Here is a 56,447-nt window from a genome sequence, read left to right as displayed (position 1 = left end):
TGGCGTGGGACCTGTTGCGCCAGGTCTTCGAGCCCGCGGGCATTACCTTGCAAACCCGCAGCGTGCCTTATACCCGCTCAGTCGGCCTGGCCCAGCGTGGCGAGGTGGATGGTTGCGTCGGATCCTATCGCAATGAGGTCAGCGGCGTGTTGTACCCCCAGTGGAACTTCGACGCCGACCACATCTACGCCCTCGGGCTGGCAACGGCGCCCACGCCGACGTTGGCGACGCTGGGTGACTACCGCCTGGCCTGGGTGCGCGGCTACAAGTACGAGCAATACCTGCCGAACGTGCGCCGCTTCAACCAGATCGAGCGGCGCAGCGGTATCCTGCCGATGCTGCTACATGGCCGCGCCGATTTCTATATCGATGCCCTCACCGAAGCCAAGTTTATGCTCAGCCAGTCCCAGGATCCGGCGCTGTTCAAGCTTACGCATATCGCCGAATTGCCGCTCTATATCGGCTTCGCCGACACCGAGCGCGGGCGGGCATTGATGGCGGTGTATGACCAGCGCCTGGCCAGTCTGGTCAAGACGGGCGAGTTGAAAGCGATTTTTGCACGCTGGAACCAGCCCTATCCATTCTGATTTCACTGTAGGAGCGAGCTTGCTCGCGAAAAAACCATAGGCGCCGCGTTGACTCAGAATGCCCGCGTTAACGTTGACGACTTTATCGAGCAAGCTTGCGCCTACATAGAATCAATCCGAAGGCCAATCGAACCTATTGATCTTTATCAGCGATAATTCAGCTTAAGCGTCTGTAGGAACAGGCTGTTACAATGGCCGCTTCTGTGAAATCTGAAATCAGGAGCACACGGTGCCCGTCGTTTTCGTCGCCGCTTCCAAGCTGCCTACCCCTTTTGCCACGTTCACCATGAACGGCTTTCTCGAAGAAGCCACCGGTCGCGAGCACGTTGTTCTCAGCCTGGGCGACTTCACGGATGGTGCGCCGGTGCTGGGACGTGTGCATTCCGAATGCCTTACCGGCGATGCGCTGTTCAGCCAGCGCTGTGACTGCGGTTCGCAACTGGAAGCGGCAATGCAAGCCATCGCCCGTGAAGGCCGTGGCGTGCTGCTGTACCTGCGTCAGGAGGGCCGCGGCATTGGCCTGCTGAACAAGATCCGCGCCTATGAACTGCAAGATGGCGGCGCCGACACTGTAGAAGCCAACGAACGCCTGGGCTTCGCCGCTGACCAGCGTGACTACGCGATCTGCCTGCCGATGCTCGAGCACCTGGGGGTCAAATCCCTGCGTTTGATGACCAACAACCCGCGCAAGGTCAAGGCCTTGACCGAGATGGGCATCACCGTGGCCGAGCGCGTGCCGCTGCATACCGGGCACAACCCGCACAACAAGCTCTACCTGGCCACCAAGGCCAGCAAGCTCGACCACATGATGGGCAACGAGCACCAGGGCGAGGTTGACCGCGCGTGACCCGAGGCCAGGTCAAACGCCGACTGTCTTTCAACTGGTGGCAGTACCTGGCCCTGGCATTGCTCCCATTGTTTGTGATCAACCTGGTATTTGGCCGCGCCGAATCCCTGCTTCCCGTGCTGGCCATGCCGTTTTTCATTGCTGGCGTGGGGTCGATGTTTCTCAGCCTGCGTTATTTCCACGGTTATAAACACGCGCTGATCGCTACCTCCAAAGCCCTCGATACCCCTGGAGAACCCGCTGCCTGGATCACCCTGGCGGCGCGTCGGCGCACGGCCTTGCTGGTGGCCGCGCTACCGGCCTGGATTGGTGCGTTGGCGGTATTCGTCGGGCTGGAAGCGGTGCCGCTGTTCCTGTTGGCAATGTCGACCATGGTGCTGTTTTACCTCTACCGCATCCCGCGTCAACTGGGATGAGCCGCTACTGGCTGGCACTGCTGCTGGTATTCAGTGCTCAGGCGATGGCGGTCGAGAGAGTGGTCAGCCTGGCGCCGTCACTGTCTGAAATCGTGGTTGAGTTGGGCGCCGCCGACCTGCTGGTGGGCGTACTCGATGGTGGCGAACGCCCGACGGCGTTGGCGACAGTGCCGTCGGTCGGTCATTACGGCCAGTTGGACATGGAGCGCCTGCTCAGTCTCAAGCCTGACTTGATCCTGCTGTGGCCCGGCAGCGTTGGTCCGGCCCAGCGCGAGCAACTGCAGCGCCTGAATATCCCGGTGCACGTCGCCGAACCCCATAGCCTTGAACAGCTGACCACCCAGGTTCAGGCCATTGCCGAGCAATTGGGCCGTGCTGAGGCAGGGCACCAGCTCGCGGCACAATTGCGCCAGCGCTTGGCCGATTTGCGCCAACGTTACCAGCGAGCCGAGCCGCTGCAGGTGTTCTACCAAGTGTGGAACCAGCCGCTGTACACCGTGGGCGGTGGGCAGATCATCAGCGATGCGCTCAGGGTGTGTGGGGCGCGTAATGTGTTTGATGACCTGAAGTTGCCGGCGCCGCAGGTGAATATCGAATCGGTGCTGGCGCGAGACCCCGAGGTGATCCTGGTGGGGGATCAGGCTCAGAAGGAGGCTTGGAAGGCATGGCCGGCGATGGCTGCTCGGGTACGGTTAGTGCCGGACAAGGGCCTGGAGCGGCCCAGCGGGCAGATGTTGGAGGCGGTGGGGCGGTTGTGCCAGGTGATTGCGCCGAACCTGTGACACCGCTATCGCGGGCAAGCCAGCTCCCACAGGGGAATGCATTTCAGGTGTGGGAGCTGGCTTGCCTGCGATGACGCCGGTTCAGGTTACTTAGATCTCAGGGGTCCACGTCACCCCAACCATCCACACCCGACCTTCTTCACGATAATTCTGGCTTTCCCCGAGGTAGCTGTACTTCGCCCGTGCATAAGACTTGTCCAGCACGTTATCCACCTTCAGCGACAACGACACCTCCCGGTTCAACGCCCAACTGCTGCGTAGCCCCAACAAGGCATACCCGCCCAGACGGTTTCGGTTGGCTTCATCGTCGTAGCTGCTGCTGATCGCTTGCCAGCTGGCGCCGAGACCGAGTTGATCAAATTGCCGATCCAGATCCAAATTCACAGTGCGCCGTGCGCGACGTGCCAGGGTGTGGCCGCTGTCACGGTCACGCGGGTCGATAAGCGACAGGCCCAGGTTACCCTGCCAGCCAAACACCTCCTGCTTGAGCGCCGCTTCAATACCATTGATCCGCGCCGACGCCACGTTTTGCGGCTTGCCGGCGTCAAGGATGATCGCGTCACTCAGGTCGGTGCGATACAGCGAGGCTTCCAGGCGTGTGCTGTCGGTCAGTTGGCTGCGCCACTGCAGCTCGTAGCTCTTTGATGTCTCGGGCTGTAGGTTTGGGTTGCTGTACTGCGTGTCAGGGTAATACAGGTCGTTGAATGTCGGCGCCCGGAAGCCTTCGCTGTAGCTCAAAAGCAGGTCATTGTCAGGGTTGACCGGCACGGTCAGGGTGCCGCTCCAACTGTTCTGGCCGCCGAACTGCTGGTTCTGGTCGCGGCGCAGGCCCAGCTCGGTGGAAAACCACTGGCTGTGGAAGCGATGCTGCACGAAAGCCGCCCGGTTCCAGCGGCTGTTCTCGGTAAAGGTGGTGGAGCCGTGGAAACGGTCTTCGTACCAGTCGCCGCCGACGATCAGGCTGTTTTGCTCATCCAGGTTCAGGTCGTTCTGCCAATTGACCGAGTCGCGGTAGGTGTTGAATGCACTGTAATCATCGCTGAGGGTGTCGCGCTTGGTGTCGCGGTTTTCACTGTGGCCCAGCTCCAGGCGCGACTGCCAGTTGTCATTGAGCTTGGCATCGACATAGCCGCTAGCGCTGCTCACGGTGTAGTCAGTGTAGGGTTTCTGGCCGAGGCTCTGCCCGGTGACGCCGTCGTAGCGGCCATAACTGTTGTCGTACTCCGACTTGCCACGGTTATCCAACAGGTTGAAACCCACCTCCAGCTCATCGCTGAACGAATGACTGAGATTCAGGCTGATGGACTGGTTGCGGTAGGCATCATGGTCGCCGTCGCTGGGGAACGACGCGTGGCTCGAGTTGATGCCAGCGGTTTCATCCAGGCTCACCCCCAGGTTGAAGCGCGTGTGTTCATCGCCACCTGATAGCCCCAGGCTGCGCTCCCATGTCTGGTTACTGCCAAATCCAAGCTTCATCCTTGGTTGCAGGCCTTGCTCGGCGTTGCGCCGGGTAAAAATCTGGATCACTCCGCCAATCGCGTCACTGCCGTAAATGACCGAACGTGAACCGCGCAGCACTTCTACGCGCTCAACCTGATCGACGTTCAGGTATTGCAGGCCGCTGTCGCCGGTGGTGGTGTTGGCAATGCGCTGGCCGTCCACCAGTACCAGGCTTTGTGCGGCCTTTGTACCGCGAATGAAAATCCCCGGCAAACTGCCACGTCCACCGGTCGGCGCAACCTGCACACCCGGCACGCGGCTGAGAAGGTCGGTGACGCTGGTGGGCTGCAGGCGGTCGATGTCAGCGCGGGTGAAAACGGTGTTGGCGGCGCTGCTGTCATTGCGCGCCTGCACTTGGCGGTTGGCGCTGATGACCACGTCGGAAAGCTTCAAGGCCTGGTCGCGGGTGTCGGCGAGCAGGTTGGCGGCGGGTAGCAGTAGGGCAAGGCACAGGCGTTTCATGGGCTGTCCATAGCGTTCAAAGGTGGCATAAATCAAATGTGGGAGGGGGCTTGCCCCCGATGGCGGCGCGTCAGTTGCAGATGTGCTTGCTGACACTCCCTCATCGGGGGCAAGCCCCCTCCCACATTTTAGTCCCGGTTTCTACAGGCCCAGCAGCGCCATGCGCTCGCGCACTGAGGCTTCGATGCCGGCCTCATCCAGCCCGCACTCAGCCAGCATCTGCGCCGGCTTGGCATGCTCGACGTACAAATCCGGCAGGCCCAGGTGCAGCACCGACTTGAGGGTGTTCTCCCGCGCCAGGAATTCGCTGACCGCCGCACCGGCGCCGCCCATGATCGCGTTCTCTTCCACCGTCACCAGCAGCTCATGGCTGGCGGCGATCTCGCGCACCAGGGCTTCATCCAGCGGTTTGACGAAACGCATGTCGACCACAGTGGCGTCGATCTTCTCGGCGACTTTCAGCGCTTCGGCCAGTTGCACGCCAAATACCAGGAATGCGGTTTTGCTGCCTTGGCGCCGCACGATGCCTTTACCGATCTCAATCGGCTCCAGGTCTTTGTCGATCACCGCATTCGGGCCATTGCCCCGCGGATAACGCACGGCGGCTGGGCCGTTGTACAGGTGGCCGGTGCTGAGCATCTTGCGCAGTTCGTTCTCGTCGCTCGGCGTCATCACCAGCATGCCAGGGATGCAGCGCAGGTAGGACAGGTCGAAACTACCGGCGTGGGTCGGGCCGTCTTCGCCCACCAGGCCGGCGCGGTCGATGGCGAACAGCACATCGAGATTCTGTACCGCCACATCGTGAACAAGCTGGTCATAACCGCGCTGCAGGAAGGTGGAGTAGATCGCCACCACCGGCTTGGCGCCTTCGCAGGCCATGCCGGCAGCGAAGGTGACGGCGTGCTGCTCGGCAATCGCCACGTCGAAGTAACGCAGCGGGAAACGCTCGCTGAACGCAACCAGGTCGGAGCCTTCCTTCATTGCCGGGGTAATGCCCACCAGGCGCGGGTCGGCGGCGGCCATGTCGCACAGCCATTCGCCGAACACACCGGAGTACTTCGGCCCGCTGGCTTTTTTAGGCGCAGCGGCGGGGGCGTCCAGGGGCTCAAGCTTGGTGATCGCGTGATAGCCAATCGGGTCGACTTCCGCCGGGGCGAAGCCTTTGCCTTTCTTGGTGACGATATGCAGGAACTGCGGGCCCTTGAGGTCACGCATGTTACGCAAGGTGGCGATCAGTGTCGGCAGGTCGTGGCCGTCGATAGGGCCGATGTAGTTCCAGCCCAGCTCTTCGAACAGGGTGCCGGGCACCAGCATGCCCTTGGCGTATTCTTCGGTGCGACGGGCGATTTCCCACGCGCCAGGCAGGCGCGAGAGCACTTTTTTGCTGCCTTCGCGCATGCTGGCGTAGGTGCGGCTGGAAAGAATCTTCGCCAGGTAATTGGACAGGCCCCCGACATTACGCGAGATCGACATGTCGTTGTCGTTGAGGATCACCAACATGTTGGCGTCCACTTCCGGCGCGTGGTTGAGCGCTTCAAAGGCCATGCCGGCGGTCAGCGCGCCATCGCCGATCACGGCAATGGCCTTGCGCTCGCTGCCTTGCAGACGGGCGGCAATCGCCATGCCCAGCGCTGCACTGATGGAGGTGCTGGAGTGGCCGACGCCAAAGGTGTCGTATTCGCTCTCCGAACGGCGCGGGAAGGCGGCCAGGCCATCCTTCTGGCGCAGGCTGCCCATGCGCTCGCGACGGCCGGTGAGGATCTTGTGTGGATACGCCTGATGGCCCACGTCCCACACCAGCCGGTCATCCGGGGTGTCGAACACGTAATGCAGGGCGATGGTCAGCTCGATCACGCCCAGCCCGGCGCCGAAATGCCCACCGGTCTGGCCGACCGTGTAGAGCAATTCCAGGCGCAACTCATCGGCCAGGGTTTCCAGCTCGGCTTCACCCAGTCGACGCAGGCCGTCCGGCGTGGCAGCGCGGTCGAGCAAGGGCGTGGACGGGCGTTTGCGGGGAATCTCTTGAAACGTCGTGGGCATCAGGCGAATCGTTATAGGTATAGAAGAGGCGGCAGTTTACCTCAAGCCGTGCAAACTGCCCACGCAGAGCGCCGAACTTGGCCGATATGCGGCGCAAATGGCCGGGGTTGTCAGTGGCGGCGCTCGACGATATACCGCGCCAGGTCCCGCAGGGGCTCGGCCGCCGCGTCGAAAGGTCGCAGGGCATCCAGGGCCTGGTCACGCAGTTCAATGGCATATGCCTTGGCGGCTTGCAGCCCAAGCAATGCAGGGTATGTCGGCTTGTCCCGTGCGATATCCGCGCCTTGGCGTTTGCCCAGGGTAGCCGTGTCACTTTCTACATCGAGAATGTCGTCCTGTACCTGGAACGCCAGGCCGATAGCCCGGGAATAGGTTTGCAGGGCCGCCAACTGCGCGGCTTGGGCACGTCCACTGGCCAAGGCGCCCAGATGCACAGCGGCTTCGATCAGCGCGCCGGTCTTGTGGCGATGCATGTGTTCGAGGGCTTCTTGATCCAGCTTGAGACTGACCGAACCCATATCGATGGCTTGCCCTCCGACCATACCGGCCGGGCCTGCAGCGTGGGCCAAGGCGGTTACCATGCGCAGGCGGATCTCGGCGTTGACGCTGCTCAGGCGCGGGTCCAGCAATGCGCTGAACGCCAGGCTCTGTAAACCATCACCGGCCAGGATCGCATAGGCTTCATCAAAAGCTTTATGGGTGGTGGGCTGGCCGCGACGCAAATCGTCGTCGTCCATAGCCGGTAAATCGTCATGCACCAGGGAATAGGCGTGGATCAACTCCACCGCGCAGGCGGCCCCATTGGCTTCTTCGGCAGGCGCACCCAGGGCTTCACACGCTGCATAGGCCAGCAACGGGCGTACACGCTTGCCGCCATTCATGACGCTGTAGCGCATGGCTTCATAGAGGCGCGCCATTTCTGGGCTTGGCGCAACAAACAAGGGCTCCAGCGCGGCATTCACCCGGGCTTGGCTACTGGCCTGGTACGCGTCGATCATTCCGGCTGTTCCGCATCGAAAGGTTCTTCGGCCAACTCCCCATCACGCTCCAGCAACACCTGGACCTTCTGCTCCGCCTGCGCCAACGCGCTCTGGCAGTCGCGGGTCAGGCCGATGCCCTGCTCAAACGCCGTCAACGAGTCCTCCAGCGACAACTCGCCGTTCTCCAGCCGCTCGACCAGGGTTTGCAGGTCGGCGAGGGATTGTTCGAAATCCAGTGCAACTTTTTTGCGGGCCATGGCGGCAATTCCGGTAGACGGTAAACCGGCGCGACACTAGCAGACATGGGGGATGGGGGCAAATGAGTAGGGGGCTACTCGTGGGTGGGATTGATCCGATAACGCGTGCTGCGGCCGCCTCCGGGGAGGCGTGTCAGGCAGTTTTTTTCCAGTAGGTCGGCCAGGTGGCGTGTTGCCAGGTTCAGCGTGGGTGATCCATGGAGGAATGCCTGGGTGGGGTGAGCCGAATAGAGGGGGTTATTCGGCTCATTTGGTGAGCCGATTGCGCGAGCTATTTCGCATTTCAGTGAAAACAGGCGTCGATTCTTTCGACTTTTAGTTTGATAAAGTGGTCGTTGCATTCGGGGTGGTCATATTGTATGCCCTCGACATTAAGAGATGTGAAGGTCATTAAGATTTCATTGCGCAGGTCTCCGTAGAGTACATAGGAATAACCGCGATTTGTATGTTTTATCAACGTTTTAGTTTTGCCAGTCCGTTCAATTTCGTAGTTTTCGGAAAGATTTAATGTAAGTTCTATATCATATGTTTTACCCACTTCAAGATCGTAGGGGCAATAGCTGGCGAAGCAGTTTATAGTCGTTCCGTCGATGTTCAGGGTCACGTCTTCTTCTATATGTTCGTTGAGCGCTACGACCTTTGCTTTTTTATAATTATTGGTTGTAAGGTCTGATGGTTTTGTCAGTGGCGTCGCCATTTATCATCCTCCAGAAGTCTTTCCCGCTTTTGGTATGTAAGGTGGTTATGTTGCCATCTGCATTCGTACCCGCGAATGCAAATTTCGCTTGGCCCGTTCTATTCGTTCCCATGAGTAAAACATATCCTGTTGTCGATTTGCTTTTGTAGAGGTAATTGACAGGAATGCCTTCGTTCACGACATGTCGTGCCGTGACTAAATATTCATTGGGGGTCTCTACTCCGAATTCTGGCCCATGCTTTTCGTAATGCTCGTTTAGTTTTTGCTTGTTGGCAAACTCTGTTGGACGGGTTGTTACAATTGGCTGGTTTGGTTCGCCTGTATTTACCTTAGCTGCATCTGCTGGATCTTCAACTTCTGCTTGCGGTTTGCATCCGTCCTCCCCAGGACATTTACTCAAACCTAGCGGATCCACCCATCCCGTAGGATTGGGCACGTACTGGTAACCATTGATCCCACCCGCCAACTTCACCGGATCTGGCGTCAGGTAACGACCGATATCTGGATTGTAGTAGCGATGGCGGTTGTAGTGCAGCCCGCTTTCCTGATCGAAATACTGTCCCTGAAAACGCAGTGGATTGTCGATCTTGCCTACGTCGAGCCGGGCGATCTGGCCGTAGGCGCGGTAGTGGGCGGACCAGACGATTTCGCCTGCGGTGTCGGTGAGTTCTTGCGGTGTGCCGAGGTGGTCGAGTTGGTAGTGGTAGGGCGTTGTGGCTTTTGGGCCGAAGCCTTCCAGCAGTGCCAGTGGACGAAAGCTGTTCGGTTCGTAGATGTAGCTGCGATGACAATCCGCATGGTGTTCGGCAATCAGCTTGTCGCCTTGCCAGAAAAACTCGGTGATCTTGCCGTCCACGGTCTTGCTGATGCGCCGCCCAAACGGGTCATAGCGGTAACTGGCGGTTTCGCCGTTGGGCTTTGTCACGCTGATCAGCCGGTGCTGGCAGTCGTAGCGGTATTCAGTGACGAGTTGCTGGCCTTTGCCGCGTCGTTCGCGGATCAGGTTGCCGAAGGCGTCGTAGTCGTAGTGGCGGTCGCCCTGGATCACCAGGCGGTTCGCCGCGACGATGTCCGGGCCGGGGCGGTCTTGCATGAGCAGGTTGCCGGCCGGGTTGTGGGCGAAGCGTTCCTGCACGTCCTGCGAATGGTCGGCGCGGGTCAGGCGGGCGAGGGGGTCGTAGTGGTAGCGATGTTCGCCTTTGCGGGTGTCGAGCAGGCGGGTGAGGTTGCCGCTTTTGTCGTAGTCGTATTGGCGCTGGTAGCGGTGGTTTTGTTGTTGGGTGATGGCGTGGGCGTGCAGGCGGTGCTGGTCGTCGTAGTGGTAGTGGCTGAGCAGCTGGCCTTGTTGGCGTTGGTGTTCACGACCGGCACGGAACAGGTGCGAGGTGAGCACTTCGCCGTTGAGCTCGACGGTGGCGAGGTGGCCGCCTTTGTCGTGGTTGAAGGTGAGGCGGTTGTTGTCGGGCAGACGCAGGTTTTTCAGCTGGCCGCAGACGTCGTAGCCGTAGCGCAAGGTGCCCCAGCCTTGGTGCTCGGCGGTGAGGCGGTTTTGGCGGTCGTACTCGTAGGCCAGCGCCCAGTGGCCGTCTTCGACGCTGAGGAGGTTGCCTTGGCGGTCGTAGGCATAATCAACCACGCTGCCATCGGGCAGGGTTTTTCGGACGAGGCGGCCGGCGTGGTCGCGCTCGTAGCGGGTAATGAGCTGACTGCCGTCGTCACCGTGTTCGGTCTTTTCCTGCAGGTTGCCGTTGAGGTCGTAGACGTAGGCGGTGCGCTGGCCGTCGAAGCCGGTTTCCTGTTGGAGCAGGCCGTTGGGGTGATAGGTGAGCTGGTAGGTTTCGCCGACTTCGTTTTCGATCTCGGTGAGCAGTAAGCGAACGTTGTCGTAGCGGTATTTGACCTGGGTGCCGTCGGCGTGGAGGCGGCGGCTGATCAGGTGCAGGCCGTCGGCGTATTCGTAGCGGGTGACGTGGCCGAGTTCATCGCGCTCGGCGATGATTTTTCCGTAGGGGTTGTAGCTCAATTCCCGGCAAGCGCCGCCGGGCTGGGTCAGTTTCAGCAGACGTCCTACGGCGTCCCATTCGTAACGGGTCAGCGCCCCGTATTCATCCTCACGGGCAACCTGCCGCCCTAAATCGTCATAGCGATAACGCTTGATCCCGCCATTGGGCAGTTGTTCTTCGAGCAACTGCCCACGCTCATTCCACACCAGCCGATGACAACTGTGATCGGGGTACCAAACTCCGGTTAACTGCCCGCGTTTGTTGTAGCTGTAGTCCGTGACCTGCCCATCGGGATCGGTCCTACGCGTAACATCGCCCTGGCTATTACGCTCATATTTCCAGACCGCCTCGCCGCGCCTGACAACCCGTACGAAACCGTTGTCATGCTCGTAGGAAGTCGGCTCGTCATCCCCCGGAAACAGCGCCACCAAGCGTCCGGCTTCGTCGTACTGATAGGCCGTCACCGCGCCCAGCGGATCTTGCTCGACGGTCAGCCGGCCTTTTTTATCGTAGGATTTGAAGTGCTGGGCGCCATCCGGATCAATGCGCTGTACCAACCGCGCCCGGTCGTCGTGGACATACACTTCCTGGCTACCATCAGCGTTATGCACGGTGACACGACCGTCATCCGCCCAGGCATAACGCGTGTCCATCTGCGAAAAACTCGCCCAATGCCGGACACAGCGTGCGGCTTTGCCGGAGCCTTCCCACGCCCAAAAGAAACTCGCCCCACCGGCCAACTGCCGCTCGACAATGACGTGCTGCTCGTCGTAGCGATAACGCTCGCTTTCCCCGACAGCATTGGTCGCGCAAACCAGTCGTCCATCTTCGTCATAAGCGTAGGAAACGACGTTCTGCTCGGTCTCCCAGACGTAGGGATCACGGCCTTTGGCGCGATGAACCTGGTAGTCCACCGCCACGATGCGATCCATTTCATAACGCAGCAGCAGCGAACGGCCGGCACCGTTATCCAACCGCTCAATCCGCCCGGAGCGATCACGCACAATGCGCAGGCGGTTGTCATACGCATCACTGATCGAGACCAGCACCCCGTCGCGAAAGTGATAAAATCGCGACGCCTGGGCCAGCACCAGTTCATCAGGCGTCGAGCCCAGGTAGATCGCCGCTTCGGCCAGGCTATTGGTGATCGCCGGTCGAGCCGCTGTGGGCAAGGGTAGGGTGGTCGAGCGATTCTCATGGTCCGTCCACACCACCGAGTCGCCAGAAATAACCAGTCGATGCGCCAGCGCGTGACTCCAGCCAAACCCCAACCCACAATCCACTTCCACCGCACTGGTGCGATACAACCGTGTCCACTCAAACGGCAAGATCCCGTCCAGCGCACCATCGGTGAAGGTCAGCAATTCCTCCCCGGTGACCATAGACACAGGGCAGCCGTTGGTTACGGTCTTGTCCGCAGGCGCCGTCGCATCCCCCTTGGGATTCGAAGCCACGACAGGCACATCATCCACACGCTCTTTCTGCTTCAGCACTGCGTTCTGCCGGGCCTTCCAGCGCATCTGCATCGTGCCTTGTTTCACCCAGCCGACCACACCGCGAACCGCCACCGCTTTGTAGCGGTCCACCGCCTGCATGAACTTCGTGAGGATCGCCAGCACGCCCTTCACGAAGCCCACGGCCGCCTCAAGAATCCACTTGCCGTACTTGACCAGGCGCATGCTCAAATACGCCACGCCCGCCGCCGGCAAAGCGATGGTCAGCACTGCGCCAATCACCAGGTCAATCAGCAGCGACACCATAAAACTGGCGGCTGCCTGCGCAACTTCACTGGGCGATAACGCGTCCAGCCAGATCATGGCGGTGCGCAGTAACAGGTACAGCGCCGCTTCATCACTGGCCAGCAGCATCGCCTGCTCCATGACCTTGGGCGCATCGGTGGCGATCTGCGCTAACTTGGCCGCTTCGCTACCCAGTTGCTCGACGTACTTCAACGGGTCTTCAAGCATCGCCTGCACCAGCTTGATGCTGTCCCACACGTCATGGATCGCCGCCCAACTGCCCGCCAGCACGCCGCTGCCAATCGCGCTGGCAGTAGAACGTTCCCAGTGGGGTTTGAAGCCTTTCCACTGCCACCGAAGCCACTGCTCCAAGTCCGCCGTCAGCCCGGCATAGGAGGTAAACAAGTCGTCCACTTGCTGCGCTGAAACGCCACCTTGAACCCGCACCTGATAGCGCCCGCCGGCAGCGCAGTAGTGCGAACCCTTGCCGTGCTCATCGAGTATCACCCCCGCGGAACTGCCGTCGTCCAGGCCGATCACCTCGACCGGAATATCGCCAATCGGCACGTCATACGCTGATTCGAATTTGCTCTCGATCTTCAGCACGCCACCCACCGGGCAGCGGGCGACGGTGGAAAAATCCGCGTCGCTGAGGCTTACCGAACGCTGCGAATCCCCAGTCCGTAACACTCGGTCCATGCCCAGCAACGACGGCATATCCGCTGCATGGCTGACCGAATCCAGCGCACGCGAATACCAGGCACCTATCTGCTGGCGGTACTCCACCAGGCTCTGATGGAAACCATCCAGTTCATGTTCGATAGCGGCAATGTGGGCAGCGTGGGTCATCCATGACGTCTCGACAGAAGGCAAGGCGTCGGAGTCTGCCGTAGCGAAAAGCGGCTGGATGAACGGTTTGGAAAATCAGATAGCCCTTACAAGTGGCTCGCAAAAGTCTGCGTCAACTCATGCGCAAAAGCTGCGTCAAGTGGCGACGCTGCTGATTGACGAGCAGTGCCCTTGGGCGTCTTTCAGTTGGGTTTCAAACTCAATCAGCCCCGCGTGCATCCGTTGCAATGCGGCGATTTGCGCGGCCAGCGCGTGCTTCTTGTTGGCGATGGCTTGGTCCGCCCGGTGCCAGGGAAGGGCGTCACCGTCGTACCCCAGCAAAATCTCCTGCAACTCCTTGAGTTTGAAACCCAGTTGCTGGGCGCATTTGATAAAGGTCAATCGCTCCACGCTCTGCGCCGTGTAAATACGGTAGCCGCCTTGGCGTTGAGGCTCGGGGATTAATCCAATCGCCTCATAGTGACGAATCGCCTTGATGGTCGTGCCGGACAACTGCGCGGCTTTGCCGATGTACATGAAAACTCCTTTTCTCAAATAATGCGCCGGCCTGTTTCAGCCACCTGGCCCGCAGCGTCAGCGTAGAGCCCAGTACCGGCCCAAACAGCAGCGTCTTGCTCGGCGTGATGCCGCACAGCGCCAGCGTGGTGCGACGCATCTGGTGGATGGCCGGCATGCGGTAGACCCAGCGGTAATACCACGCCGGCGTGTCCAGGGTCACTAGCAAGTGCGCGGTTCGGCCCTTTAGCAGCTTGTCAGGGAATGCCTTGCCTGCGCGGTATTTGAAGGCGAAGCCGGGTAGGAAAACTCGGTCGATGAAGCCTTTCATCAGTGCCGGGATACCACCCCACCAAACAGGGAAAACCCATGTGAGGTGCTCGGCCCAAAGAACGTCGGCTTGGGCGCTGAGCAGGTCGGGCTCCAGCGCTTGGACCTGGGTATAACCGTGGTGAAGGATGGGGTCGAACCTTAGGTCACCCAGGCGTAGGACGCGTACGTCGTGACCTGCCGTTTTCGCGGAGTGGATATAAGTCTGGGCGAGCGCTGAACAAAAACTATCGGTGGACGGGTGGCCGAGAATGACCAGGATGCGCTGACTCATGCTGAAGGCTCCTGAAATGAGCATTCAGGGTAGGGGGTGCCGTATAGGGGAGAGTCAAGGACCACGGCGAACGCCGCTCTCGTTTTTCGACTCAATGGCCATTGGTCGCGGTCAACCGTGAACCGGTGCTGCTCTACTTGCAGATCGGCCGCGATATTTTGACCCGTCAGGCCGATCAAGGCTGGGGTAGCAAAGTGAGCGACCGTCTTGCGCAAGATCTGCGGGCGGCCTTTCCTGACATCAAGGTTTTTCGCCGCATAATCTCAAGTACATGCGCGCTTTTGCCGAGGCGTGGCCGGATTCTGAATTTGTGCAACAGGTGCTTGCACAATTGCGTTGGTGTCATCAAATCACGCTGTTGGGCAAACTTCTTGGGCCCGAAACTCGACGTTGGTATGCCGTTCAAACAATCAAACATAATTGTTCGCGCGACATCCTGGTGCTGCACACTGAAAGCCGCCTGCCCAAGGCGCAATTGGATCTGGCCCGCGATTCTGCTCAACGCCGAAAGCCTGCTTTTCAGGGCAGGCTTATCGTCACACTCGGCTGGCTTACTTCTGCTGTGCAGTCAGCGCCGCATAGCCATTCATCAAGTTGCGATAGTTAGGAATGCGCTGGGACAACAGGTTCCCCAGGCCTTCGATGTCGTTGCGCCAGTCGCGATGCAGCTCACAGGCCACCGAGAACCAGTTCATCAACTGTGCACCGGCTTGGGTCATCCGGCTCCACGCCGCCTGTTGCACCGTGGTATTGAACGTGCCCGATGCATCCGTCACCACAAACACTTCAAAGCCTTCCGCCAGCGCCGACAAGGTCGGGAACGCCACGCACACATCGGTTACCACACCGGCAATGATGATCTGCTTGCGACCGGTGGCCTTGATCGCCTTGACGAAGTCTTCATTGTCCCAGGCGTTGATCTGGCCAGGGCGGGCGATGTACGGCGCGTCCGGGAACATCTCCTTCAACTCCGGCACCAGCGGGCCATTGGGGCCTTGCTCGAAGCTGGTGGTGAGGATGGTCGGCAGGTTGAAGAACTTGGCCAGGTCCGCAAGGGCCAGCACGTTGTTCTTGAACTCGTTGGGGGAGAAGTCCTGCACCAGGGAGATCAGGCCGGTCTGGTGGTCGACCAGCAGTACGATGGCGTCGTCTTTGTTCAAGCGGTTGTAGGTTGCAGTGCTCATGGTTGAATCCTTTTTTGTTTAGGTTGGTTGGGCGTTGCGTTCAACATGGGCACAGATTAATGGGTGGGCGACGGGGGATAAATCGGCTGGAATAGGTAATACCGTCAACTCATAAGAGACAATGCCTGGTCACTCACAAGATATGGTCTTGCCTATGGGCGGAAAATCTTCGGAAAAATCTCACGCGTGAGCTATTGAGTGCGACGAACATTGTCTGTAGATTTTCTCACGCGTGAGTTTTTCACAGCGAGGTCAGTAAGATGAAAAGCAGCTCTCCATCGAGCCCTGCTGCAGGGCCCGATACCGATTCAACCAGCCTTCAGGGAGAGCGCTTGAAACAGTCTGCGAAAAAGCCATCGAGCTTTTACATGAAGCAGATGCGCGCGGGCCTGGCGGCCGCCGGTTATGTGAAACACGAGGCTTGGGTGCTTCCCGAAAACCGAAGCTTGCTCAAGCAGATGGAGAAACAGCTTCGCCAACCGATTCTGGCTGGCTCATTCATGTCGGAGAATTTCATGAGCGCAGGTACCAACTGGAACATCGATCGCCTCTTCAGTGCGCTGCAGGCCCTGGATGAAGTGACGTCCAAAGACATTACGCTTTCCCTCGTCCAAGGCTCCGAGTCCAGCATCAAGCTGGAAATGAACGACTTCGGCGGCCTGCCGATTTACATCGCAGTGGTGGGCGAGCAGATCATCGTGGACACCGTGCTGGTCGACGTCGAGTCCATCAATGATGTCGCCAAGTTCAATGATGCGGTGCTGCGCAGCCGGGAGATGTTCCCGTTGTCTTCCATCGGCATCGAGTCCATGCCCAACGGGCAGGTGGTCTACAACATGTTCGGTGCACTCAGCTCCGACTCCAGCCTGACCAACATCGTGACCGAGGTGAAAACCCTGGTCGACAACGTGCAGCGCGCCAGCGAAGCCTTCGAACGTTTCTTCAACTAATTATTCGGGAAAACCTAATGACTCAGTCCATCTGGAGCAAATTGTTCACCGCGCTGCGTGGCGGTGCCAATGAAGTTGGCGAATCGATCGTCGACCAACAGGCCCTGCGCATCCTTGACCAGGAAATCCGCGATGCTGACAGCGCCCTGGCCAATGCCAAGCGTGAGCTGGTCAGCATCATGGCCAAGCACAAACTGGCCGCTGATCGTGTCGGCGAGTACGACGCCAAGATCAAAGACCTGGAGACCAAGGCGATGGCCGCGATCCAGGCCAATCGTGAAGACCTGGCCCTGGAAGTCGCCGAAGCCATTTCGACCCTGACCAACGAGCGGGACGTCGAGCAAAAGCAGACCGCCGAGTTCGGTGGCTACGCCGAGAGCATGCGCAAGGACATCACCAAGGCCGAGAGCCGAATCAAAAGCCTGCGCCAGCAAGTGGACATGGCCAAGGCTCGCGACAGCGTGCAGAAGGCCCAGGTCAGCGCATCCATTGCCAGCGGCGGCGCCAACGGCAAGCTGGAAACCGCCGTTGGTACGCTGAATCGCTTGCAGGCCAAACAGCAGCAGCGCGCCGCGGAACTGCAAGCCCAGGATGAACTGGCTGAGGCATCGACGGGCACTGACCTGGAACGCAAACTGCGCGACGCCGGCATCACGCCGAACGAAGGCAGCGCCAATGCGATTCTTGAGCGTCTGAAGCAAAAGTCGGCTGAATAAGCGACACCGCTGAAAGGAGGGCATTTGCGCCCTTCTTTTTTATGCCGAGGTGAGGATGGATACCTTCAAGGGTTTCAAGACAATCGCAGGCCTGGCCCTCTTGATGGTCGCGCTGCAACTGCTCAATGTAGCGACTGGTTACAGTCTCATGGCCTTCGGGATGGTCCCGCGAACGCTGCACGGCCTGCTCGGCATCCTCACCTCACCGTTTCTGCACGCGTCCTTTGCCCACCTGAGCGCAAACCTGATTGCCTTTCTGGTCCTGGGCACCCTGGTCATTCTCGACGGGCTCCACCGCTTCATTGCTGTCAGCGCAATCGTGATTGTGCTGGGTGGCGCGTTGGTCTGGCTGTTCGGTTTTGCAGGCATTCACGTCGGCGCCAGCGGTTGGGTATTCGGGCTATGGGCCTACCTGCTGTCGCGTGCCTGGTTCCACAGAAGCTGGAGCAACCTGATAACCGCCGGTGTGGTGGCGGTATTGTATGGCGGCCTGATCCTTGGCTTCCTGCCCCGGCAGGGTGTCTCCTTCGAAGGCCATCTCTTCGGCGCGTTCGCCGGGTTTATTGCCGCCAAGGTACTTCTCTCTGCACCGCGCAGCAGGTTTAATGCCGGGTGAGCGCACTTAAGCATCCAAATGCCGAGGCGAGCGCCTCGTCAGGAACCCAGTACCCACGGAACCAGGGATGAAATGTCGATCTTTCTTTTATTGCGCCGGTACGCTTCGTCCCTCTTTCACCGCTTCGGCTGGGCAGGCCTGGTCGTTGCCTTGGGCGTACACCTGGGCGTGGCTTATCTGGGCCTGGTGTTCCTGGGCGAGCAACACCTCACAGCCCCCGCGACATTTGTTTACTTCTATCTGACCACCACACTGACCGTCGGCTATGGCGATCTCGCACCGCAGACCGCGGTGGGGCGGATATTCGTGGCAACCTGGGTCATGCTCGGCGGTATTGCGCTGCTCACGGCCGCCATCGGCAAAACCACCAGCAGTGTCATCGATGCATGGAGAAAAGGCATGAAGGGCAAAGGCGATTTCACCGGCAAGGTCGGCCATACCGTGCTCATCGGCTGGGAGGGTGCGTCCAGCGAACGGGTCATCGAGTTGTTGCTGCAAGATGAAACCTCCAACGACAACCTGATCGTAATTTGCGACTGCTCCCTCGAAGAAAACCCGATGCCGGGCAAAGCGGCGTTCATCCGCGGTGAAAGCCTGTCTTCCACCGCATTGCTGCTGCGTGCCGGCGTTCCCGGTGCCGAGCGTGTGCTGGTGCGAACCCCGTCTGACGACCTCACCCTGGCCACCGTGCTGGCGGTCAATCAATTAAGCCCCGTCGGGCATGTAGTCGCCCACTTCAACGAAAGTGAAATCGCCGCACTCGCCAGTTCCTACGCACCCCGTCTGGAATGCACCTCAAGCATGGCGATTGAAATGCTGGTGCGTGCCTCTCAGGATCCCGGCTCATCAGTCGTCATCAATGAGCTGCTATGCGTGGGGCAGGGCGCCACCCAATACCTGATGAAACTGCCCGAGGCCTTTGAGACCACGTTCGGCGAGCTGTACACCCGGCTGAAAGAACAGCACAACGCCACCCTTATCGGCTATCGCGCCAAAGGTGCCCAGCAACCCGCGATCAACCCGCCGAGCGCCACCCGCGTCGAGGGCGGTGAACTCTTCTATATCGCCTCCACCCGGCTCAAGGAAATCTCCCATGGGATGGTTTAAACAACTGATGGGGCTCGAAGCTCCGAACGCCACTACTGACTCTAAAGCGGCGGCCAGCCAGGCGCTGCCGGTCACCGGGCCATTGGGCCTGGCACCGGGCAAAGGCCTGATGTTCGACACGAGCCTGAAACTGTTGCTCGATGAGAAAACCTCGGTGGTAATACCCGGCTCCCAGGAAATCTGGGCCAACGGCACCGTTGACCTCGGTCAGTCGACCTGGTTGTCGCGCTATTACATGAACGACGAAGACTATTGGCTGCAGGTGCACACCACCGGTGACATCGCCGGGCAGGTCGAGTCGGTGATCCTGTTCAACTACCTCAGCAATGTCACCGTCAGCAGTGAAGCAGAACTGCGCCGGCTGGCGGGGCCGCAGAGCCTGATTGGGCTGCCAACCTACACCCATGACGGCGTCGAGTTCTTCCGTGAGTGGGGCAGCGAAGACGGCCAGACCGAATTGGTGGCGATGAGCGAACAAATCGTCAGCCCGGAGGCGTCCTACAGCATCGAGCACCGTTCGATGCTATACGCACGCGACACCGGCCTGACCGACCGCCGCGAGTTTTTGCTGTTTTCCGTCGAAGAAGACGCCGAAGGCACCATCAGCCTGAGCACGTCGCTGGGCATTTCGCTGTACACAACCGATCTGACTGCGCTCTAAAAAAAGGAAGCATCCCATGCTAGAAGCTCTCTCCATTTCCCTGAACAAAGCTGCCGTGTTCGGCTTTGTCCTCTACATCCTGGGGGCTGCGGTACTGTTCGCGCTGTTCCAGTTCATCTACACCCGTATCACCCCGCACAAGGAATTTGAGCTGATCCGGGCGGGCAACACATCCGCAGCGGTTGCCCTGGGCGGTGCCATCGTCGGTTTTGCCATCCCGGCCAGCAACGTGATTGCCTACTCCGTCAGCCTCGTCGACTTCGTGGTCTGGGCAGTGATTGCAGCCGTCGTCCAACTGTTGGCATTTTTGCTCACCAGTCTGGTGCTCAAAGGCACGTCAGAGCGCATCAAGAACGGCGAGCTCGCGGCCGGCATCTACGTCGCCGCCGTGGCCATCAGCGTCGGCATGTTGAATGCCGCGTGCATGACGCCCACCTCGAACTGATTGCGCACGGAGCTCCCGATGAAACGAAGCAAGTACGTCCAGCTGTCGCTGGCAGCGTCGGTCGCCATGGCGATATCCGGCTGCGGGCCAACGGAAAAAACCTACGATTTGCAGAAGAAGTACAACTTCCAATCGGTGCAGCAATGCGCCGATGAAAAACTCCCGGTAGACGTCTGCTCGGACGCCTACATGACCGCCATGGCCGAGCATCGCCGCATTGCGCCGGTGTACGACAGCCAGGCCGATTGCGATGCCGACTTTGTCGCCGACTGGTGCCAGCAAGACTCCACCGGCAAGTACATCCCAAGGCTCGGCGGCTTTGAACTGACCGCCGAAGGCCAGGTGACCCAATCCCAGGTCGACGCCGCCAATGCCCAAGCGACCAATGCCCAAGCAAGCGGCGGTGGCTCGGGTTTCTCCACCAGCAGCCTGCTCACCGGCCTGCTGATCGGCAACATGCTGAGCAACAACCGCAACAGCTACCGTTCCGAGCCGGTGTACCGCTACCGCGATGATCGGGGCAACTACGGCAACTCCACGCTCAACCAGCGCGTCTCCAATGGGGCCACCTTCGGCCGCTCCAACCAGGCCCGGTACGGCAGCAGCAATTACACCAACACGCTGCGCTCCACCAACAAGTCGAGCTCCGTGTCCTCGGCCACCTCCCGTGGCGGCTTCGGCAGCAAGGCCAGTGCGCGCAGCGGCTGGGGCGGCGGCGGGTCGAGCAGTTAAGGAAGGCAGGCATGAAGAAGATCTACTGCGCAGAGCGTCATGACTGGAAACAGACCGCCGACAGCCTCGGCTTTCTGTTCCACACCATCGACGGCGAACCCTACTGGGACGAGCGCGCGTATTACCAGTTCACGCTCCAGCAAATCGAGCGCGACCTCGAAGACCCCACCACCGAGATCCATGACATGTGCATGGACCTCGTGGCCCGGGTGGTCCACAGCGAAGAACTGCTCGAACGCCTGAGCATCCCCGCGCCTTTCTACGACATGATCCGCACCTCATGGCTCGAAGGCCACCCGCACCTGTACGGGCGCATGGACTTCTCCTACAACGGCACCGGCCCCGCCAAACTGCTCGAGCTCAATTACGACACCCCCACCAGCCTCTACGAGGCCGCGGCATTCCAGTGGGGTTGGCTCGAGCAATGCATCGAACGCGGCCTGCTGCCCAAACACGCCGACCAATTCAACAGCATCGACACCAAACTGCACCAGGCCTTCGCCCAACTGCAGGTCAACCAGCCGTTCTACTTCGCCTCGATGAAAGACTCGATCGAAGACAAAGGCACCACCGACTACCTGCGCCTCGTCGCGGAAAAAGTCGGCATCGAATCACGCCACATCGACATCGAAGACATCGGCCTGACCAACGAAGGCCGCTTCGTCGACCTACAAGATCGCTGGATCCCCCACCTGTTCAAACTGCACGCCTGGGAGTTCATCTTCCACGAACCCTTCGGCACCGCCATTGCCGAGAGCGATACGCAGTTTTTCGAGCCGGCGTGGAAGTCCATCCTCTCCAACAAGGGCATCCTGCCGCTGTTATGGGAGTTCAACAAAGGCCACCCGAATTTGCTCGCGTCGCATCTGGACACCGACCCAGGCAAAGCCGTGCCAAAAGGCTGGGTGCGCAAGCCGTTCTTCTCCCGGGAAGGGGCGAACATCGAGCTGCAAACGGCCGACGGCCTGATCGTAAAAGAAGACGGCCCCTACACGGATGCGCCATTCATCCTTCAGGAGTTCGCGCCGTTGCCGCGCTTTGGGGACAGCTACACGTTGATCGGGTCTTGGGTAATTGGCGACCAGGCCGCCGGCATCGGTGTGCGCGAGGACAATAGCTTGATCACCAAGGACTCAAGCCGGTTTCTGCCGCACTTGATCCTGGATTAAGGAAGTTTGTTGAACGTTCCCACGCTCCGCGTGGCAACGCATCCAGTGACGCTCCGCGTCACCGCGCCTTGGTATTGACGTCCCCATTCACGGCTGCAATCAAAGCTTCGCAAGAATAGTCATGCTCAGCATTCTCGTGGTTTAATATTTTTCATATAAATACCCTTATAGGGTGATATTTGTCATGAAAATAAACCATCTTCTCGCTGAATGGCCGCCGGGCTCCATTGCCACCCAAGCGTGGCTGCACGAACACGGCGTTGGGCCGAGCCTCATTCAAAAGTATCAGCACACGGGCTGGGTAGAGCGTGTGGGGCATGGTGCGTGGAAACGCAGCGACGACGATCTTGACTGGCACGGCGGTGTCTCCGCACTGCAACAAGACGCAACGGTGCAGATTTGGCCGGGTGGTGCGACGGCGTTGAGCCTGGCCGGTTACAGCCACTACCTGACCTTCGGAAAGCAGACAGTCGATCTATTCGGCACACCAGAAGCCCTTCTGCCAGGCTGGTTTCGCAAGCACGAATGGGAGGCCCAGGTAAATTTCTACCGAGGCGCGCTCTTTGCGGAACTGGAAGATATGGCGTTACAAATTTTTCAAGTGCCTTACCGCCAATTTGCGCTAAAAATCTCCACCCCCGAGCGTGCGGTGCTTGAACTTATCCATCAAAGCGACGATGAAATGCTGTTCAGCGGTGTGGCCGATGTATTGAGCGGTCTGGCCACACTCAGTCCCAAACGCCTGCAAAAACTGCTTGAAGCGTGCAACTCGATCCGCGTCAAACGCGTGTTCCTTTTGCTGGCACGTAATGCGAACCATGCGTGGTATGGGCGTATAGATCGTTCCAGCATCGACATGGGTAAGGGCAAGCGGCAAATCATCCGGGGCGGTCGACTCGATAAAGAGTTCCTCATTACCGTTCCGGAGCGTTTTGCCAATGCCACTTGAACCACGTTATGCCGCTCAGGTTCGTCTGCTAGTGCAGGTCATTCCTTACGTAGCGGCAGAACGATGTTTCGCACTGAAAGGGGGGACCGCCATTAACCTGTTTGTGCGGGACTTGCCTCGGTTGTCGGTAGATATAGACCTGGCGTATCTGCCCAACTCTGCCCGCCAGCAGGCATTGGCCGACGTTCGTCAGGCGTTGGAGCGCATTGCCGGTGCCATAGCACGAGGCCTCCCTTCGGGCATCGCGACCGTTCAAGCAAATCGAGGCGATGAGCTTCGGATTCTCGTAAGAAACGCTCAGGCCCAGATTAAAATTGAGGTTTCGCCAGTGCTGCGCGGGACTGCCCTGCAGCCGCAGGAGCGTGACGTAGTGCCGTTGGTCGAGGATGAGTTTGGGTTTGCCTCGATAGCGGTGGTGTCCTTGCCCGACCTCTACGGCGGTAAAATCTGCGCTGCGCTGGATCGGCAACATCCAAGGGACCTTTTCGACGTGATGTTGATGCTTCGAGAAGAAGGGCTGACACGCGAAATTTTTGAGGGCTTCCTGGTGTATTTGATCAGTCATGGGCGGCCTATGGCTGAGCTGCTTGCTCCACGGTGGAAGCGACTGGCGGACATGTTTCAGGCTGAATTTGCTGGCATGACGCGAGCGCCGGTCACTCTTGAAGAATTAGAGGTAACCAGAGAGGCTTTGCTGACTGCGATCCAGCAACAATTCTGCGAGCAGGATGCCGCCTTTCTGATTTCGCTCAAACAAGGAGAGCCTGACTGGGCGAAGTTGAATTTGCCTGGGATCGAAGAGTTGCCTGCTGTGCAATGGAAGCTGCATAACGTCAGGCGGATATCTACTGCAAAGCGAGTAGAAGCTGTGGCGAAGCTGGAGGCGGTGGTTGGGCAATTGCTGGCCGGGTAAGCCGTGAAATGAAAAAGCCTGCTTCTCAAAGCAGGCTTGTCATACAGCGTGGTTACTTACTTAGGCTGGGCAGTCAGCGCCGCATACCCATTCATCAAATTGCGATAGTTAGGAATCCGCTGGGACAACAGATTCCCCAGCCCTTCGATGTCGTTGCGCCAGTCGCGGTGCAACTCACACGCCACCGAGAACCAGTTCATCAACTGCGCACCGGCCTGCGTCATCCGGCTCCACGCCGCCTGCTGCACCGTGGTGTTGAACGTGCCGGATGCATCCGTCACCACAAACACCTCAAAGCCTTCTGCCAGCGCCGACAAGGTCGGGAACGCCACGCACACATCCGTCACGACACCGGCAATGATGATCTGCTTACGCCCGGTGGCCTTGATCGCTTTGACGAAATCCTCGTTGTCCCAGGCATTGATCTGACCGGGGCGAGCGATATATGGCGCGTCCGGGAACATTTCCTTCAACTCCGGCACCAGCGGGCCGTTAGGGCCTTGCTCGAAACTGGTGGTGAGGATGGTCGGCAAGTTGAAGAACTTGGCCAGGTCAGCCAGGGCCAGCACGTTGTTCTTGAACTCGTTGGGGGAGAAGTCCTGCACCAGGGAGATCAGGCCGGTCTGGTGGTCGACCAGCAGAACAATGGCGTCGTCTTTGTTCAAGCGGTTGTAGGTTGCAGTGCTCATGGTTGAATCCTTTTTTGTTTAGGTTGGTTAGGCGTTGCGTTCAACATGGGCACAGATTAATGGGTGGGTGACGAGGGATAAATCGGGTGGGAGGCGTCTTACTGTCAACTTAAAGTGGACAATGGTTGGCGCCCGATTTCAGGCCTCCGGGTTGCTGTGCAGAACAGAAGTGAATTGCCTGATTTTGAGTAGCCAGCAGGTCCGATCCCTTTCATTTGCAGGACGTTTCCTAGAGAATCCCAACCGCTTGCGCCAGTGGAATTGGATGACTAGGCTGCTGACCGTCACTGCTAATTCAGTGATCGGGTTTAGTCGCCCGGACCTCGCTAGGCGCACGCGCCATCCCAAAGACAGGTGTCTTCTCGCCTGCACTTTATGGTGGCTGTGCGCAGGGCATCCTCGGGTGCGCCGGTGCCTAGCGGCCGGTCGACTAACCTGCGTACAGCCGCCACCTCTGCTCGTTTAGTCGCGAAAGGACGGTGGTAGTCACTTACTGCTAGGAGTTTTGCTATGGATAACGTTCGTTCAGATACGCTGTCGTCACACCCGACCAACCCATTTACGGTCAATGAAGAACTGAGCTTCGAGGATGCCTGGGTGCAGGTGGCTGAGCTGCTGCATTGTGCGCTGGCTACGTCGCAGGTGATCGGCGAGTCAGTGGCTGCGCCACAGAGGGCGGTGATGCATTTGGTGGAGATGGCGAAGATGGTGGCGGATAGGGCTGTGGAGTGTTTGCAGCCTAAATGACGCGTATTGAAGGGTGGGTAGGATACCTGCCCGCTTTTGTTGACGATTCAATTGTCCAGCAGCTGTTAGGCAATTGAACTGCATTCTTACAGGCATTAAAAAGCCGGCTTGTGGCCGGCTTCTCGGGGACTGCCTCAGCTTGTTTTTGACAAGCCTCAGCAGCCTTCAAATCGCTCAGCCCACATTGCGTCGGGCTGAATAGTAGGGGCATCCGCGGGAACTCCTCCGCTTCGCCAGCAGGGCGTCGGCTAAAAGCGACCCCTGCCAAATGTGCGGCGCATGATACCCACATTCACCTCAGTTGCCCACCTCCGGTTCCGATTTAGAGCCTTCCCAGCCCAATAGATGTTCATCCAGCGGCACCGGTGGGCGGCGGTTGTTGAGGGTGGACCACCAGAATACCCAGCCGATGATTTTGAAGCTTTGTTCGAAGCGTTCTTCGTGGTTGAGGTATTCGTCCGGGTGTTCGGTGGCGTTGTGGCTGCGCATGCGCAGGCCGCCGCCGGGGCGGTTGTAGAGGTATTTGATGCGTAGCATGCCGTCGTGTTCGACGGCGTAGATTTCGCCGTCGATGATTTGGGTGCGGCCTCGGTCGATGGCGAGGGTGGCGCCTTGTTGGATGATGTCGATCATGCTGTTGTCGACCATGTAGGCGCCTACCGCGCGGTCGGGTTTGACGTTGAGGGTTTCGAGGGTGTGCAGCGAGATGCGGATGCGTTCGGTTGAGGTGAATGTGGGGTGGAGGGCGATCTCCACGTCGGTTTTTTCCGGGCGGCAGGCGGGGCCTGTGAGGTATTTGCCAGTGTCTTCGCGGGTGGCTGCAATCCTTGCGGTGGGACCTTCCAACAGGTAGTTGGCAGGCGGATGTTTGGGGCCTCGGCCGTCGTGCAGCCATCGACTGGAGACGCAGAGCAGTTCTGCGATTTCGTTGAGTCGGCCCATGGGAACCCCGCGCTTGAACCAGTTGTTCACGTGTTGAGGCGTGACGCCGCGGTTCTTGGCGAAGTCGGAGGCGGAAAGATGAACTTCCCGAAGTAGCGCTTTTAAACGATCACCTGATGTATTCATAAACGCAGAGTTTACTGGCCGGAAAAACTAATCAAATAAACTATGCGTTGAATTGCATATGTAGGATTTGGCTTAGTTGTGGCTTGTTTTTTCAGATGCGGTGCTTAGTTAAACATCATTAAATAAACATTGAACTTGATGTTTAGTTTTTCCCATAAAAAAGCCCCGAATTAACGGGGCTTTTTATTTGCCGTGGCAATGAGGCGGGGGTATCAGCCTTTGTAGGCGGCAACCGACTTCATGATCTCGGCACGGGCGGCTTCTGCGTTGCCCCAACCGTCGATCTTTACCCATTTGCCTTTTTCGAGGTCTTTGTAGTTCTCGAAGAAGTGCTTGATCTGTTCCAGCAGCAGTGGCGGCAGGTCGGTGTATTCCTTCACGTCCACATACAGCTGGGACAGCTTGTCGTGTGGCACTGCGATGACTTTGGCATCGCCGCCGCCGTCGTCGGTCATGTTCAGGATGCCGACTGGGCGCGCGCGGATGACCGAGCCTGGGGTAACCGGGTAAGGGGTCACAACCAGCACGTCGAGGGGATCGCCGTCGTCAGCCAGGGTGTTGGGGATGAAACCGTAGTTGGCCGGGTAGAACATCGGGGTGGCCATGAAACGGTCAACGAACAGGCAGTCGCTGTCTTTGTCGATTTCGTATTTGATCGGCGCATGGTTGGCCGGAATTTCGATCGCGACGTAGATGTCGTTCGGCAGGTCTTTGCCAGCCGGAATCTTGCTGTAGCTCATTGGGCGTTGCCCCCGTAGTTGGCCATATGACATGGCCGGATTGGCCTAAAAGTGGCGGCGATTATAGGCATATTCTGACGCCGATGCCATGCGCCAAGCGTCGTACGGTCATTCGTCGTGTGGCTGGTAGCGCGGGTCGTGGGCTTGCAGTTGGGTCAGGCGCGCCAGGGGATCCTGGCGGTAAAAGCGGCTGAGTTGGGCGTACACCTGTGGATAACTATTGACCAGCAAATCCGGGGCACTGAAGAAATACTCGCTGGTGACGGCGAAGAATTCCGCCGGGTTTTCTGCGGCGTAGGGGTCTATTTCTGTCTCGGCGTCCGGGTTGGCATCGAGTTGGCGGTTGAGGTCATCGAAGGCGCTTTGCATCACGCTGGCCCATTCCTGCACGCGCATGTCGTGGTGCAGGGGCGGCAGGCCGTTGGCGTCGCCGTTGAGCATGTCCAACTTGTGGGCCAGCTCGTGGATGACCAGGTTGTAGCCTTCCCATTGACCGCTGGCGAGTACGCCGGGCCAGGCCAGGATCACCGGGCCTTGTTGCCAGGCTTCGCCGCTGTGTTCCCCGTCCCACTCGTGCTCAACGCCGCTGGCGTCGCGATGGCGTTGCGGGCTGAGGAAGTCGTCGGGGTACAGCACGATTTCATGAAAGCCCTGGTACCAGTCGAGGTCGCCCAGGTTCATCAGCGGCAATTGCGCCTGGGCGGCGAGCAGCAGGCGTTGTTCCTGGTGCAGTTCGACGCCGGGCAGGGCAGTGAGGTGTTTTTCGGCGAGGAAGATCACGCAGGCTTCGCGCAGCCACTGGTCTTGCTCGGCGCTGATGCCGTCAAGGAAGGTCAGGTGCTGGCGCACCCGCTGCCAGGTGTCATCGGCAATCGGGTGCTTGGCCAGCAGGCGCCGGCGACGCCAGGCGCTGAGGGACCACATTGCCGGTCAGTGCGGGTTGGCTTCGGAGGAGGTGCGGCCAAAGCGGCTGCGCACCACGCCAATGATCATCGGCACCAGGGACAGCAGGATGATGAACACCACCAGCAGCGAGAGGTTTTTCTTGATAAACGGCACGTTGCCGAAGAAGTAACCCAAGGTCACCAGGCCGCCGACCCACAGGATGGTGCCCAGTACGCTGAAGCCGAAGAAGCGCGGATACGGCATCTTGGCCACGCCCGCGACGAACGGCGCAAAGGTGCGCAGGATCGGCAGGAAGCGCGCCAGGGTCACGGTTTTGCCGCCGTGCTTGTCGTAGAAATCGTGGGTTTTTTGCAGGTAGTCGCGACGGAAGATCTTCGAGTTCGGGTTGCTGAACAAGCGCTCGCCGGCTGTTCGGCCTATGACGTAGTTGGTGCTGTCGCCGAGGATCGCCGCCAGCATCAGCAGGCCGGCCAGCAGTACTGGGTCCATGCCGCCACCGGCCGCTACGGCACCGGCGATGAACAACAGGGAGTCACCCGGCAGGAAGGGCATGACCACCAGGCCTGTTTCGCAAAAAATAACCAGGAACAGAATGGCGTAGATCCACGGACCGTAATTGGTTACCAGCATGTCGAGGTAGACGTCGAGATGCAGGATAAGGTCGAGCGGGTTGAAATCCATGGATGGCACCTGTGTGAACGGCCCGGCTCAGCAGGCCTGTGCGGAAGCTCGGGCAATAAGGCTACAAGTAATTGCGGCAGTTCTTACGGCCCTGAAAGGTCGGCATTATACGGATTGAATGGTGAAAAGCGTGTGGCTTTTGTAGCGGGGAGTGTCGTGAAAGTGTGAAGCGGTTGGGCTTGGTTTTTTGTGGGAGGGGGCTTGCTCCCGATGGCGGGGTGTCAGTTAACGAATTTGTCCCTGACCCACCGCCATCGGGAGCAAGCCCCCTCCCACAGGGGATTGGGGGTCAGTCTTCGTTGATCGGCAGTACGTAGTTCTTGAACTCGGTGTCTTCACGAAAGCCTATAGACTCATAGGTCTTCTGCGCCACGTCATTGTCGCTGCTGGTGGAGACCCGCAAGCGTACGGCGTGGGTTTCCTTGGCCATCTTCTTGGCGGTGCGCATCAGGTTGTCGGCCACCAGTTGTCGGCGCGCATCCTCGGCTACATAGATGTCGTTGAGGATCCACACCCGTTTGAGCGACAGCGAGGAAAAGCTCGGATACAACTGGCAGAACCCCAGCAGCCGCTTGTCATCATCATCGGCCAGGGCCAGGTAGATGACTGACTCCTTGCGTCGCAGGCGCTTTTCCAGGAAGGCCCGGGACGAGTCCGGGAACGGCAGGGCGCCATAGAACTCGCGGTATTTGACGAATAGCGGGGTCAACAGGTCCAGGTGTTCCAGGGTCGCTTGAGTAATCCGCATGCCAGGCCTCAACTTCCGAATGGGGGTATGACCACGCGAGCGGCCGTGGCTTGATGCTGCCTAATGCCGCCAAAAAGCGCAATCGTGCCGCTATCGGTCATCTGGTGGGCTGAGCAGGAAATTGCCCTTCATCAGGTCCGGATCGTCGGATTCGAGGGTCTGAACCTGTGCCTCGTCCTTGAGATTGACCCCTGACAACTGCCGGCGACACGCCTCGCGCATCAGGTACAGCAGACGATGGGCCGCCATGCCATAACTCAAGCCTTCCAGCCGCACATTGGAGATGCAGTTACGATAGGCGTCGGTGAGGCCGACCTTGGGGTTGTAGGTGAAATACAGGCCCAGGCTGTCCGGCGAACTGAGCCCTGGGCGTTCGCCGATAAGGATCACTACCATTTTTGCCCCGAGCAGTTGGCCGATCTCGTCGGCCACCGCTACACGGCCTTGTTCCACCAGAATTACCGGTGACAAGGACCAGCCTTCGGCGTGGGTCTGTTCTTCCAGGCGTGCCAGAAATGGCGCGGTATGTTTATGCACCGCCAGCGCCGACAGACCATCGGCCACCACAATCGCCAGGTCGACTCCACCGGGATGCGCCAGGGCGTAGTCGCGCAAAGCCTGGGCAGACTCATCGCTCAGGCGTCGCCCAAGGTCCGGGCGTTGCAGGTATATATGCCGATCGGGGGCGGCGCTGTGCAGCAGCAGGCTGTCGCGGCCGCGTTCGGCGAATTGGCTGCTGAGCCCGGCGTGATCGAAGGGCAGGTGCACCGCATCCCGCGCCTGGGCGTGGGCGAACTGGAAATCCAGCTGGGCGCTGGTGGGAATGCTGGTGCCAGTGCGGCCCAATGCGATGCGCGCCGGGGTCAGGCGGCGCAGTTCCAGCCAGGGGTTATCAGGCAGTTCTGGTTGCACGGTCGGCTCCTTCATCCCAGTTGCGCCAAGGCATGGCGAAACGCCGGTGGCAGGCTGTTGCCGAAGTGCACCTTGCCGCCTTCTTGCGTGAAGATGCCCATTTTCGCCAGCCACTGTTCAAACTCCGGCGCCGGCTTTAAACCCAAGGTCTGGCGGGCGTACAGAGCGTCGTGGAACGAGGTGGTCTGGTAGTTGAGCATGATGTCGTCGGAACCGGGGATGCCCATGATGAAGTTGATACCGGCCACGCCCAGCAGGGTCAGCAGGGTGTCCATGTCGTCCTGGTCGGCTTCGGCGTGGTTGGTGTAGCAGATATCGCAACCCATGGGCACGCCGAGCAGCTTGCCGCAAAAATGGTCTTCGAGGCCGGCGCGGATGATCTGCTTGCCGTTGTACAGGTACTCCGGGCCGATAAAACCCACCACGGTGTTTACCAAAAATGGCTTGAAGTGCCGCGCCACGGCGTAGGCGCGGGTTTCACAGGTTTGCTGGTCGACGCCAAAATGCGCATTGGCCGACAAGGCGCTGCCCTGGCCGGTTTCGAAGTACATCAGGTTCTGCCCCAGGGTGCCGCGCTTGAGGCTCAGGCCGGCGTCGTAACCTTCCTGCAGCACGCTCAGGTTGATGCCGAAACTGGCGTTGGCCGCCTCGGTGCCGGCGATCGACTGGAACACCAGGTCCAGGGGCACGCCCCGGTTGATCGCCTCGATGGAGGTGGTGACGTGGGTCAGCACGCAAGCCTGGGTGGGAATTTCGTAGCGCTGGATGATCGCGTCAAGCATCTCCAGCATGGCGCAGATCGAGGCGATGCTGTCGGTGGCCGGGTTGATGCCGATCATCGCGTCGCCATTGCCGTAGAGCAGGCCGTCGAGAATGCTCGCGGCGATGCCCGCCGGTTCGTCGGTGGGGTGGTTGGGCTGCAAACGTGTGGACAAGCGCCCGCGCAATCCCAGGGTGCCGCGAAACTGGGTGACCACGCGGATCTTCTGCGCCACCAGCACCAGGTCCTGCACACGCATGATCTTGGACACGGCAGCGGCCATTTCCGGTGTCAGTCCTGGCGCCAATCCACGTAGGGTATGTTCATCAGCCGCGTCGCTGAGCAGCCAGTCGCGCAGGCCGCCGACGGTGAGGTGGCTGACCGGGGCAAACGCTTGTTTATCGTGGGTGTCGATGATCAGTCGGGTAACTTCATCGCTTTCATAGGGAATCAGCACTTCCTGCAGGAAGTGCTTGAGCGGGATATTGGCCAGCGCCATCTGCGCCGCCACCCGTTCACCGTCGTTCTGCGCGGCGACACCGGCGAGGAAGTCCCCGGAGCGGGCGGGGCTGGCCTTGGCCATCACGTCCTTGAGGTCGTCGAAGCGGTAGGTGAGGGCACCCACCGCGTGGGAAAAGCTTGCCATACAGTGTCTCCTGAATGACGCGGGCAAAACCTAGAAAAAGCGCCCGCGTCGAGGTTTTCGGCAATCAGTGCAAGGCGGCCTCTGCGGCCTGGATCGCCGCGAATTCCTCTTCCGGCGTGCCTGCTACCAAGTGATGCCGGCTGTAGAAAGCAAAGTAAGCAATTAATACTCCATAGATGACCGCGGCGCCAATCACCACCCGTGGATCCACCAGGAACCCCGCCACCACGGCCACGCAGGCCAGTACCAGCGCCACGCCCGAAGTGAAGATGCCGCCCGGCGTGCGGTACGGCCGGTCCATTTTGGGGCGACGGATGCGCAGGGTGATGTGCGCAGCCATCATTAGTACGTAGGAAATCGTCGCGCCAAACACCGCCACCAAAATCAGCAAGTCGCCTTGGCCGGTCAGCGACAGGCCAAAACCGATAATCCCGGGGATCACCAACGCCAGCACCGGCGCCTTGCTCTTGTTGGTCTCGGACAGTTTGCGCGGCAGGTAACCCGCGCGGGACAAGGCAAAAATCTGCCGCGAATAGGCGTAGATAATCGAGAAAAAGCTCGCGATCAAACCAGCCAAACCGACCAGGTTGACGAAGCTGCCCATCCAGGTCGAACCGCCGTAGGACAACGCCAGCGCTTCAACCAGCGGGTTGCCGGATTTGATCAGCGCGTAAGTGCCCGCACCGCCCGGCGCGATCACCAGAATCAGCAGGGCAAAACTGGTCAGCACCACAATGGCGCCGATCAGGCCGCGGGGCAGGTCGCGTTTGGGGTTCTTGGTTTCTTCGGCGGCCAATGGAACGCCTTCCACCGCGAGGAAAAACCAGATGGCATAAGGGATCGCCGCCCACACGCCGACGTAGCCGAACGGCAGGAAGCTGCTGGCGCCCTTGGCTTCGGTCACCGGAATGTCCAGCAGGTTGGCGACGTTGAAGTGCGGCACCATCGACACCAGGAACACACCCAGGGCAATTGCGGCGACGGCGGTGATCACAAACATCAGTTTCAAGGCTTCGCCCACACCAAAGATGTGGATGCCGATAAAGATGATGTAGAACGCCAGGTAGATCATCCAGCCGCCAATGCCGAACAGTGACTCGCAATAGGCGCCGATAAATACCGCGATGGCCGCAGGGGCGATGGCGTATTCGATGAGGATCGCGGTGCCCGTGAGAAACCCGCCCCAAGGGCCAAAGGCGCTGCGGGCAAAACCGTAGCCACCGCCGGCGGTGGGGATCATGGACGACAGTTCTGCAAGCGAAAAGCACATGCACAGGTACATCGTCGCCATCAGCAAGGTGGCGAGGAACATGCCGCCCCAGCCACCCTGGGCCAGGCCGAAGTTCCAGCCGGCGTAATCGCCGGAGATCACATAGGCAACACCAAGGCCCACCAGCAGTACCCAGCCGGCGGCGCCTTTTTTCAGTTCGCGTTGTTGGAAGTATTCGGTGCCGACTTTTTCGAAGTCGACGGAAGAGCCAGTGGGTTCGCTAGGCATGGGGAAGTACCTTCCATTCTTATTGTTTTAACTCGGCCTCTGTATGCCGAATGCGCATCGCAAATACTTATGAATATCCAAATGTGGGAGGGGGCTTGCTCCCGATAGCAGTGGGTCAGTCACTTAGATGTCGACTGACACTATGCTATCGGGAGCAAGCCCCCTCCCACCTTTGATTGCGTTTCAAAGGTGAGAGGGTGTTGTGGGTTAGAAGAACCCGAGTGGGTTGATGTCGTAGCTCACCAGCAGGTTCTTGGTCTGCTGGTAGTGATCCAACATCATCTTGTGGGTCTCACGGCCCACACCGGACTTCTTGTAACCGCCGAACGCGGCATGCGCCGGGTACAGGTGGTAGCAGTTGGTCCACACACGGCCGGCCTTGATCGCCCGGCCCATGCGGTAGGCGCGGTTGATGTCGCGGGTCCACAGGCCGGCGCCCAGGCCGAACTCGGTGTCGTTGGCAATCGCCAGGGCTTCGGCCTCGTCCTTGAAAGTGGTGATGCTCACCACCGGGCCGAAGATTTCTTCCTGGAACACGCGCATTTCGTTGGTGCCCTTGAGCAGGGTCGGCTGGATGTAATAGCCGGTGGCGAGGTCGCCTGTGAGCTTCTCGACCTTGCCGCCGGTCAGCAGTTGCGCGCCTTCGCCCTTGGCGATTTCCAGGTAGGACAGGATCTTGTCGAACTGCTGCTCGGAGGCCTGGGCGCCGACCATGGTGTCGGTGTCCAGCGGGTCGCCACGCTTGATCGACTCGACCTTCTTCATCACCACTTTCATGAAGTCGTCGTAGATCGATTCTTCCACCAGTGCGCGAGATGGGCAGGTGCACACTTCGCCCTGGTTGAAGAACGCCAGCACCAGACCTTCGGCAGCTTTTTCGATGAATGCAGGTTCCGCTTTCATGATGTCGGCGAAGAAGATGTTCGGCGACTTGCCGCCCAGCTCGACGGTTGACGGAATGATGTTCTCGGCCGCCGCATGCATGATGTGCGAGCCCACCGGGGTAGAACCGGTGAAGGCGATCTTGGCGATGCGCTTGCTGGTGGCCAGGGCTTCGCCGGCCTCTTTGCCGAAACCGTGTACCACGTTGAGTACGCCCGGCGGCAGCAGGTCGCCGATCAGTTCCATCAGCACGTTGATGCCCAGCGGCGTTTGCTCGGCGGGCTTGAGCACCACGCAGTTGCCCGCGGCCAGGGCCGGGGCGAGTTTCCAGGCGGCCATCAGCAGCGGGAAGTTCCACGGGATGATCTGGCCGACCACGCCCAGCGGCTCGTGGAAGTGATAGGCGGCGGTGTGTTCGTTGATTTCCGCGCTGCTGCCTTCCTGGGCACGGATGCAGCCGGCGAAGTAGCGGAAGTGGTCGGCGGCCAGGGGGATGTCGGCGTTGAGGGTTTCGCGTACGGCCTTGCCGTTGTCCCAGGTTTCGGTGATGGCCAGCAGCTCGAGGTTCTGTTCGATGCGATCGGCGATTTTCAGCAGCACCAGCGAGCGGTCCTGGGCGGAGGTCTTGCCCCAGGCATCAGCAGCGGCGTGGGCGGCGTCCAGGGCTTTTTCGATGTCTTTGGCCGTGGAGCGCGGGAAGTCGGCGATAGGCTTGCCATTGACCGGCGAGGTGTTGGTGAAATAGTTGCCATCGACCGGCGCAACGAATTCGCCGCCGATGTAGTTACCGTACTTGGCCTTGAACGAAACGATAGCGCCTTCAGTACCGGGGTGTGCGTAACGCATGGTGGCATCTCCTGCTTTTATGTTTATTGGAGTACATCGCGACAAGCGCGTGATAAAGCGTAGAGCAAAGGTTGGGCCACTGCAGTGCTGGTCAGTCAAATCAAGGGGTTGGACGTTGGCGCCATGGGTCGCTGTCACCCTTGCGATACAGGTGGTGTGACGGTTTGTGCCATAAACGGTACAGCCTGTGACCGGTGGGTCGGCCCGGGATTGCAATGGGCGGAGGGCTGGGGGATGCTGGGCGCTCTCACGCAGGGAGAATAATAAGAACATGCATAACGATCATTTCAGTCGCCATGCCCAGCAAGTCTTGACCGTCACCCGCGGACAGGAGCTGTCTCAGGGGCCGGGCAGCGATCCGTCCATAGCCCGTTCCTGGCTGCGCTGCGTGGAGGACTATCACCTTGATCCTGCGCAGACCATCGCCCCTACGGTGCTTGAACACGGCCGCCTGCTGGAAAGCCGCGAGCGCCTGCGCCAAGTGCTGCACATCGCCGGCAGCGAGATGAACAGCCTGCATCAGCAGCTCTCCGGCGCCGGCCATGCGGTGCTGCTCACTGACGCACGGGGCGTGATCCTCAACTGCGTTACCGCGCCGTCCGAGCGTAAGATCTTCGAGCGCGCCGGGTTGTGGCTGGGCGCGGATTGGAGCGAAGCCTGCGAGGGCACTAACGGCATTGGCACCTGCCTGGTGGAACGCCAATCCTTGACCATTCACCGTGATGAGCATTTCCGTGGCCGCCATACCGGGTTGACCTGCTCGGCGAGCCCGGTGTTCGATCCGCATGGTGAGCTGCTGGCCGTGCTCGATGTGTCCTCGGCGCGCGAAGCGGTATCGCGCCAGAGCCAGTTCCACACCATGGCGCTGGTGAATCTGTCGGCGAAGATGATTGAGAGTTGCTACTTCCTGCGCCACTTTGAACACCACTGGCTGCTGCGCTTTCACCTGCAGGCCGAGTCGGTGGGCCTGTTCAGTGAAGGGCTGTTGGCGTTCGATGGGGAGGGGCGGATCTGCGCGGTCAACCAGAGCGCGTTGAACCTGCTGGGGCAGGTACGCGGGAGCTTGCTGGGGCAACCGGTGGAGGCGTTCTTCGACTGCTCCCTGGACCAATTGCTCGGTCGCGCCAGTGCCAATGCCACCGCGAGCTGGCCGTTACGCAGCCGCGACGGTCGGCACTTGTTCGCCGCGTTGCGCGGTCAGCCGCGCCCTGTGCCGCACCCCGTGTTCAAGGCGCCCGAGCCGCCGCGCATGCCCGGCATCTGCCTGGCCGACCCGGCCTTGCAAAATGAGTTTCGCAAGGCGCTGCGCGTCTTCGAGCGTGACGTTCCGCTGCTGGTCAATGGTGAGACCGGTTCCGGCAAGGAGGCGTTCGCCAAGGCCATACACCAAGCCAGCCAGCGTGCCGATAAACCTTTTATCGCCCTCAACTGCGCCGCCATTCCGGAAAGCCTGATCGAAAGCGAATTGTTCGGCTACCGCGGCGGCAGTTTTACCGGCGCCCTTAAAGATGGCATGCGCGGCAAGTTGCAACAGGCCGATGGCGGCACCCTCTTTCTCGACGAAATCGGTGACATGCCCCTGGCGTTGCAGACGCGCTTGTTAAGGGTGCTGGAAGATCGCATGGTGGTGCCCATCGGCGGTGAGCCGCACGCTGTAAATGTGCGGATTATCAGCGCCACACACCGAAATTTGCTCGAGCGCATGCAAGACGGCAGCTTTCGCGAGGATCTGTATTACCGGCTTAACGGCCTGGAGATTGAGCTGCCCCCGCTGCGCGAGCGCAGTGACAAGGCGCAATTGCTCGACTTTCTACTGGCACAAGAAGCTGGAACGCTGTCGGTGGTACTCGACGTCCAGGCTCGGCAAGCCCTGCTGGCATACACCTGGCCAGGCAATGTGCGTCAATTGCGCACCGTGCTGCGCACGTTGGTCGCCCTGAACGAGAGCGGCAATGTCGGCCTCGGGGATCTTCCCGCGATAATTCGCCAAGGCCGAACCGCACCGATCAAGGAGGCTCGCAACGGTTTGGCGTTGGAAGATGCAGAGCGCCTGGCATTGCTTGACACGCTGGAGCGCCAATGTTGGCACATGACGCAAGCGGCCGTAAGCCTGGGTATTAGCCGGAATACGCTTTACAGGAAGTTGCGCAAACACGGGATTTCACGAAGTTTCGGTATTTAGACTACATTTGTTGTGGCCTTTTATTGCTTGAAGAGTGATGCAGTGAGTGTCTAAAAGGGAGTTGAGAGTCTCGGTATTATATTGTTTACAGTATGCTGAGCCCTTGAGGTTTGCGGCGTGCGAATGCGTTGAGGAGTAAGTATTTTAAAGTTGTATTATTTGGTTGAAATTTAACTGCGCGATTTTTTTTCGATGTTCCACTAAGTGCATGTATAGAGGTTCCTTTGTCGGGAATCTTAATGTCTGCATTTAGGGTGAACCATGAATATTTCACATCTGTCCGAGCCTCTGCTCCCGTCTGCCCTCAACGCCATTCTGGCACCTGTTGCAGAGGCAATTGGCACGCCTCACGGTAATGCTGCCACAGATGAGTTACGCGCTGCCGCCCATATCGAGCAGCCCAAGCGCGCTGATCGGCCAACGGCGGTTTCACGGGCTGGCGCCGATGCTGAAGTGGCGAGATCTTACGCCAAGACATTGGCCGCGAGTATCAACAAGACGTTTGGCCCCGCGCCTTTGGTTGACGTGCCTCGGGAGTCGACCTTGGGACTTTGGCGTTCACAGTTAGATAGCGCGTTCAAAGAGCCAGGATTTCTAGCCTGGGCGAGGCGGGAGAATCTCGACACGGCTTATTTAAAAGTCAATCCGTCTCGCGGGGAAATATCAGGGTATGTAGGCGGCTCGATTAAGACCTTTTCGTTATTAGACGACTCCGGCTGGTCCGATGTTTCGCGCACCTTATTGTCCATTTCCAGCGTATTTGCCCCAGAACCGCAGCAAGAGTTTGTCTACCCGTTATATGGTCATGGTGATCAAGTACCGCTTAACTTGGTCGCGCAGTTTTACGGTGAGCCCAATACCCCAACCACCGCTCAGGTGAATGCCCGCATTCGACAATTATTCCAAAAGCCTGGCTTTGAATTACCCGACCACTATGTGGCGCCGCGTTCTGATGAAGCGTTGTCTGCACACCAGCAGGCATTGGGGGATAACGCCGATCGTCATGCGCTTATTACCGCGTTGCGCTCCCAGGTAGGTGATGCCAGCGGGCGCATTGACCTGGACGCAGTCAAGATAGCCATTGACCCTCGTTCAAGCCTGTTCGCCAGCGAGCAGCGCAGTGAAATGAGTGTTGCGCAAGTCCTCAGGCAGGAAGGCAACATGATCCCTGTTAACGCTGAGCAGGCCTTCGAGGCGGCGCAGGCGTTGTCGTTTGACCTTGCTCATCGCGCGCCAGGTGTTGAATCGGGTGGTGTGAAACAGTCGGACATAAAGTTGAATCGTCGTACTCCGCTGCGCTTGATGCAAAGCCTGATAGACGAGTGGAAGAGGCTTCACCGGGCTGAGGTTTCCGATGCACAGACCGGGCCTGGTGCCGACAGTCTACTCAGACTGCTCATGAATTCGCTTCCCCAAACCATAAGGACGATGACTGCGGACAACCCCGCATTGGTAATGGACCAGCTCATTCGCTCGCCCGAGGCGCTGGCGTTAGGGGGCGATGCCCAACGCCTGTTCAAGCTGATCAAAACCCCAACCAGCGCGATTGAGAGTGTGAATGCGGCACTTGTACATGACCTTGACGCCAACCCAGCGAAATCGCGTTTCAACGTGACAGGCTATGACCTGTATAACAAAGATAATATCGGTCTTTCCCCCGCTGAAATCGTGAAACGCTTTATTGCTCACCTTGAGCCCAAGGTCGGTGTTGATTTGGCCCCAGTGGCTGCGCGTTTACTGTTATCGGCGGTAGCCCCGGAACTGCTGGTAAAAAATATACCGCCCGGGATTATTTATGGCTCCCTTGCATGGCTGAGTTTCTGCATATCAGTCATGCGCATTGAGCTGCAAGTGCCTGGCGCATCGGCAAACATGACCTATAACCAGGTGATGGCGTATGGTGACGTGTCTCTACTTTCGTTCGAGAGCGACAGCGAGATGAGCGCGGCCATGCACGACGCTATGGTCGCCTGGGGCTTTGCAAACAACCTCATTGAAAACAGTTCGAAAATCGGCGTTACCGCGACTGAGGTAGAGCGGATATGGAAAGTATTAAAAGAAATTTTATGGGCGAGCGAAGCGTTGAATACGCTTCCAACAACGCGAGAGGCGCTGGCGTTGAAAGAGCTCAAGCGCGTATTTCCGGATATTGATCCGACGCTCAAGGTATTGCAGGACACGAACGTCAAGCATACCCCGATGTCACTGCTTGATATTTACATGAGTGGCCCTGTCAAGGTGGATAAATGGAAGTCGCTGGACGAGCAAAAATTTCCATACAGCCAGATGAATTCGCGTATTGGGGAGCTTGAGCCCGACATCAACAAGACGTTTTCTGAAGCGTTCCAGGATTACCGGACAACCCACGAAAGTGCATGGGGTATCCAATTCAAATTCCAGCTTTCATTATTGCCAATTGCCGATCAAGAGAAAATCAGTCAATCGGATGTGAGCTTTTTCGAAGTGTCTCGGCCTTTCCTGGATGTTCTCCCGTCTCCACTTGAAGTGTTTGCCACCAGGGTCTTCTGGCCAAGGAAACCTACTGAGCAGGAACTGAAGGAGCTTAAGGGGACTCAGGGTTTGTTGATGAAAGTGGTGGACAGCAAGGGTGAAGTTTCTACCTACAGTGTTCTGCCCTTCGAGGGGCGAATCGTCAAGGAAGATAGTGTTCCAGGCAGCCGAACTGGCTTCGACGACAGTTCGTATTTCAGCGATCAAGGCAAGGGCTATGTCCCAGGCTCGTTGCATGTTTACAGCCCCTATGGACTGCTCAACGAAGTGCGTGACCCGCCGGATGTGGCGGGGCAGAAGCCGGGTTCCTACTTCTCAAAAAAAACCAATGCGCTTGCTCGGTCAGTGGGAAGTTTCGCCGTGCAGACTTATGAGGATCTCAAACTCAAGGCTGCCGGGGTTACAGAAATTGAGAAAGGGCGCGCGATTGATGAAAGCCTCAAGGAGTTTTTCCTAAGCCTCGTGCCTTTCTATGATGGTGTTCAAGATGCGAGGAAGGGCGATATCAAGGGGGCGGCGTTTAATATCGGCTTCGATATTTTAGGTTTTGCCCTTCCTGCGGCAAATGCTGGTCGTAAAGCATCCAAGGCAGGCAAGGGCTTGCTGACGATTCTCAAACGCGGAGTATTTGCCGGTGTCGGTGCTTCGGTGGGGTATACCGATAGTGCAGATATTGCCAAAAACTTGAATAAGGGCGCACGCGCGGGCTATCGGGATATTAGTTACCTCGCGAGCAAGAGTGATGAGCTCCTGTCAAAGCTGAGAGGGAATTATAAAAGTTATGATGTCTCCAAAGTTTACAAGGAGGGCGATATCGTCAAAGGTTTTTTTAAATCGGCGGAAGATAATGTGTGGCGACCCACGGTGGCAGTCCTGAGAAATGGAGGATGGTATGCATATAATGTTATTACCAAGACGCCTTTTGGGGTGCAAGCTGCACAGTTTGGTGTTGTGACTGCCTTGGAAGAATAGTGTTTGGCAGGTATTTAATTCTTGCTTGCTGGGTGGGTGTGTTGCGATATTTTTAGTGGTGAAGAACTGGAACTGTTCTTGGTGTTTTTCTCACTTATTAAGTGAAGGTAATGGATGGCTTTCTAATAATTATTAATCATCAGGTAACTCATTATGATTCTTTCAATGTCGGCACACACGCACCTGCGTACAAAGCATTCAAAAATTGGCGGGCTTTTAGAAAGCATTGCAGGTGGTTCGCGAGGCATTAGTCCCATCCCGACTCGGACTTTAGAAGCTCCGAAAGTTGGCGAGACACCTGCGGGCAGCCGGTCAGGGAGCCCCGACCAAACGCTGGATCAAGCGTTCATTGACTCCAAAGTCGCAGGCTTCGACGGGCCAGGGCATACGAGCGGCGCTCGGCTACCGGGGGAGGCTGGCCAGGGCAACGTTCATCAATCGCCAGCGATGGCTGAATACAGGGCCAGACAGCAAAAAGAATGGCAAGCCCGCAAAGATGCGCAAGCCCGCGACAAGTTGTTTGACCAGCCCACAGCAGGACGAGTCGATGGGCAGGAGGTAGAGCCCTTTTCTGCGGCCAAGCTTGAGAAGAATGCCGATGAACTGGTGAAAGCCAAAGAAACAGCGCTTCCGCCCACGAACAAGACGCTCCTCAAGACCGCTGCCATCACCACAGCAATCAGCGCGCCCTTTAGTACGATGGGATTGTTTATTGCTGGAACTGCTAACGAAGCGCTCAAGCCAGTTATCAATCCTCCACCCGCCACTGCCACCGTACAAAGTGTAGAGGAGGGCCGGATCGTCGACCATATTCAAAGCAGCGTATTTAAGATCGTCAATACCTTGGGCGAACTGCGTAATGAGGAGCCTGTTCCTATATCGGTGAAATGGCTGATGCTGGATAACGACACACGTCTGGATGCGCTTGGAGCCATGCTTGACTTTGCCGAGGGCGAGTTCGCTAAAGAAGCACACAAGCACAATATTTCGTTCCAGCCCGCTTTCACGGGGGCTGAAGAAGATGATATCAAGCCCCGTGCAATCGCCATGGAGGCCCGTATGGCAACCCTTACAGCCTTAATGGGCTCGCTGAAATCGAAGATTGCTGCGGGCACTGTCTAAGGTCGGTCATGACAGCGAAGCCCATCGAATGGTGGGCTTTTTTTATTAGTCTGAAATGATGCCATTTTCCTACCCCAAACTCCTCGGCATAGACGCACCTGTGCGACACGCACAAGCACTAGATCGAACGTCGTTGACAGACTCGAGATGCACGTTGCTATGGTGCGTTTTATGAAACTTGGTCATTACCACTTATGTCTGGTTTAGTTTTCAATGAATTATCTGGATAAAGCTTTTTGTTTTTTTTTGAGAGTGCTTCGTGTTTTTTCACCACTCAGTGTACGAAGAGTCCAGCATTTAATGCGTGCGAGAGTATAAGATATGACAATCTTTGGAGATGTTAATGCAACGAAAACCCTTTCAAATAATGTAATGAACGAACCTTCGGTGACTGACACCAAGGTGAGCAACGATAGTGCAGCTGCTCATAGCAACAGCCATACGCAAATCCCGGACACTCCTGAAAGCCGTACAGCTTATGACGCTCAGTTGGCGAAGACTTACGCGTCAGCATTAGCGACGCACTCCTACGAGACGTCAATGTTACGTCCTGATGTTCAAGTGCCTGCGCAGTCCACACTCGGGCGTTGGCGTACCCAACTGGACAGTGCTTTTAAAAGCCCTGGATTTTTACAGTGGGCGAACACCCAGGGTCTTGATATCAAGAGTCTTAAACTGGATCCCTTCCTCGGGGAATTGACTGGGAGTGTAAATGGCAAGATGCAAACCTTTTCACTAAAGGACGATTCGGGATGGTCGGACGTTTCTCGATTGCTCTTGTCGATTGCCAGGGTGATCGCTCCAGCACGCGGCCAGGCGTTCAGTTATCCCTGGCCGGAAGGTAAGGTGCCGTTGCACACGGTTGGGCGTTTTTACGCAGCGCCTATCGACCTCACTCCTTCACAAGCCGCTTCGCACATTGAAAAATTGAAAGCAGGCTCAGCATTTGAATTTGCACCTGTGGGGCATGCGCCCCAACGTTCTATAGAGGCGCTAAAGGAGCAGGGCAAGGCGCTGGGTGATGACGCTAACCATCATGCACTTCTTGCGGCGCTGAGGTCCCTGGTGGGGGACGCCGAAGGAAAAGTCGATCTGAATAACGCCAGGGTTCCGATTGACCAGCGTTCAAGTTTATTTCTAACCGAACAGCTTCGTGACATCAGTGTGGCGCAAATGCTCGAAAAGCATGGACATCAGCTACCTGACAGTCTTTTGCAGGCGCATAGCCTGGCTGATTCACTCTCTTTTGACCTTGCCCATCGAATGCCCGGGCCTGACGCTGGAGGGGTGAGGCATATAGTTGGGCTGCTGAACGTTGATAAATTAGACAAGATCAAAAACGTGGTAGATCAGTGGATGTCTGAACGGGCAAGCCCAACTCCTGGCCCTCAGGCTGGTGCAGGTAGTTTGATAAATATACTGATCAGCGCGCTTCCGGCGTCTACACAGAACATGATCGCGGACAACCCCGCGGTAGCAATGGACCAGCTCATTCGGTCGCCCGAAGCACAGGCGTTGGGTAAAGCCATACAGAAAGAAATCGGCTTAGCAGAGTCGCCGACTAGTGCAATTGAGGCGGTGACTGCGGCACTCATACGCGAGCTTGATCCTAATCCAGGAAAGTCACGCTTCAACTTGGCGGGTTACAACTTATATAAAAGTGAAAATGTAGGTGTTTCCGCTGCTGAAATCGTCAAGCGTTTCACGGCGCACCTTGAAACCAAAGTGGACGTGAAGGCAGCCCCTCTTGCGGCGCAGCTATTGTTATCAGCCGTCGCTCCTGAACTCCTTATCGATACCGGACTCGTTCATGGGGCTCATGGTTTTAAGGATTTCATGATCGCGGTTGCACTGGTAGATGATAACGCTGCCGGCGCATCGGCGAACATGACGCCCAGTCAAATATTGGACTATGCGGAGGCGCAGCTTAATATCCTGAGTAAGGAAGAGTTAAGCCTAATATCGGTCGATGCGGTTATTGCCTATGGCCTCGGTAATCAGGAGATCAAAGTCAATCGTGACGGCCACTTTACGGGTGAGGATATTGAGCGCTCGTTGACCGTGGCAAAACAACAGGGGGATCAACTGGATTGGGCGCGTAGTGAGTTACTGAAACCTCCACCAACGCGAGAGGGGGTGGCGTTGGCGGAGTTTAAGAGAGTGTTTCCGGATATTGATCCGACAAAGACAACGCTGCGTGGCATTATGGATGGCAGCTATATTGTGTCGCCACTTGATGTCTACATGACAGAGCCATTTGAACCAGATATGTGGAGGCCGATAGATGAGAAAGAATTACCTTGGGAGCAAATGAAACTCCGCTTTTCCGAGCTTCATGAAAATATTAACGAGAAATTCTCTAACATCTTCGACGACTATACAAGGACTCAATCGGCGGCCGAGTCTGTTGCCTTCAAGTATCATCTTTCCCTAATGCCTCTAGCGGAGCAAGAGCGCATAAAGCAATCGGATGTAACATTCCTTACAGTCTCACGTCCTTTTTTGGGAACAGAAGAAGTAAATAATTTGTCCCTTTACCCAGGGCGCCAACCACGCACGCCGACCCCACATGAACTCAAAGAATTAGAGGGGGGGCAAGGTGTACTTATGAAGGTGGAGGGGCCTGATGGTAAGGTCGACTATTATAGTTATTTCCCGGGCCTAGGAAAAATAGTCAAGGAGCAGGGAGCGCCGTCAGAATATTCGGATTTTGACGATAGTAATTATTTTTCCAAGGGTTCCAAGAACCGCGTTTCAGGCACCTGTAATGTTGTTACCGAGTATGGTGTCACCAATAAGGAGCGTGACTCCCCTAGCGTAACAGGTCAAGGAGTAGGCCCCTATTTTTCTGAACGAAACGGTTCGTTAGCTACTGTGGTTGGTGATTTTTTTACTAAAAATCATGATTATCTGAAAACATATTACTTTGGGGCAACGAGAATTGAGGAAAATACTCGGCGGAATCAAAGTATAAATGAATTTCTCCTTTCGCTTGTTCCATTTTATGACGGTATTCGGGATGCAATTAACGGTAATGTTGCAGGAGCGGTTTTTAATATTGGGTTCGATATTTTGGGGTTTCTACTTCCCGGAGCCAGCGCTGCGAACAGGGCTTTGAAGCTCGGCAAATCAACAGGTAAAGTCCTTGCACGTTCTTTTTTCGCTGGTCTCGGTGCTTCCGTGGGGGTTACCGATATCATTGAACTGCCGAAAAATATTAAGCGTGGGATTGTCGCTTTAGGTAAGGACGCTAGGAAGCTGTATAAACATGCAGATGAGATACTGCCTCGACTAAAAGGTAATTATAGGGCTTATGATGTGTCAAAGGCTTATAAGGATGGCGAAATTGTCAAGGGTGCCTATAAAACGGCGCCAGATGGTGTGAGCGTGCCCGTGGTCGCCATGTTCCAGAAGGGGGCGTGGTATGCATTCGATACCGTGACAAAAACGCCTTTCGGTCCTCAGTTGGCGCAATTTGGTTTACTGGACATGATCTCTACTAAGGCGTCCAATAATTCAAATGACAACATATACGAACGGGCTATCCCCTCGTTGGTGTGAGGGTGCTTAAAAGTACGCGTCGTAAAATGATTTGGTATGTGCTTCTTTATCGGCTTGGCAGGCGAAGTGTGCATGTGCACCTGTATGTTATGTTTTTAGCAGGCTGTTGGCGGGTAAGGTTTTGTATTTGTCCAGGAGGAACTATCTCCGGGTCTTTTGCTACATATGTGATGGGAGGAATGGATATCTTTCTAATGTAAATAATCATTAGGTAGAGCATTATGACATATTTAAATGTATTGGCGCGGCCGGTAGTATTCTCAAAGATTGGTAATTTTCTAAGTGGAGGTTTTTTCAAATCTATCGAAACTCCTTCTCCCCCGAAAATTAAAAGCCCGAAACTCGATATCCCGTCCGTGGGGAGCTCAGGGGCGGGGCCGAGCAGGGTTCATAAACAGTTCGACCAGGACTTTATTGATAAAAAAGTGGCCGCTTTCGACGGGCAAATGCCGGGCGGTGGTCAACGACCGCTTGGGGAGGCGCCCAATGTCGATACCCTGGGTGCGCCTGATACCCCTGCTGCTCCGGACCTGACTCAATACCAGGAAGCGCATAGGAAGGCGTGGCAAGCTCAAAAAGATCAGCGAGCCCGCGATAAGCTATTTGCTCAGCCTACGGCGGGTCGAGTGGACGGCAAGAATGTTGAACCTTTTTCTTCAAAGCGTCTTGAGGAAGCCTCTGACTCACTGACGAAAGCGGTCAAAAAAGCTGATCCCCCCAGAAATAGTGCGTTAGTGCGAACCGCAGTTATTGCAGCACCGTTTTCTGCGTTGGGGCTTGTTAGTGCGGGTACCGTTAACGCATTTCTCAAACCGCTTATTGACCCTCCGTCTGCTGACGGTGTCACAAAGGAGGATTTAAAGGAGACGCGCATTCTCGAAACGATACAAAAACACGTGTCTACCGTAGCTAATACCTGGAGTGATACAAAGGGACGTGTACATCCCGCTCCTGACGAACTTACGTGGGTATTAAAGAGCAATGAGGAGCGCATGGATGTCTTGGAGAAAATGATCAATTTCTTAGAGACGAGTCTAGCGTCCGATGCCAAGGCGCTGGGTATTGATGTGTCGTTTGCTGACACAGGAGCGCCAAAGAATGACATCGAAAGCCGCGCATTGGCGCTCAACTCCAGGCTCGCTGTGATAACCGACCTGTTCGAGCAGATGAGCTCAAAAATAGAGGTTCGTCTGGGGGCGTCTTGACGCGGTGAAACGCGGCGTGCCGTGGTAGCACAGAAAGCGTCGTTTTATTTAGCAGATCTATGTAAATAGTGATTGCCGGATCTAACGGCGCTTTATATCCAGCAAGCTCGAGAGACTGGCACTTCCCTGGCAAGCCCGGCATAGCCGAAGCCAAAGCTAAAGAGTGCGACTTTTCTCACGTTACGCTAACCTGCCTCGATGTTTTACGAGGTCGACTATGCATATTCATATTCTCGGTATTTGCGGCACTTTCATGGGCTCGATGGCGGTTCTGGCCAAGGAGCTTGGCCATCACGTCACCGGTTCCGACGCCAACGTTTACCCACCCATGAGCACGCAACTCGAGGCACAGGGGATTGAGCTGACCCAGGGCTACGACCCGGCGCAGTTCGACCCGGTCCCGGACCTGGTGGTGATCGGCAATGCCATGTCTCGCGGCAACCCGGCGGTCGAGTATGTACTGAACAAGGGCTTGCCTTATGTCTCAGGGCCTCAGTGGCTGGCGGACCATGTGTTGCAGGGCCGCTGGGTACTTGCAGTGGCCGGCACCCATGGCAAGACCACCACCAGCAGCATGCTGGCCTGGGTGTTGGAGCATGCGGGCATGAGCCCGGGTTTCCTGATCGGCGGTGTGCCGCAGAATTTTTCAGTCTCGGCGCGGCTGGGCGATACGCCGTTTTTCGTGATTGAGGCGGACGAATACGACAGCGCCTTTTTTGATAAGCGCTCCAAGTTCGTGCATTACCGCCCGCGCACAGCGATCCTGAATAACCTCGAGTTCGATCACGCCGATATCTTTCCCGACCTGCCGGCCATTGAACGGCAGTTCCATCACTTGGTGCGTACTATCCCGAGTGAAGGCCTGGTTATCCATCCAACCACCGAGCCGGCCTTGCAGCGTGTGATCGACATGGGCTGCTGGACCCCGGTACAGACCACCGGTGCAGGCGGGCAATGGCAGGCCAGGTTGCTCAGCGAAGACGGTTCGCGCTTTGAAGTGCTGTTCGAAGGCGAAGCCCAGGGCATCGTCGATTGGGGCATGACCGGCCAGCATAATGTGGCCAACGCCTTGGTCACCCTGGCCGCCGCTCGGCATGTGGGCGTAGTGCCCGCCATGGGCATTGCGGCATTGAGCGCATTCAAAAGCGTGAAGCGCCGCATGGAGAAAGTAGCGGACGTGAATGGGATTACCATCTACGACGACTTTGCCCATCACCCAACCGCGATTGCCACCACCCTGGATGGCCTGCGCAAGCGCGTCGGCAACGCCCAGATCATTGCGATCGTTGAGCCCCGTTCCAACTCAATGAAGCTCGGCGCTCACCGCGATGGCCTGCCGGAAAGCGTCAACGATGCCGACCAGGTGGTGTGGTACGCACCGGCCAACCTTGGCTGGGACCTGCCGGCGATTGCCGCGCTGTGCACCGTACCGTCGACAGTGTGTGATTCTCTGGAAGCCATCATTGCGCACGTCAAGCAACAGGCCAAGCCGGGCACCCATGTGGTGATCATGAGCAATGGCGGCTTCGGCGGCCTGCATGGCAAATTGGCCGAGGCGCTGAAATGAGCGGCCCGGAACGCGTGACCCTGGCGATGACCGGCGCGTCCGGCGCGCCCTATGGCCTGCGCTTGCTGGATTGCCTGGTGCGCGAGGACCGGGAGGTGCACTTCTTGATCTCCAAGGCGGCGCAGTTGGTAATGGCTACCGAGACCGATGTCGCACTGCCAGCCAAGGTGCAGACGATGCAGGCATTCCTCACCGAGTACACCGGCGCAGCGGCGGGGCAGATCAAGGTCTACGGCAAGGAAGACTGGATGTCGCCCGTGGCTTCCGGTTCCGGTGCGCCTGCGGCGATGGTGGTGGTGCCGTGTTCCACCGGCACCCTGTCGGCAATTGCCACGGGGGCTTGCAACAACCTGATCGAACGGGCAGCGGACGTGACCTTGAAGGAGCGCCGCCAATTGATCCTGGTGCCCCGCGAAGCGCCGTATTCAAGCATCCACCTGGAACACATGCTCAAGTTGTCGAACATGGGCGTGACCATTTTGCCGGCGTCGCCGGGCTTCTATCACCAGCCGCAGACCATCGATGACCTGGTGGACTTCGTGGTGGCACGCATCCTCAACCTGCTGAACATCCCCCAGGACATGCTGCCGCGCTGGGGCGAGCACCATTTGGGCGGCGATGAATAAAACGCTATTGCTATTGCTGGCGCTGCAGCTGATGGGCTGCGCCACGGCGCGCACTCTGGACGCCGCGCAACCTGGCGCGCCGGTGGTGTATGCAGGCACGCGCCTGGATTTGTATGCGATCAATGGCGGCTGTTGCGCCAAGGACCGCTTTGGCGCCGAGGCGCCGCGCTATCCCCACGTCGACCTGCCGGCCAGTGCGTTGCTCGACACGCTGTTGTTGCCCTTGTCGGTGTTGACGGTGCTGGGCGTTGGCTTCAACGCCACGGGTGGGCTGTAACGCAAATCCCGCCAGCCACACAAAAAATGTGGGAGGGGGCTTGCTCCCGATAGCGGTAGTCCAGTCAACTATTTGGTGACTGACATACCGTAATCGGGGGCAAGCCCCCTCCCACATTGGTTTTGTGTTTATATTTACTTGCCGAGCTTGCGCAGCTCATCCGACTCGACCACCCGCACCCCATCCTGCTCTTCCAGCGCCAGGCGCCACATGGCGCGGGCCAGTTCGCAGACTTCGATGCCGTGATATTTGCCTGGAATCAAACGCGACAACGGCCCGGCCAGTTGCTCGGCCAGGCGTGGTTCCAGGCGTTCTCCCAGCAGCAGCGAAGGTCGCACGATGGTCAGTTGCGGCCAGTCCTGGGCCTTCAAGGCTTGCTCCATTTCGCCCTTGACCCGGTTGTAGAAGATCGAGGATTTCGGGTCGGCGCCAATAGCGCTGATCACGATCAGGTGCCGCGCGCCCAGTTCCCGTGCACGCTTGGCGAAGGCCACGACCAGATCCAGGTCAACGCTGCGGAAGGCCGCTTCGGAGCCCGCCTGCTTGATGGTAGTGCCCAGGCAGCAGAAGGCGATATCCACCTGGCCGCTCAGTTGCGGCAGGAATACGGCGGGGTCGCCTACGGGGTTTTCCAGGTGCGGGTGCTCAGCCAGCGGCTTGCGACTCGGTGCCAGTACGCGGGTTACGGTAGGTTCGTTGAGCAGGCGGTCGAGCAGGTGCTCGCCAGTCAGCCCGGAGGCCCCGGCCAGCAAGATGTGCTGAGGTGTCAGGTACATGGTGTTTCCCCCTTGTTACACGTTACAGCTTAGTTGCCTTTGGCTTCCTTGCTATTCATTGAGACGCTTTCGAGCGCCTTTCGTGCCTGCTGTTTGCGTAATAATTGCCAGCGGGCGATCACGCCTTTGGGGGCCCAGATCTGCGGTTCGGAGGCTTCGAAGTTGTCCGCCTGTTCGCGTTCGGCCACGTGCAGTTGTGCCAGTTTGAAGGCGTGTTGCAAATCATCCGTCTGGTTAAAAGCTTGTGCGAAAAGGGCATCACCGAAGTAGGTGAAGTCCGCTTCTTCCGAGCAGCCAAACGACACGCGGTCTGCACGGGATGCGGTCATGATCAGGGTGCGTTCATCCTTGAGTGCCGGTATGAAGCCTCCGGAATAGCATGCTGAGATCACGATAATCTTGTCGCGGTTTTTCAGCGGTGCGAGCACCGCGGCCAGCTCATCGGCGGGCAGGTCGGCCAGTTCCATGCGCGGTTGATCGAGCACCAGTTCATGTTCGTGGGTGCCATGGCTGGTCATGTAGATGAACACCAGGTCTTCCGGCCCGGTACGTTCAGCCAGGGTTTGCACGGCGCGTCGCAGGCTTTCGCGGGTGGCCAGCGGGCGGTCGGCTATATGATCGCGGTGGTTGACCAGGCGCACCTGCCCGCGCGCGCCGAAGCGGGTGGCGAGCATGTTGCTGACGTAATCGGCTTCGCGCAGGAACACGCTTTGCTTGCCGTCGCCTGCCAATGCCAAGGTGTACAGCTCGACGGCAGGGGTCGACGGCGGCACGGCGGCCAGGGCGTCATCGAGCAAGCGGCCTTGGGCCAGTACACCGGTTTCCAGTGGGTCGGGCAGCAGTTTGCCGTCGGCATCGCGTACGCGCAGGCCATTGACCCAGGTGCCGGCCTGTACGGTGCCGTCGGTGAGGACGAGGGTGCCGCGGCCCTGGTAGTTGTCGCTGTCGAAGCCGCCGATGTAGAAACTGCCATCGGTGAGGTTCAGGCGGCCTTCGCCAGTAAAGCGCCAATCGCTGAACTGGCCGACATAGTGGCTGCCATCCACCCCGATCAATTCACCCTGGCCGCTGAGGGCACCTTCCTTGAACTGGCCGATCCACACGTCGCCGTCAGCGTTTTCGTAGCGGCCTTTGCCGTTGAGCTGGTTCTGCTTGAATTGGCCGACATAAATATCGCCCTCTGCGCTATTGAAGGTGCCATTGCCTTCCAGTTGGCCATCGACGAAGCGGCCGCTGAACTGATTGCCGCTGTCGTCATTGCGTTGGCCTTCGCCATTGGGCTTGCCGTGGGCGAATTGGCCCTGGTATTGGCTGCCATCGGCCAGCTCGAGGCGGCCGAGTCCTGCGTACTGGTCGTCCTTGAATTCACCGCGATAGGTCATCTGCCCCTCTTTGAGGGTGCCTTCGCCGTTGCGTCGACCCTTTTTGAAACCGCCGACGTAACTGCTGCCCGCGGTGGTCAGGCTGCCCTGGCCGTCAAACAGACCCTGCTGGAACTCGCCTTTATAGATTTCGCCGTTACTGCCGTGCCATTCGCCCTGGCCGTGCCACTGGCCTTTGTCGAACTGGCCGGCGTACCAACTGCCGTTGGGGTAGTCCACACGGCCCTGGCCTTGCAGCAGGCCGTTGACCACGTCGCCCCGGTAACGGCCGCCATCGGGCAGGCGCGCATCGGGCGGCAACAGCGATTCGCCATCTCCGCAAGCGGTGAGCAACAGGGCAAGGGCGAGGGGAGCGAGTGGGCGCATAGCGGGATCCGGATAATTGAGCGCCGAGTATGCCGCAGCCGCAGGATTCATACATAAATTTACATACACTGTGGCAAGGTTTATCGCCTCACCACAGTCCGGGCCTTATACGAAGCAGAGCGACAACGACTCGGCAATGTAGGCGGGCTTCTCCTGGCCTTCGATTTCCAGGGTGGCGGTGGCCTTGAACAGCCATTGGCCCGGTTTTTTCTCGGTAACATCAGTGAGGGTGACGTTCAGGCGCACCTTGGAATCAACCTTGACCGGCTGGATGAAACGCACGCTGTCCAGGCCGTAGTTCACTGCCATCTTCAAGCCTTCGGGCATGATCAGGATGTCTTCCATCAGCTTGGGCATCAGCGACAGCGACAGGAAACCATGGGCGATGGTACTGCCGAATGGGGTCTCGGCGGCCTTGACCGGGTCGACGTGGATGAACTGATGATCGCCGGTGGCTTCTGCGAACAGGTTGATACGCGCCTGGTCGATGGTGAGCCATTCGGAACGTCCCAGTTCCTTGCCGACATAATCTTTGAGCTGCGCTACAGGTACATAGGGCATTGCGTCTCTCCTGGGTTCATCGTTTTTTATCCGCCCGAGAATGGGGGCATTTTTATGGGTTACAGAGAACCAATGTAGATCATCATGGGCACCCCGCCCGGTCAACCCACCATGCTTTTGGCGAATGCCTGGGCATAGAGTGGGCATGCTTATAATGCGGGCGAGCTTTGAAGGGGAGAAAGCGAATGCTGTTACGTGGCCTGACCTGGCTGGTGCTGTTCCAATTGATCGGCACGGCGATCAATCATTTACTGTTGCCGGTGCTGCCGGGGCCGATTGTGGGCCTGTTGCTGATGCTGGGTTTCCTGATCTGGCGCGGTGAAGTCGGCGAGCCCCTGAGCCTGGCGGCCAGCAGTCTGTTGCGTTATCTGCCGCTGCTGTTGGTGCCGCCGGCCGTGGGCGTGATGGTGTACGCCAAGGACATCGCCGCCGACTTCTGGGCCATCGTCGGTGCGTTGGTATTGTCGCTGGTGATCGCCATGGGATTTATCGGTGTGTTGATGCAGCAGATGGTCAAGCGCAAGGAGCGGGGGCAGTGATTTTCGACTGGCACGGTGCCTGGACGGCCGTCATTCACCATCCATTGTTCGGTATCGGCATCACCCTGGGCGCCTATCAACTGGTGCTGGCAGGTTTCGAGAAAACCCGTTGGATCTTCCTGCAGCCGGTGCTGGTGTCGATGCTGCTGGTGATCGGCGTGCTGCTCTTCTGTGGCCTGAGCTATGCCGAATATCGCAAGAGCACCGAGATCATGGGCATCCTCCTCGGCCCTGCAACGGTGGCCCTGGCGGTGCCGCTTTATCTCAATCTGCGAAGGATTCGCCAATTGTTCTGGCCGATTTTTACTACGCTGGTGATAGGTGGGGTATTGGCCACTGGTTTATGTGTGTGGCTGGGGTGGTGGTTCGGGGCCGAACATATGGTGCTGATGACCATGGCGCCCAAGTCGGTGACGTCGCCGATCGCCATGCTGGTCGCCGAGCAGATTGGTGGCGTGGCGGCCTTGGCGGCGGTGTTTGTGCTGATCACCGGGGTGGTCGGCGCGATGATCGGCCCGGCGTACCTGACGCGCCTGGGCGTACACAGCCCCGAAGCGCGCGGCATGGCGCTGGGCATGACTGCCCACGCGGTCGGCACCTCGGTGGCCCTGCAGGAAAGCGAAGAGTGTGGCGCCTTCGCGGCGTTGGCGATGAGCCTGATGGGCGTGGCCACGGCAGTGTTCCTGCCGCTGGCGGTATCGGTAATTGTTTAATCCAGGTTTAAGGAAACCTTTATGAGTCTGGCGCTGTTCCCGCTCAACACTGTGCTGTTCCCTGGTTGCACCCTCGATTTGCAACTGTTCGAGGCGCGTTACCTGGACATGATCAGCCGCTGCATGAAAAAGGGCGAAAGCTTCGGCGTGGTGTGCATCCTCGACGGCAAGGAAGTCGGCATGGCGCCGGAGGGCTACGCGTTGATTGGCTGTGAAGCGCTGATTCGCGACTTCAAACAACAGGACAACGGCCTGCTGGGGATTCGTGTCGAAGGCGGGCGGCGCTTCCGTGTGCGTGATGCCGGCGTGCAGAAAGACCAACTACTGGTGGCCGACGTGCAATGGTTGGAAGAGCTGCCGGACCGGCCGCTTGAAGAGGAGGACGCCGACTTGCTCGCGCTGCTCCAGGCCCTGGCCGAGCACCCGATGGTTGCCTCGCTGGACATGGGCACTCACGCCGACGGCCAGCAAGCCCTGGGCAATCAGCTCGCTTATCTATTGCCGTTCACCGAGGCCGACAAAGTCGACCTGCTGCAACTCGACGACCCGCAGCAACGCCTGGATGCGATCCAAATGTTGCTGGATGAGCTGCAGGGCGAGCTGTTCACCTGATTCAGATTTGTCTGACGGAGCTTTCAGAGTTTACTCGGCCATCTCAGCTGCGCCGCCTGCAATATTTTCCGATCACACTAATTGATCGGGGATGACCATGATTCGTCTGACACCATCGGAGCAGGTTGCTTGGGACGCGTATTTTGTCAGCGTGACCACGCAATTGCTCCAGCAGGATGCAAAGCGGGGCCCGGAGTACATCGCCGAGCGCGCCGCCGAAATTGCCGATGAGATGCTACTGGAGCGGCGCGAACGTTGTGTTGAGCGCCGTAGCGCTTCGGTGGACTGGATCGGCCCGGCCAAGGGTCAATAGGCATACCTGAGCAGTGCGTGGGGCGTGCCGGTAAAGGCGATAATACCGAGCACGGCCACCACGGCGGGCAACACCAGCCACCAGGCTTTTTGCGCCATCGCAGGCAATGGGCTGCGGTGTTCGCTGACGGTGAGGCTGAACGCGCATACGGTCATCGCCAGCAACGTGCCGGCCAGGATATCCGTGGGCCAATGGGCGCCCAGGTAAACCCGCGACAGGGCAATGAAGGCCGCGGGAATACAACCCAGCAACATCCAGGTCAGGCGTAGACGTGTGGGTTGGCCACGGCCGGCCAGCACCGCAAGCGCCAGGAAGAATGCAAAGGCACCGGAGGCATGGCCGCTGGGCATGCTGAAACTGGTCAACGGGTCGGTGAGGATTTCCGGGCGGCCACGGGCGAAAAACAGCTTGGTGCCGGTATTGATCACGGCCGCGCCGGCGAGTGTGGCGCCGACAAACAGAGCGTGGCGCCATTGCCGTGCCAGGAGCAGCAAGCCGGTGAACACCGCGCTGGCGACAAACATTTTCTTGAACTCACCCAGTTGGGTGACACGCACCATGACCTCGTCCAGCCAAGGGCTGCGATGCTCCTGCACCAATGCGCTCAGGCCTTGGTCGAAGTCGTTGAGGTGGGGGTAGCCGATAAACAGCGCAATCAGCAAGACCAGGCTGGCGCAACCGATCCACAAGGTGGCGCGACGATGGCCGCGCCAGCTGCTGTTCAAGCTCAGCCCCAGCAGGACCGCCAGGCAGGCCGTGATAACTGCCGCCTCCGGCCAGAAACCCTCAGGCAGCGGCAGGCGGAACGCGGCGCCGGCGGCCCAGCCCGGCATCAGGTAAGCCACCGACCAGCCCGCTGCGGCAATGATGCTCACGGCAGCGAAGCGCGGGAAGGGCATGTCGCACATGCCGGCGACCATTGGCAGCATGGGGCGCAGTGGACCGATGAACCGTCCGACCAATAGGCTGGCGATACCGTATTTGTGAAAGTAGGTTTCCGCGCCATTCATCCACTCAGGATGGTGACGAAGACCAGGCAGGCGCCGGATGTTCTGATGGAAATGCCGGCCGAGGTAGTAGGAAACTCCATCGCCCAATAAGCCGCCGAGAAAGCCCAGCAAAAGCGTTTCACTTAGGGACAGCGCGCCGCTGCCGGCCAGCGCGGCAATCGCGAACAGCAATACCGTGCCCGGCACTATCAGTCCGGCGATGGCCAGGCATTCCACGCACGCGACGATAAATACCGCCGCAGCTAGCCATTGCGGGTTCAGGGTCAGCCAGCCGGTAATGCTATCGAGCCATTGGCCCATACAATCCACTCCATCTTTGTAATGCATATGCTGAAACGCTGATGATCAACTCTGGGAGGGAGCAAGCCCCCTCCCACATTGGATGTGTTGCGTGGGTCCACCTGTTCAAATCAAGAAATAGTCGCGGCCTTCGACCTGCCCCCGGCGTAGCGGGTTCCGCGTGCAATATGGCGCATAGCCGGCATCTACGAAGCGGTACATCAAGTGTTCATCGCGCCCGCTGGGGATACCCAGCCGCGTGGTCTGGATAATCTGCGTAGGCACTTGGCCAACGTCCTCGACATACAGCAGCTCCTGGTCAAAGCGCTTGGCGTCCCACATCGGCACCTTCAGGCCCAGCGCCTTGCATAGCAGGGTTTGGCCGGCACAGAGTTTTTGCGTGGGGCGAGGGCTGCCATCGGCGTTCGGGTTGTTCAGAAGCATCTGGGCCAGGCTGGCCGGGCCGGAGATTTCATCGACCCATGGGTAGGCCGATTTGATCAATACGGCATTGCCCGGGCCATGGGCGCTGAAGTTCAATGAATCGCCGCCGCGGGCGTAGTACATATAGATATGCCCACCGTCCAGAAACAAAGCCTTACGCTTTTCTGTGTAACCAAGGGAGGCGTGGCTGCCTTTTTCGGCCACGTAATAGGCTTCGGTTTCAATAATTCGCGCCGAAAGCCAGCTATCACCGACGCGATGGCGAATGACTTTGCCGAGTAATTCCCGCGCAAGCAGTTGCGCATCGCGGTCGAAGAAGCAGTCGGGCAGGGCGCTGGCGGGGAGCAGAGGGGTAGAACCGGACATGGCGTTCAGGGTTATTACGGCTAAATGTGACGGAATAATAACAACTCCCAGCTTAATTACGCCTGAACCGCAGGTTTTTACAGTTCATTTCGACCATCCGCCCCTCACCGCTGTCAGTCGTGCTGCGTCACAGCTATAATCTGCCGCTTTCCTCTTTGCCAAGACTCCCTGACCATGACTGAGTCCGTTCTTGACTACATGACCCGCCTGGGTCGCGCTGCCCGTCAGGCTTCGCGGTTG

The 56,447-nt window shown here is 58.3% G+C and carries 52 protein-coding genes and 2 pseudogenes (2 of these 54 running past the window's edge); 29 read left to right on the top strand and 25 right to left on the bottom strand.

The features are described from left to right. The 4 genes from QYQ93_RS25975 to QYQ93_RS25960 form a co-directional block, all read left to right on the top strand. Positions 1-587, top strand: partial view of a substrate-binding periplasmic protein gene (locus QYQ93_RS25975; RefSeq protein WP_043051122.1) — the 3' portion only. It extends 139 nt beyond the left edge of the window; 587 of the gene's 726 nt are visible here — the last part of the coding sequence; its start codon lies off the left edge, out of view; it ends in the stop codon at positions 585-587. A 229-nt stretch (positions 588-816) separates the two neighbouring features. Next, the gene (gene ribA, locus QYQ93_RS25970) at positions 817-1,434 is read left to right on the top strand and encodes a GTP cyclohydrolase II (RefSeq protein WP_043051121.1); all 618 of its coding nucleotides are present in this window, start codon (positions 817-819) and stop codon (positions 1,432-1,434) included. After that, entirely contained in the window at positions 1,431-1,850 is a 420-nt protein-coding gene (locus QYQ93_RS25965; protein WP_338475798.1) for an MFS transporter, read from the top strand. The genes ribA and QYQ93_RS25965 overlap by 4 nt, the downstream gene beginning before the upstream one ends. Continuing rightward, positions 1,847-2,632, top strand: coding sequence for a cobalamin-binding protein (locus QYQ93_RS25960; protein WP_338475797.1), 786 nt, complete (start codon positions 1,847-1,849; stop codon positions 2,630-2,632). Before QYQ93_RS25965 ends, QYQ93_RS25960 begins: the two co-directional genes overlap by 4 nt. A 90-nt stretch (positions 2,633-2,722) precedes the next feature. Here the strand turns inward: QYQ93_RS25960 and QYQ93_RS25955 are convergent, their stop codons facing one another. The 9 genes and pseudogenes from QYQ93_RS25955 to QYQ93_RS25915 all read right to left on the bottom strand — a co-directional run bounded on the left by QYQ93_RS25955 (position 2,723) and on the right by QYQ93_RS25915 (position 14,258). Beyond that, positions 2,723-4,594, bottom strand: coding sequence for a TonB-dependent receptor domain-containing protein (locus tag QYQ93_RS25955; protein WP_338475795.1), 1,872 nt, complete (start codon positions 4,592-4,594; stop codon positions 2,723-2,725). Between the two features lie 141 nt (positions 4,595-4,735). Next, positions 4,736-6,634 (bottom strand): 1-deoxy-D-xylulose-5-phosphate synthase, encoded by a 1,899-nt coding sequence (gene dxs / locus QYQ93_RS25950; protein ID WP_338475794.1) that lies wholly within the window; start codon positions 6,632-6,634, stop codon positions 4,736-4,738. 110 nt (positions 6,635-6,744) lie between these two features. Further along, complete coding sequence (gene ispA, locus QYQ93_RS25945; protein ID WP_043051116.1) at positions 6,745-7,632, bottom strand: (2E,6E)-farnesyl diphosphate synthase; 888 nt, start codon at positions 7,630-7,632, stop codon at positions 6,745-6,747. After that, a complete protein-coding gene (locus QYQ93_RS25940; protein WP_003176346.1) occupies positions 7,629-7,871 on the bottom strand; it encodes an exodeoxyribonuclease VII small subunit in 243 nt (80 codons plus the stop codon). The genes ispA and QYQ93_RS25940 overlap by 4 nt, the downstream gene beginning before the upstream one ends. A gap of 74 nt (positions 7,872-7,945) precedes the next feature. Further along, a pseudogene (locus QYQ93_RS25935) lies at positions 7,946-8,047 on the bottom strand (hypothetical protein); the annotation flags it as partial. 107 nt (positions 8,048-8,154) lie between these two features. Beyond that, the gene (locus QYQ93_RS25930) at positions 8,155-8,568 is read right to left on the bottom strand and encodes a hypothetical protein (protein ID WP_338477303.1); all 414 of its coding nucleotides are present in this window, start codon (positions 8,566-8,568) and stop codon (positions 8,155-8,157) included. Then, the gene (locus QYQ93_RS25925) at positions 8,525-13,159 is read right to left on the bottom strand and encodes an RHS repeat-associated core domain-containing protein (protein ID WP_338475793.1); all 4,635 of its coding nucleotides are present in this window, start codon (positions 13,157-13,159) and stop codon (positions 8,525-8,527) included. The genes QYQ93_RS25930 and QYQ93_RS25925 overlap by 44 nt, the downstream gene beginning before the upstream one ends. A 135-nt stretch (positions 13,160-13,294) precedes the next feature. Beyond that, positions 13,295-13,675, bottom strand: coding sequence for a MerR family transcriptional regulator (locus QYQ93_RS25920; RefSeq protein ID WP_338475792.1), 381 nt, complete (start codon positions 13,673-13,675; stop codon positions 13,295-13,297). Beyond that, entirely contained in the window at positions 13,614-14,258 is a 645-nt protein-coding gene (locus tag QYQ93_RS25915; protein WP_338475791.1) for an NAD(P)H-dependent oxidoreductase, read from the bottom strand. The genes QYQ93_RS25920 and QYQ93_RS25915 overlap by 62 nt, the downstream gene beginning before the upstream one ends. 104 nt (positions 14,259-14,362) lie before the next feature. Here QYQ93_RS25915 and QYQ93_RS25910 point away from each other — a divergent pair. Beyond that, positions 14,363-14,754: pseudogene (locus tag QYQ93_RS25910) on the top strand (DUF1016 N-terminal domain-containing protein); the annotation flags it as partial. A 55-nt stretch (positions 14,755-14,809) separates the two neighbouring features. Here the strand turns inward: QYQ93_RS25910 and ycaC (QYQ93_RS25905) are convergent. Beyond that, positions 14,810-15,442 (bottom strand): isochorismate family cysteine hydrolase YcaC, encoded by a 633-nt coding sequence (gene ycaC / locus QYQ93_RS25905; protein WP_034117703.1) that lies wholly within the window; start codon positions 15,440-15,442, stop codon positions 14,810-14,812. Positions 15,443-15,810: 368 nt separating this feature from the next. Here ycaC (QYQ93_RS25905) and QYQ93_RS25900 point away from each other — a divergent pair, with 368 nt between their 5' ends. The 10 genes from QYQ93_RS25900 (at position 15,811) to QYQ93_RS25855 (ending at position 23,700) form a co-directional block, all read left to right on the top strand. Then, on the top strand, positions 15,811-16,392 hold the full coding sequence (locus QYQ93_RS25900; protein ID WP_043048040.1) for a YjfI family protein: 582 nt from the start codon (positions 15,811-15,813) through the stop codon (positions 16,390-16,392). Positions 16,393-16,409: 17 nt separating this feature from the next. Further along, positions 16,410-17,108, top strand: coding sequence for a PspA/IM30 family protein (locus QYQ93_RS25895; RefSeq protein ID WP_043048039.1), 699 nt, complete (start codon positions 16,410-16,412; stop codon positions 17,106-17,108). Between the two features lie 55 nt (positions 17,109-17,163). Further along, the gene (locus QYQ93_RS25890; RefSeq protein ID WP_043048038.1) at positions 17,164-17,724 is read left to right on the top strand and encodes a rhomboid family intramembrane serine protease; all 561 of its coding nucleotides are present in this window, start codon (positions 17,164-17,166) and stop codon (positions 17,722-17,724) included. A 72-nt stretch (positions 17,725-17,796) separates the two neighbouring features. After that, positions 17,797-18,831 (top strand): ion channel, encoded by a 1,035-nt coding sequence (locus QYQ93_RS25885; RefSeq protein WP_338475790.1) that lies wholly within the window; start codon positions 17,797-17,799, stop codon positions 18,829-18,831. Continuing rightward, positions 18,818-19,492 (top strand): DUF2491 family protein, encoded by a 675-nt coding sequence (locus tag QYQ93_RS25880; protein WP_338475789.1) that lies wholly within the window; start codon positions 18,818-18,820, stop codon positions 19,490-19,492. Before QYQ93_RS25885 ends, QYQ93_RS25880 begins: the two co-directional genes overlap by 14 nt. A gap of 16 nt (positions 19,493-19,508) precedes the next feature. Continuing rightward, a complete protein-coding gene (locus tag QYQ93_RS25875; RefSeq protein ID WP_043048033.1) occupies positions 19,509-19,937 on the top strand; it encodes a DUF350 domain-containing protein in 429 nt (142 codons plus the stop codon). Between the two features lie 18 nt (positions 19,938-19,955). After that, entirely contained in the window at positions 19,956-20,669 is a 714-nt protein-coding gene (locus tag QYQ93_RS25870; protein ID WP_043048031.1) for a DUF1190 domain-containing protein, read from the top strand. A gap of 11 nt (positions 20,670-20,680) precedes the next feature. Further along, positions 20,681-21,838: a glutathionylspermidine synthase family protein gene (locus QYQ93_RS25865; protein ID WP_043048029.1), complete on the top strand. Its 1,158-nt coding sequence runs from the start codon at positions 20,681-20,683 to the stop codon at positions 21,836-21,838. A gap of 184 nt (positions 21,839-22,022) precedes the next feature. Next, a complete protein-coding gene (locus QYQ93_RS25860) occupies positions 22,023-22,787 on the top strand; it encodes a type IV toxin-antitoxin system AbiEi family antitoxin domain-containing protein (RefSeq protein WP_338475787.1) in 765 nt (254 codons plus the stop codon). Beyond that, positions 22,777-23,700 carry a nucleotidyl transferase AbiEii/AbiGii toxin family protein gene (locus QYQ93_RS25855; protein WP_338475786.1) on the top strand — a complete coding sequence of 308 codons (924 nt, stop codon included), beginning with the start codon at positions 22,777-22,779 and terminating at the stop codon, positions 23,698-23,700. Before QYQ93_RS25860 ends, QYQ93_RS25855 begins: the two co-directional genes overlap by 11 nt. 56 nt (positions 23,701-23,756) lie before the next feature. On the opposite strand, the gene ycaC (QYQ93_RS25850) is transcribed toward QYQ93_RS25855, so the two are convergent. Beyond that, complete coding sequence (ycaC, locus tag QYQ93_RS25850) at positions 23,757-24,389, bottom strand: isochorismate family cysteine hydrolase YcaC (RefSeq protein ID WP_198714466.1); 633 nt, start codon at positions 24,387-24,389, stop codon at positions 23,757-23,759. Between the two features lie 510 nt (positions 24,390-24,899). Here ycaC (QYQ93_RS25850) and QYQ93_RS25845 point away from each other — a divergent pair. Further along, on the top strand, positions 24,900-25,136 hold the full coding sequence (locus QYQ93_RS25845; protein WP_057711958.1) for a hypothetical protein: 237 nt from the start codon (positions 24,900-24,902) through the stop codon (positions 25,134-25,136). Positions 25,137-25,433: 297 nt separating this feature from the next. Here QYQ93_RS25845 and QYQ93_RS25840 read toward each other — a convergent pair whose 3' ends face one another. The 9 genes from QYQ93_RS25840 to QYQ93_RS25800 form a co-directional block, all read right to left on the bottom strand. After that, positions 25,434-26,204, bottom strand: a complete 771-nt coding sequence (locus tag QYQ93_RS25840) for a LexA family transcriptional regulator (RefSeq protein WP_338475785.1) — start codon at positions 26,202-26,204, stop codon at positions 25,434-25,436. Between the two features lie 212 nt (positions 26,205-26,416). Continuing rightward, positions 26,417-26,944: an inorganic diphosphatase gene (gene ppa, locus QYQ93_RS25835; RefSeq protein WP_005791810.1), complete on the bottom strand. Its 528-nt coding sequence runs from the start codon at positions 26,942-26,944 to the stop codon at positions 26,417-26,419. A 108-nt stretch (positions 26,945-27,052) separates the two neighbouring features. Then, positions 27,053-27,868 carry a zinc-dependent peptidase gene (locus tag QYQ93_RS25830; RefSeq protein WP_043048020.1) on the bottom strand — a complete coding sequence of 272 codons (816 nt, stop codon included), beginning with the start codon at positions 27,866-27,868 and terminating at the stop codon, positions 27,053-27,055. A 6-nt stretch (positions 27,869-27,874) separates the two neighbouring features. After that, on the bottom strand, positions 27,875-28,531 hold the full coding sequence (locus tag QYQ93_RS25825; RefSeq protein WP_003194521.1) for a DedA family protein: 657 nt from the start codon (positions 28,529-28,531) through the stop codon (positions 27,875-27,877). 289 nt (positions 28,532-28,820) lie between these two features. Next, entirely contained in the window at positions 28,821-29,279 is a 459-nt protein-coding gene (locus QYQ93_RS25820) for a GNAT family N-acetyltransferase (protein ID WP_056846361.1), read from the bottom strand. Between the two features lie 90 nt (positions 29,280-29,369). Then, positions 29,370-30,206, bottom strand: coding sequence for an ethanolamine ammonia-lyase subunit EutC (gene eutC, locus QYQ93_RS25815; protein WP_338475784.1), 837 nt, complete (start codon positions 30,204-30,206; stop codon positions 29,370-29,372). Next, positions 30,203-31,597, bottom strand: a complete 1,395-nt coding sequence (locus QYQ93_RS25810; protein ID WP_043048015.1) for an ethanolamine ammonia-lyase subunit EutB — start codon at positions 31,595-31,597, stop codon at positions 30,203-30,205. The genes eutC and QYQ93_RS25810 overlap by 4 nt, the downstream gene beginning before the upstream one ends. 64 nt (positions 31,598-31,661) lie before the next feature. Next, the gene (gene eat, locus QYQ93_RS25805; protein WP_046069706.1) at positions 31,662-33,095 is read right to left on the bottom strand and encodes an ethanolamine permease; all 1,434 of its coding nucleotides are present in this window, start codon (positions 33,093-33,095) and stop codon (positions 31,662-31,664) included. Positions 33,096-33,302: 207 nt separating this feature from the next. Continuing rightward, the gene (locus tag QYQ93_RS25800; protein ID WP_043048012.1) at positions 33,303-34,823 is read right to left on the bottom strand and encodes an aldehyde dehydrogenase family protein; all 1,521 of its coding nucleotides are present in this window, start codon (positions 34,821-34,823) and stop codon (positions 33,303-33,305) included. A 271-nt stretch (positions 34,824-35,094) separates the two neighbouring features. Between QYQ93_RS25800 and QYQ93_RS25795 the strand changes: the two genes are divergently transcribed. The 8 genes from QYQ93_RS25795 to QYQ93_RS25760 all read left to right on the top strand — a co-directional run bounded on the left by QYQ93_RS25795 (position 35,095) and on the right by QYQ93_RS25760 (position 48,846). Further along, positions 35,095-37,005, top strand: coding sequence for a sigma-54-dependent Fis family transcriptional regulator (locus QYQ93_RS25795; RefSeq protein ID WP_338475783.1), 1,911 nt, complete (start codon positions 35,095-35,097; stop codon positions 37,003-37,005). A gap of 261 nt (positions 37,006-37,266) precedes the next feature. Further along, on the top strand, positions 37,267-40,488 hold the full coding sequence (locus QYQ93_RS25790; RefSeq protein WP_338475782.1) for a hypothetical protein: 3,222 nt from the start codon (positions 37,267-37,269) through the stop codon (positions 40,486-40,488). A gap of 153 nt (positions 40,489-40,641) precedes the next feature. After that, positions 40,642-41,610 carry a hypothetical protein gene (locus QYQ93_RS25785; protein WP_338475781.1) on the top strand — a complete coding sequence of 323 codons (969 nt, stop codon included), beginning with the start codon at positions 40,642-40,644 and terminating at the stop codon, positions 41,608-41,610. Between the two features lie 321 nt (positions 41,611-41,931). Further along, positions 41,932-45,171, top strand: a complete 3,240-nt coding sequence (locus QYQ93_RS25780) for a hypothetical protein (protein WP_338475780.1) — start codon at positions 41,932-41,934, stop codon at positions 45,169-45,171. A gap of 221 nt (positions 45,172-45,392) precedes the next feature. Continuing rightward, positions 45,393-46,376: a hypothetical protein gene (locus QYQ93_RS25775; protein WP_043048007.1), complete on the top strand. Its 984-nt coding sequence runs from the start codon at positions 45,393-45,395 to the stop codon at positions 46,374-46,376. 217 nt (positions 46,377-46,593) lie between these two features. Next, positions 46,594-47,943, top strand: coding sequence for a UDP-N-acetylmuramate:L-alanyl-gamma-D-glutamyl-meso-diaminopimelate ligase (gene mpl, locus QYQ93_RS25770; RefSeq protein WP_338475779.1), 1,350 nt, complete (start codon positions 46,594-46,596; stop codon positions 47,941-47,943). Further along, positions 47,940-48,569, top strand: a complete 630-nt coding sequence (gene ubiX, locus QYQ93_RS25765; RefSeq protein ID WP_043048003.1) for a flavin prenyltransferase UbiX — start codon at positions 47,940-47,942, stop codon at positions 48,567-48,569. Before mpl ends, ubiX begins: the two co-directional genes overlap by 4 nt. After that, positions 48,562-48,846 carry a YceK/YidQ family lipoprotein gene (locus tag QYQ93_RS25760; protein ID WP_124402019.1) on the top strand — a complete coding sequence of 95 codons (285 nt, stop codon included), beginning with the start codon at positions 48,562-48,564 and terminating at the stop codon, positions 48,844-48,846. The genes ubiX and QYQ93_RS25760 overlap by 8 nt, the downstream gene beginning before the upstream one ends. A gap of 134 nt (positions 48,847-48,980) precedes the next feature. Here QYQ93_RS25760 and QYQ93_RS25755 read toward each other — a convergent pair whose 3' ends face one another. From QYQ93_RS25755 to QYQ93_RS25745, 3 genes are all read right to left on the bottom strand, one after another. Then, entirely contained in the window at positions 48,981-49,622 is a 642-nt protein-coding gene (locus tag QYQ93_RS25755) for an oxidoreductase (protein WP_043048000.1), read from the bottom strand. A 29-nt stretch (positions 49,623-49,651) separates the two neighbouring features. Beyond that, on the bottom strand, positions 49,652-51,370 hold the full coding sequence (locus tag QYQ93_RS25750) for a C13 family peptidase (RefSeq protein WP_043047999.1): 1,719 nt from the start codon (positions 51,368-51,370) through the stop codon (positions 49,652-49,654). A gap of 105 nt (positions 51,371-51,475) precedes the next feature. Next, positions 51,476-51,931, bottom strand: coding sequence for a MaoC family dehydratase (locus tag QYQ93_RS25745; RefSeq protein WP_043047997.1), 456 nt, complete (start codon positions 51,929-51,931; stop codon positions 51,476-51,478). Positions 51,932-52,116: 185 nt separating this feature from the next. On the opposite strand from QYQ93_RS25745, the gene QYQ93_RS25740 reads away from it, so the two are divergent. From QYQ93_RS25740 to QYQ93_RS25725, 4 genes are all read left to right on the top strand, one after another. Then, positions 52,117-52,470 (top strand): CidA/LrgA family protein, encoded by a 354-nt coding sequence (locus QYQ93_RS25740; RefSeq protein WP_338475778.1) that lies wholly within the window; start codon positions 52,117-52,119, stop codon positions 52,468-52,470. Beyond that, positions 52,467-53,183 (top strand): LrgB family protein, encoded by a 717-nt coding sequence (locus QYQ93_RS25735; protein WP_043047995.1) that lies wholly within the window; start codon positions 52,467-52,469, stop codon positions 53,181-53,183. Before QYQ93_RS25740 ends, QYQ93_RS25735 begins: the two co-directional genes overlap by 4 nt. A 21-nt stretch (positions 53,184-53,204) precedes the next feature. Continuing rightward, positions 53,205-53,795 (top strand): LON peptidase substrate-binding domain-containing protein, encoded by a 591-nt coding sequence (locus QYQ93_RS25730; protein ID WP_043047993.1) that lies wholly within the window; start codon positions 53,205-53,207, stop codon positions 53,793-53,795. 97 nt (positions 53,796-53,892) lie between these two features. Beyond that, positions 53,893-54,108 (top strand): hypothetical protein, encoded by a 216-nt coding sequence (locus QYQ93_RS25725; RefSeq protein ID WP_043048047.1) that lies wholly within the window; start codon positions 53,893-53,895, stop codon positions 54,106-54,108. Here QYQ93_RS25725 and QYQ93_RS25720 read toward each other — a convergent pair. Together QYQ93_RS25720 and QYQ93_RS25715 are read right to left on the bottom strand one after the other, a co-directional pair. After that, on the bottom strand, positions 54,102-55,418 hold the full coding sequence (locus tag QYQ93_RS25720) for a bifunctional DedA family/phosphatase PAP2 family protein (protein ID WP_043047992.1): 1,317 nt from the start codon (positions 55,416-55,418) through the stop codon (positions 54,102-54,104). The two genes, QYQ93_RS25725 and QYQ93_RS25720, sit on opposite strands and share 7 nt — an antisense overlap. A 105-nt stretch (positions 55,419-55,523) precedes the next feature. Next, positions 55,524-56,207, bottom strand: a complete 684-nt coding sequence (locus tag QYQ93_RS25715) for a DNA-3-methyladenine glycosylase (RefSeq protein ID WP_043047991.1) — start codon at positions 56,205-56,207, stop codon at positions 55,524-55,526. Positions 56,208-56,381: 174 nt separating this feature from the next. Between QYQ93_RS25715 and QYQ93_RS25710 the strand changes: the two genes are divergently transcribed. After that, positions 56,382-56,447 carry the 5' end (the start) of a glutamate-5-semialdehyde dehydrogenase gene (locus tag QYQ93_RS25710; protein ID WP_338475777.1) on the top strand. The gene runs 1,200 nt beyond the window's last position, so the window shows 66 of its 1,266 coding nt (coding positions 1-66); the start codon lies at positions 56,382-56,384; its stop codon lies beyond the right edge, outside the window.

Source organism: Pseudomonas khavaziana, assembly GCF_036704165.1.
Classification (GTDB): Bacteria; Pseudomonadota; Gammaproteobacteria; order Pseudomonadales; family Pseudomonadaceae; genus Aquipseudomonas; species Aquipseudomonas khavaziana.
This window is presented reverse-complemented; position numbering and strand designations above follow the sequence as displayed.

Excerpts from the sequence above, each read along its gene's own strand:
- QYQ93_RS25960 (WP_338475797.1), top strand. The coding sequence starts at position 1,847 with ATGAGCCGCTACTGGCTGGCACTGCTGCTGGTATTCAGTGCTCAGGCG.
- QYQ93_RS25955 (WP_338475795.1), bottom strand. The coding sequence starts at position 4,594 with ATGAAACGCCTGTGCCTTGCCCTACTGCTACCCGCCGCCAACCTGCTC.
- dxs (WP_338475794.1), bottom strand. The coding sequence starts at position 6,634 with ATGCCCACGACGTTTCAAGAGATTCCCCGCAAACGCCCGTCCACGCCC.
- ispA (WP_043051116.1), bottom strand. The coding sequence starts at position 7,632 with ATGATCGACGCGTACCAGGCCAGTAGCCAAGCCCGGGTGAATGCCGCG.
- QYQ93_RS25940 (WP_003176346.1), bottom strand. The coding sequence starts at position 7,871 with ATGGCCCGCAAAAAAGTTGCACTGGATTTCGAACAATCCCTCGCCGAC.
- QYQ93_RS25930 (WP_338477303.1), bottom strand. The coding sequence starts at position 8,568 with ATGGCGACGCCACTGACAAAACCATCAGACCTTACAACCAATAATTAT.
- QYQ93_RS25925 (WP_338475793.1), bottom strand. The coding sequence starts at position 13,159 with ATGACCCACGCTGCCCACATTGCCGCTATCGAACATGAACTGGATGGT.
- QYQ93_RS25920 (WP_338475792.1), bottom strand. The coding sequence starts at position 13,675 with ATGTACATCGGCAAAGCCGCGCAGTTGTCCGGCACGACCATCAAGGCG.
- QYQ93_RS25915 (WP_338475791.1), bottom strand. The coding sequence starts at position 14,258 with ATGAGTCAGCGCATCCTGGTCATTCTCGGCCACCCGTCCACCGATAGT.
- ycaC (WP_034117703.1), bottom strand. The coding sequence starts at position 15,442 with ATGAGCACTGCAACCTACAACCGCTTGAACAAAGACGACGCCATCGTA.
- QYQ93_RS25900 (WP_043048040.1), top strand. The coding sequence starts at position 15,811 with ATGAAGCAGATGCGCGCGGGCCTGGCGGCCGCCGGTTATGTGAAACAC.
- QYQ93_RS25895 (WP_043048039.1), top strand. The coding sequence starts at position 16,410 with ATGACTCAGTCCATCTGGAGCAAATTGTTCACCGCGCTGCGTGGCGGT.
- QYQ93_RS25890 (WP_043048038.1), top strand. The coding sequence starts at position 17,164 with ATGGATACCTTCAAGGGTTTCAAGACAATCGCAGGCCTGGCCCTCTTG.
- QYQ93_RS25885 (WP_338475790.1), top strand. The coding sequence starts at position 17,797 with ATGTCGATCTTTCTTTTATTGCGCCGGTACGCTTCGTCCCTCTTTCAC.
- QYQ93_RS25880 (WP_338475789.1), top strand. The coding sequence starts at position 18,818 with ATGGGATGGTTTAAACAACTGATGGGGCTCGAAGCTCCGAACGCCACT.
- QYQ93_RS25875 (WP_043048033.1), top strand. The coding sequence starts at position 19,509 with ATGCTAGAAGCTCTCTCCATTTCCCTGAACAAAGCTGCCGTGTTCGGC.
- QYQ93_RS25870 (WP_043048031.1), top strand. The coding sequence starts at position 19,956 with ATGAAACGAAGCAAGTACGTCCAGCTGTCGCTGGCAGCGTCGGTCGCC.
- QYQ93_RS25865 (WP_043048029.1), top strand. The coding sequence starts at position 20,681 with ATGAAGAAGATCTACTGCGCAGAGCGTCATGACTGGAAACAGACCGCC.
- QYQ93_RS25860 (WP_338475787.1), top strand. The coding sequence starts at position 22,023 with ATGAAAATAAACCATCTTCTCGCTGAATGGCCGCCGGGCTCCATTGCC.
- QYQ93_RS25855 (WP_338475786.1), top strand. The coding sequence starts at position 22,777 with ATGCCACTTGAACCACGTTATGCCGCTCAGGTTCGTCTGCTAGTGCAG.
- ycaC (WP_198714466.1), bottom strand. The coding sequence starts at position 24,389 with ATGAGCACTGCAACCTACAACCGCTTGAACAAAGACGACGCCATTGTT.
- QYQ93_RS25845 (WP_057711958.1), top strand. The coding sequence starts at position 24,900 with ATGGATAACGTTCGTTCAGATACGCTGTCGTCACACCCGACCAACCCA.
- QYQ93_RS25840 (WP_338475785.1), bottom strand. The coding sequence starts at position 26,204 with ATGAATACATCAGGTGATCGTTTAAAAGCGCTACTTCGGGAAGTTCAT.
- ppa (WP_005791810.1), bottom strand. The coding sequence starts at position 26,944 with ATGAGCTACAGCAAGATTCCGGCTGGCAAAGACCTGCCGAACGACATC.
- QYQ93_RS25830 (WP_043048020.1), bottom strand. The coding sequence starts at position 27,868 with ATGTGGTCCCTCAGCGCCTGGCGTCGCCGGCGCCTGCTGGCCAAGCAC.
- QYQ93_RS25825 (WP_003194521.1), bottom strand. The coding sequence starts at position 28,531 with ATGGATTTCAACCCGCTCGACCTTATCCTGCATCTCGACGTCTACCTC.
- QYQ93_RS25820 (WP_056846361.1), bottom strand. The coding sequence starts at position 29,279 with ATGCGGATTACTCAAGCGACCCTGGAACACCTGGACCTGTTGACCCCG.
- eutC (WP_338475784.1), bottom strand. The coding sequence starts at position 30,206 with ATGAAGGAGCCGACCGTGCAACCAGAACTGCCTGATAACCCCTGGCTG.
- QYQ93_RS25810 (WP_043048015.1), bottom strand. The coding sequence starts at position 31,597 with ATGGCAAGCTTTTCCCACGCGGTGGGTGCCCTCACCTACCGCTTCGAC.
- eat (WP_046069706.1), bottom strand. The coding sequence starts at position 33,095 with ATGCCTAGCGAACCCACTGGCTCTTCCGTCGACTTCGAAAAAGTCGGC.
- QYQ93_RS25800 (WP_043048012.1), bottom strand. The coding sequence starts at position 34,823 with ATGCGTTACGCACACCCCGGTACTGAAGGCGCTATCGTTTCGTTCAAG.
- QYQ93_RS25795 (WP_338475783.1), top strand. The coding sequence starts at position 35,095 with ATGCATAACGATCATTTCAGTCGCCATGCCCAGCAAGTCTTGACCGTC.
- QYQ93_RS25790 (WP_338475782.1), top strand. The coding sequence starts at position 37,267 with ATGAATATTTCACATCTGTCCGAGCCTCTGCTCCCGTCTGCCCTCAAC.
- QYQ93_RS25785 (WP_338475781.1), top strand. The coding sequence starts at position 40,642 with ATGATTCTTTCAATGTCGGCACACACGCACCTGCGTACAAAGCATTCA.
- QYQ93_RS25780 (WP_338475780.1), top strand. The coding sequence starts at position 41,932 with ATGACAATCTTTGGAGATGTTAATGCAACGAAAACCCTTTCAAATAAT.
- QYQ93_RS25775 (WP_043048007.1), top strand. The coding sequence starts at position 45,393 with ATGACATATTTAAATGTATTGGCGCGGCCGGTAGTATTCTCAAAGATT.
- mpl (WP_338475779.1), top strand. The coding sequence starts at position 46,594 with ATGCATATTCATATTCTCGGTATTTGCGGCACTTTCATGGGCTCGATG.
- ubiX (WP_043048003.1), top strand. The coding sequence starts at position 47,940 with ATGAGCGGCCCGGAACGCGTGACCCTGGCGATGACCGGCGCGTCCGGC.
- QYQ93_RS25760 (WP_124402019.1), top strand. The coding sequence starts at position 48,562 with ATGAATAAAACGCTATTGCTATTGCTGGCGCTGCAGCTGATGGGCTGC.
- QYQ93_RS25755 (WP_043048000.1), bottom strand. The coding sequence starts at position 49,622 with ATGTACCTGACACCTCAGCACATCTTGCTGGCCGGGGCCTCCGGGCTG.
- QYQ93_RS25750 (WP_043047999.1), bottom strand. The coding sequence starts at position 51,370 with ATGCGCCCACTCGCTCCCCTCGCCCTTGCCCTGTTGCTCACCGCTTGC.
- QYQ93_RS25745 (WP_043047997.1), bottom strand. The coding sequence starts at position 51,931 with ATGCCCTATGTACCTGTAGCGCAGCTCAAAGATTATGTCGGCAAGGAA.
- QYQ93_RS25740 (WP_338475778.1), top strand. The coding sequence starts at position 52,117 with ATGCTGTTACGTGGCCTGACCTGGCTGGTGCTGTTCCAATTGATCGGC.
- QYQ93_RS25730 (WP_043047993.1), top strand. The coding sequence starts at position 53,205 with ATGAGTCTGGCGCTGTTCCCGCTCAACACTGTGCTGTTCCCTGGTTGC.
- QYQ93_RS25725 (WP_043048047.1), top strand. The coding sequence starts at position 53,893 with ATGATTCGTCTGACACCATCGGAGCAGGTTGCTTGGGACGCGTATTTT.
- QYQ93_RS25720 (WP_043047992.1), bottom strand. The coding sequence starts at position 55,418 with ATGGGCCAATGGCTCGATAGCATTACCGGCTGGCTGACCCTGAACCCG.
- QYQ93_RS25715 (WP_043047991.1), bottom strand. The coding sequence starts at position 56,207 with ATGTCCGGTTCTACCCCTCTGCTCCCCGCCAGCGCCCTGCCCGACTGC.